This is a genomic window from Novosphingobium sp. SG720 (assembly GCF_012275365.1).
In the GTDB taxonomy this organism is placed as follows: Bacteria; Pseudomonadota; Alphaproteobacteria; order Sphingomonadales; family Sphingomonadaceae; genus Novosphingobium; species Novosphingobium rhizosphaerae.
The window spans coordinates 335,963-393,633 of record NZ_JAAZQN010000001.1; the positions used below are offsets into that span (position 1 = coordinate 335,963).

A 57,671-nucleotide genomic window follows, 5' to 3' on the forward strand; every position below is an offset into this window, starting at 1 on the left:
GAGGAACATGCCGCGCGCGGGATCGAAGCTGATCTGGCGAAAGCCGATCGCCACGGTGCGGCGGTCGATCACCTGGCCCGTCGCCGGGCCTTCGCGTTCCAGTTCCACCACCAGATCGTGCAGCACCGGATCATCGGGAGACCACAGCGCGGGCGCGCCCCGTGGCGTCAGCACCATGCTCGCTTCGGCCTGGTCCAGGCCGGCCACTTGCGCGCTCGCTGTGCCCTGGCACAGCAGGCGGCCCTGCGCATCGCGCACCATGGCGCGCACCCTGGCGCCGGCCGGGGCATCGGCAAGGTTTCCCAGCGTGACGGTTATGGGCACCTGCCAGATGCCGTCGGCCGCCTGCACCGGATGGCCATGCACGCCATCGGCGGCGATATGCAGCGGTGGGCGCACCACCAGCCAGGCATGGCGATAGATCCCGGCGCCTTCATACCACCAGCCTTCGCGCACGGTGGCATCGGCGCGCACCGCGATCCAGTTGAGATCGTCGCCATAGCGGGCAAACGGGGTGAGATCGATGGTGACGCCGGTATAGCCCGACCACGAATGCGCCACTTCGCTGCCGTTGACCCAGACCGTGGCATGGCTGGCGATGCCATCAAAGCGCAGTTCGAGTTTTTGGCCCTCCAGCGCCGGGTCCAGCCGCACGAGGCGGCGATACCAGCCGATCCCGCGCGCGCGATAACCTTGTGAAACATTGGCCGTACGATCAAACGGTTGTGCGCTGGCCCAATCGTGCGGCAGAGTGACACTCTGCCAGTCGGATGCATCGAAATCGAGCGCGGCCGCGCCGCTTGCGTTGCCGGCCTTGACGGAAAGATAGGTGGCGTTGTGATCGGCCGGTTCGGGAAAGGGAATATCGCCCAGGTGAAACAGCCAGCCTTGATCGAGCGACAGGCGCCCCGGCTCACCCGCCGGCAGGCGTGGCGCGGCGCCGGGCAGGGGCGCGGGCATGCGCAGGCCGCCGGGCAGGGTGGCGGTGGGCGGCAGCAGGCCCCAGGCGGTGTCCGCCGCAAAGGGGCGTGCCGGCTTCGCCTGGCCCGGCGCAGCCCAGCCCAGGCCCTGCACCATGGCCCAGCCCGCCACCCCTTTCAGCAGGGTGCGGCGGGATGGCAGGGCACGATCGGCTGGCGGCATGGCGGCGGAGTCCCGGGTTTGGCGGCAAGGGTGGAACAGGATTTACATTGGTAATGTATTTCCGGCAACGCCCGACATGGGGCGAATGCGCTGGATCAGGCGATGTGTGCTTTGCCGGGCGGATTTTTTGCCATGCGTTGCACAATACCTGTTGTCGTATTGGATATATTTTGGTTACCTCTCGGCCGAGATGAACATGCGGGCGAAGGCAAGGGACAAAGACATGGTGGCACGCTTGGACGGCAAGGCTCGCAGGCACGGTTGGCAGCGGCGCGCCGCTGTGGTTGTCGCGGCCGGCCTGGTGGCGGCCGCCTCATCCGCCGCCGCCGCGCCCGTCCTGCCGCTGGTGCCCTGGCCCGCCCAGGTGGCGCCGGGCAAGGGCGGCCTGCTGCTCGCCGATGGCGCCACCTTGGCCGTGCCGGTGGGCGATGCCGCGGCCAAGGCCGTCGCCACGCTGCTTGCGGCGCGGCTGGCGGCCCAGCGCGGCCTGTCGTTGCGGGTGGTGGAAGGCGATTCCGGCACCGTGCGTTTCGCGCGGGCCGCCGCCGGCAAGGGCGGCGATGAAGCCTATGCCCTGACCGTGACGCCGGGCGGCGCGGTGATCACTGCCGCGGGCGATCACGGCCTGCTCTATGGCGCGATGAGCTTGGAACAGCTTGCCGGCGCACCGGGCAAGGGCATGGTGCGCGTTCCTGCCGTCACGCTCAGCGATGCACCGCGCTTTGCCTGGCGTGGGCTGATGATCGACACGGCGCGCCATTTCCAGCCGCTCGATTCGATCCGCGCGGTGATCGACGGGATGGTGGCAGTGAAGCTCAACGTGCTGCACCTGCACCTGACCGATGACCAGGGCTGGCGGTTCGAGGTGAAGAAGTATCCGCGCCTGACGCAAGTGGGCGCCTGGCGCACCGAGCCCGAAACCGGTCAGGGGCCCGGCCCGCGCAGCGGCGGGTTCTACACCCAGGATGAATTGCGCGCGCTGGTCGCCTATGCCGCCGCGCGCGGGATTACGATCGTGCCGGAAATCGACCTGCCCGGCCACGCCCAGGCGTTGGTGGCGGCCTATCCCGATCTGGGCGTGCTGGGCGGCACTCCGCCGGTTTCGGGTGACTGGGGCGTGAACCCGTACCTGTTCAACCCAGGCCCGCAAGGCATGGCTTTCGTCAAAGACGTGCTCGATGAACTGATGGCCGTATTCCCGTCCACCTATATCCACCTGGGTGGGGACGAGGCGGTGAAGGACCAGTGGGAGCGTGCAGCCCAAGTGCAGGCGCAGATGCGCGATCTCGGCATCAAGACCGAAAACGGTCTGCAGAGCTGGATGATCGACCAGCTTGGCGGATACCTCGCGCAGCATGGCCGCCGCCTGATCGGCTGGGACGAAATCCTCGAAGGCGGGCTGCCGCCCTCGGCCTCGGTGATGAGCTGGCGGGGCGAAGCCGGCGCGGTCGATGCGGCCAACGCCGGGCACGATGTGGTCTTGAGCCCGGCGCCCAATCTCTATCTCGACAATCTGCAGTCCGATCGGGGCGACGCGCCGCCGGGGCGCATCGCGATCCAGACGCTGGAAGCGGTCTATCGCTATGACCCGATGCCCAAAGGCATCGGCGCGGACAAGGCAGGCCACGTGCTGGGCGCGCAGGCCAATGCCTGGGCCGAATACCTTGTCACCCCCTGGCAAGTGCAGCACAAGATCTTCCCGCGCATCGGCGCCTTGGCCGAAAGTGTGTGGAGCGATCCGGCGCGGCCCAAGGATTACAAGGATTTCCTGGCCCGGCTCGATCCGCAGATGCGGCGCTGGCGGGCTGGCGGCCTGGAAGTGGCCGACAGCGCGCTGGCGGTGGATTTCAAGATTGCGCAGCCGCGCGGGGTCGCGCTCGATGCCAGGCGGCTGACCGTGGTGCTGGCCACGCAGGCGCCTTATGGCACGATCCGCTATACGCTGGATGGCAAGGCGCCCACCGCGCGTTCGCGCATCTATGCCACGCCGCTGCAAGTGGCGCCGGGCACGGTGATAACCGCCGCCGATTTCGCGCCCGATGGCGTGGCCCTTTCCACCCCGCGCCGGTTCGACGTGACGCGTGACGCGCTGCTGACCACCGCCAACAGCGCGCTTTCGGCCTGCCCGCGCGGCGCGCTGGGCTTGCGCGTGCCGCTCAATGCCGATGCCACGGCCAATGGCCCGGCCTACAACGTCAACATCTTCGATGCCTGCATGGCCGATGATCACGCGCCGCTGGCCCATGCCAAGGCGATCACGGTGGAAGTCGCGCGCCTGCCGCGCAACTATGGCCTGGCGCATGACCAGCACGCGGTGATCCAACGCTATGCCACCAGCCCCTTTGGCGAACTGGTGGTTTCGGCCGGGTGCCGCGCGGCGGAAAAGGCGGCCGACGATCGCGCCAAGGAGCACGATCCCATGCCCGGCGCCAAAGTGCTCGCCACCTGGCCGCTGCCCGATCCGGCCAAGACCCCGCAGCGCTTTTCGTTCAGCGCCACGTTGCCGCAGCTGGGGCTGCCGGATGAGAGCGACGTGTGCTTCCAGTTCACCGCATCGACCGCCGGCCCGTTCTATACCGTGGAGCAGGTGAAGTGGGGGCAATGAGCCGGCTTCCGCTCTTCGCGGCTTTGGCGCTGGCCACCGTCTCCACACCGGCGCTGGCCGCGCCCGAGGCGCTGTCGCTCGATGCCGGCTGGCAGGCGCGCATTGCGCCAGACGATGCCGCCGCCAAGGCCCACCCGCGCGAGGCGCAGTGGTTTGCCATGCCGGTGCCGGGCACCGTGCAGCAGGCGCTGGTGGAACAGCACCGCGTGCCCGATCCGTTCATCGGCACCAACGAAGCCGCGATCCAGTGGGCCGGCCTTTCCGCCTGGGAGATGCGCCGCACGCTCAACGTGACTGCGGCGATGCTGGCGCACGGCCATCTCGACCTGGCGTTCGACGGGATCGACACGTTCGCCACGGTCAGCGTCAACGGTCAGGACGTGCTCAAGGCCGACAACGCCCATCGCAGCTGGCGCGTGCCGGTGCGCGGGTTGCTCCACGCCGGGGCGAACGAGATCGTGGTGCGCTTTGCCTCGCCCATCCGCGCCTTGCAGCCGATGGTGTTGAAGGAAGCCCATCCGCTGCCCGGCGAATACGATTCTGCCTTTGGTGACGAGCCCAAGGGCGTGCAGACTTCGCCCTATATCCGCAAGCCCAAGTATCAGTACGGCTGGGACTGGGGCCCGCGCATCGTCAATATCGGGCTGTGGCACGGCGTGCGGCTGGACGGCTGGGACGGCGCGCGGTTGGCGACGCTGGACGTGCAGCAGGATGCGCTGGGCGACCGGGAAGCGCGGCTGACCGCGCGGCTGGCGGTGGAGGCAGACAGCCCCGCGCCGCTCACGGTGGAACTGGTGGTCACTGCGCCCGATGGCACCGCGTTGCCGCCGGTCACGCGCCAGGTAACGGTCGATCCGGGCCACAATGTGGTGACGGTGCCGATCACGATTCCCGCGCCGCAACGCTGGTGGCCGGTGGGCCTGGGCGCGCAGCCGCTCTACAAGGTGGCGGCGCGGATTGTCGATGGCGCCGGGGCCGGGCAGGCGGCCAGCCGCACCCTGGGCCTGCGCACCGTCGAACTGATGCGGGGGAATGGCGCCTTCGGCTTCAAGGTCAACGGCGTGCCGGTCTTTGCCAAGGGCGCCAACCTGATCCCGTTCGACAGCTTCCCTTCGCGGGTGACTGCCGCCACGATGGACCGCATGCTGGCCGATGCCAGGGCGGCCAACATGAACATGATCCGCGTGTGGGGCGGCGGCACGTACCTGGACGATGCGTTCTACGCCAGCGCCGATCGCCTGGGCCTGATGATCTGGCAGGACTTCATGTTCGGTGGCGCCGTGCCTCCGCCAGACGCGGCCTATCGCGCCAGCGTGGCGGCCGAGGCGGACGAGCAGGTGGCGCGCCTTTCCAGCCATCCCTCCATCGTGGTGTGGACCGGCGGCAACGAAGTGCTCTCGGGCTGGGCCAACTGGTCGGACCGCAAGGATTTCAAGAAAGCGGTGGGCCCTGACGAGCAGGAGCGCATCGCCACGAGCATGACCGTGCTGTTCGACCGCGTGCTGCGCGATGCCGTTGCGGCGCATAGCTTGCAGACACCCTATTGGCCGGGTTCGCCATCGACCGACTATGAAGGCCCGGTCGATACCGATGCGGCGGGCGATCGCCATTTCTGGGATGTATGGTCCGGCTCCAAGCCGGTGGAAAACTACCTGGATACCTGCCCGCGCTTCATGTCGGAATATGGGTTCCAGGCCATGCCGGGCATGGCGACGATTGCCGAATTTGCCGGGCCGAAAGTCTCCGACCCACAAAACCCGGTGATGAAGGCGCACCAGAAATTCCTGGCCGGCGAAGGCAACAGCCGCTTGGCTTTCTATCTCGATGCGCGGTTGCGCCCGGCGCAGGGCAGCGGCCCGGCGCGGCTGGCAGACTTTGCCTATCTCACCCAGGTCAACCAGATGCAGGCGATCGACATGGCCGCGCGCCACCATCGCGCCTGCGCGCCGGTAACGATGGGTTCGCTTTATTGGCAATTGAACGATGTCTGGCCGGCGATTTCGTGGTCGAGCATCGACCATGCCGGGCGGTGGAAGCTGCTGCATTATGCCGCGCGGCGGTTTTTCGCGCCCCAGGCCTTGGTGGCCGAGCATAAGGGCGGCACCACGCGCGTTGCTCTGGTGTCCGACGCGCAGGCGCCGCTCGCCGCGCACTGGCGGCTGACCGGACGCGGCATGGATGGCGCCCTGCTGGGCCGCGCGGAAGGCGATGTGACCCTGGCGGCCAATGGCGTGACCGAGGCGGCGCAGGTGGACGACGCGAAAGTCTTCGGCGCGGCGGCGCCGACGACGTCCTATGCCGTGGCCGAACTGTCCATCGGCGGCACTTTGGTCAGCCGCCAGATCGTGGAACGCGCCTTGCCCAAGGCCATGGCCTACCCCGATCCGGGCCTGTCCATGGCCTGGCACGGGCGCCAGGTCACGCTGACCGCGCGTAACCTGGCGCGCGCGGTCATGCTCGATTTCGGCACGCTCGATGCGGCGGCCGACGACAACGGGTTCGACCTGCTGCCCGGCGAAAGCCGCACTCTGTCCATCACCAGCGCGGCACCCGATGCCGCCCTGCGCCGCGCCCTGGTGCTGCGCACCCTGGCCGGGAGCCACTGATGCGTTCGTTGCTTGTGTCCACCGCGCTTTGCCTTGCCCTTTCGACGGCGGCGCATGCCGATCCGGTGGAGGAAAAAGTCGCCGCCGCGCTCCAGGGCGTGAGCCTGGAGCGTAAGGCCGCCCAGTTGCAAAACACGGCGCCCGCCGATCCGGGCCTGGGCTTGCCGGCCTATGACTGGTGGAACGAAGGGCTGCACGGCCTGGCGCGCAATGGCGTGGCCACGGTGTTCCCCCAGGCCATCGGCCTTGCCGCCACCTGGGACCCGGCGCTGATGGAGCGGGTGGGCACGGTGATTTCCACCGAGGCGCGCGCGCGGTTCAACGCCCATCCCGTCGCCGCCGACCGCCGCATCTACCAGGGCCTGACGATCTGGTCGCCCAACATCAACATCTTCCGCGATCCGCGATGGGGCCGGGGGCAGGAAACCTATGGCGAAGACCCGCTGCTGACGGGCACCCTGGCGGTGGGCTTCATCAAGGGCTTGCAGGGGCCGGACCTCGCCCATCCCCGCGTGATTGCCACGGCCAAGCACCTGGCCGTCCATTCCGGGCCGGAAGCCGGGCGTGACAGCTTCGATGTAGATCCCAGCCCGCAAGACCTGGAATGGACCTATCTGCCCGCCTTCCGCATGGCGGTGACGCAGGGCCACGCCCTGTCCTTGATGTGCGCCTACAATTCCATTGCGGGAACGCCCGCCTGCGCCAACGATGCCCTGCTCAACCAGCGGGTGCGCAAGGACTGGGGTTTTACCGGGTTCGTGGTGTCGGATTGCGATGCCATCGGCAATATCTGGCAGTTCCACCATCATGCCTTCGACGCGGCAGAAGCCTCGGCAGCGGCGATCAGGGGCGGCACCGATTTCAACTGCGGCAGCGCCTATGGCGCGCTGCCCGATGCCGTGCGGCGCGGGTTGGTGAGCGAGGGCGAAGTGGACCGCGCGCTGGTGCGCTCCCTCTCTGCGCGCGCCAGGCTCGGCATCGCCTTTGGCCAGCCCAACCCATGGGCACGGATCAAGCCTGCGCAGGTCGACACGCCCGACCATCGCGCCCTGGCGCTGGAAGCCGCGCGCAAGACGATGGTCCTGGTACAGAACGAGGGCGGGGTGCTGCCCTTGAAGCCGGGCATGCGGTTGGCGGTGATCGGCGCCAATGCCGATGATCTGGCTGTGCTCGAAGGCAATTACCACGGCACCGCCGCCGCGCCCGTCACGCCGCTCGATGGCCTGCGCGCGCGCTTCGGCGCCGATCACGTGGTCTATGCGCAAGGCTCCGTCCTGGCCGAAGGCGCGCCGGTGGTCCTGCCCGAAACCGCGCTTTCCGCCGGGGGCAAGCCGGGGCTGGCCGGCGAATACCGCGATGCGGGCGGCAAGTTGGTCTTGGCGCGGCAGGATCGCCGGATCGATTTCAACTTCACCCGCGCCGCGCCTGCCGGCCTCGATCCTCAGCGCTTTTCCGCACGGTGGACGGGCACGCTGGTGCCACCCGGCCCGGGCGCCTGGCGCCTGGCGATCGACGCGCCGCAATGCTGGAAGGATTGCCACCGCCACGATGACGTGGCGCTGTCGCTGGGCGGCAAGCAGCTTCATGCCGGCCCGCTGGGCAATGCCCGCGTCGAATTCGCGCTCGACAGCGATGGCACGCCGCAGCCGATCCGGCTGGAGCTGGATCACTATGGCGACGACGAAGGCCTGCGCCTGCTGTGGCTGCCGCCTGCCGGCGCGGAAGAGGCCAAGGCCTTGGCCGTGGCCAGGGACGCCGACGTGATCGTGGCGGTGCTGGGCCTGTCGCCCGATCTCGAAGGGGAAGCCTTGCAAGTGCAGGTGCCCGGCTTCGTTGGCGGGGACCGCTCGGAAATCGAACTGCCGCGCCCCCAGGCAGACTTGCTGGCCCGCTTGCGCGCCACGGGCAAGCCGGTGGTGGCGGTGCTGGCCACGGGCAGCGCGGTGGCGATGGACCCGGCGCTGGCCGATGCCGTGGTGGTGGCGTGGTATCCGGGGCAGGCAGGCGGCACCGCGCTGGCCGATGTGCTCTCGGGCGCCAGCAATCCTTCGGGGCGCCTGCCGGTCACGTTCTATCGCCGCACCACCGATCTGCCGGCCTTCGTGGACTATGGCATGAAAGAGCGGACCTATCGCTTTTTCTCCGGCAAGCCCCTGTGGGGCTTTGGCCATGGCCTGTCCTACACCCGCTTTGCCTATTCCGCGCCGGCGGTGAACGCCGGCGATACCGCCGCGCCGGTCACGCTCTCGGTGCGCCTGCAAAACGTGGGCGCGCTGGCGGGGGAAGACGTGGTCCAGGCCTATGTCGTGCCGCCGGCTGTGGCGCACGAAGCGGTTTTTACCGAACCTTTGCTGCAACACCAATTGGCCGGTTTCGCCCGCGTTAACCTGGCCCCTGGCACAATGCAGACGGTGACGCTGACGCTCGATCCGCGCAACCTGGCGGTGGTGGACCGCCGCGGCACGCGCCGGGTTCTTCCCGGCACGTACAAGGCGTGGATCGGCGACGGCCAGCCCGAAGACGGGCCGGGCACCTGGGTGAGCTTTACCCTGTCCGGCCGAGCGCAGGAGATGCCCAAGTGACGGCCAAGGTGAGCCAAGACGTGACCAAAGCCCCTCTCACCCCCGCAGCGCTCGATCGGCGCTCGCTGGTCAAGGGTGCAGCGGCGCTGGCCACGGCTGGCCTGGTCGCGGGTGAACCGGCGCGCGCGGCCGTGGCGGCCCAGGCCATTCCGCCCGTGGCCGCTCCGCCCACCCCGGCGGCGCAGGCGCCGGCAAACCCCGCCCCGGGCCCTGCGGCCCGCCCGCCCAAGTTGCAACGCCGCTTTGCCAGCCCGGCGGTGGAGGCGGAGATCGCCCGCGTTTCCGCGATGATCGCCGATCCCAAGCTGCGTGCGATGTTTGCCGCCTGCTATCCCAACACGCTTGATACCACGGTGGAACTGGGTCTCGTCGATGGCCGCGTCGATGCCTTCGTCATCACCGGCGATATCCCCTGCATGTGGCTGCGCGACAGCAGCGCGCAATTGCTGCCTTATGTGCACCTGGTGCGCAAGGATGCGCACCTTGCCACGCTGTTTCGCGGCGCCATCGCGCGGCAGGCGCGCTCGATCCTGCTCGATCCCTATGCCAACGCGTTCATGCGCGATGCCACGGCCAAGACCAATCTGCCCTGGGCCCTGAACGACCAGACGCAGATGAAGCCCGGCGTCGCCGAGCGCAAGTGGGAGGTGGACTCGCTGTGCTGGACCATGCGCCTGGCCTTTCGCTATTGGCAGGCCAGCGGCGATACCAGCCCGTTCGACAGCATCTGGGTTTCCGCCCAAGCCGCGATCGTGCGCACGTTTCGCGAACAGCAGCGCAAGGACGGGCGCGGCCCCTACAGCTTTCGCCGCAGCAGCGACCGCCCCACCGAAACGCTGGGCCTGGATGGCTATGGCGCGCCCACGCGGCCCGTGGGGCTGATCCACAGCGGGTTTCGCCCGTCGGACGATGCCTGCATCTATCCGTTCCTTATCCCCTCCAATCACTTTGCCGTGACCACGCTGCGCGAAATGGCGCTCGTCGCCGAAGGCGCGGCCCAAGGTGTCGATGGCGCGGCAGACCTCGCCGCCGATGCCCGCGCCCTGGCCGCTGAAGTGGCCGCCGCCCTGGCGCAGTGGGGCACCATGCGGCTGCCCGATGGGCGGCAGGTCTGGGCCTATGAAGTCGATGGCTATGGCAACGCCGTGTTCATGGATGATGCCAACGTGCCCTCGCTGCTGGGCCTGGCCTATACCGGCTGCGTGGCCGCCAACGATCCGCTGTGGCAGGCCACCGCAGCGGCGTGCTGGTCGGATGCCAATCCCTATTTCTTCAAGGGTTCGGCGATCGAGGGGATCGGCGGGCCGCACGTGGGGCTGGGCCAGGTCTGGCCGATGAGCCTGATCGTGCGCGCGCTTTCGTCCAGCGATCCGGCGGTCATCGCGCTGCTGCTGCGCCAGTTGCGCGATAGCGACGCAGGCACCGGCTTCATGCACGAGGCGGTGGACAGCAACAATCCCGCGCAGTTTACCCGCAGCTGGTTTGCCTGGGCCAACGGCCTGTTTGGCGAAATGATCGTGGGCCTGGCCGATCGCCTGCCCGCCGTTCTCGCCAATCCCCTGTAAGTCTTTCGCGCTTTTCCCAAGGAATCCCCATGGACTTCTCCCGCCGTCGCTTCCTGTCGCGCTCGGCTGCCGCCGGCGCGGTTGCCCCAACACTTGCCACCGCTCCCGCGCTTGCTGCCGGCCCGGCTGCCGCGGCGCCCGCGCCGTGGGGGGCCACGCCTTCGCCGCGCCAGTGGAAATGGCATCAGCGCGGCATGTATGCCTTCGTCCATTTCTCCATGAACACCTTCACCGGCAAGGAATGGGGCTATGGCGATGAAAAGCCCGAATGGTTCAACCCCACTGATTTCAGCGCAGACCAGATCGTGCTGGCGGCCAAGTCTGCGGGCATGACCGGGGTGATCCTCACCGCCAAGCACCACGACGGGTTCTGCCTGTGGCAGACGCAGTTGACCGAGCATTCGATCCGCAACAGCCCCTACAAAGGCGGCAAGGGCGATATCGTGGCCGAAATGGGCGAGGCCTGCCGCCGCCACGGTCTGTCCTATGGACTCTACCTGTCGCCGTGGGACCGCAACCACGCCGAATATGGCCGCCCGGCCTATGTCGAATACTATCGCGCGCAATTGACCGAGCTGTGCACCCGCTATGGCCCGCTGTTCGAAGTGTGGTTCGATGGCGCCAATGGCGGCGATGGCTATTACGGCGGCGCGCGCGAAACCCGGCACATCGATGCCCCGCGCTATTACAACTGGCCCTCGATCATCGCGCTGGTCCACCAGATGCAGCCCGATGCCTGCACGTTCGATCCGCTGGGCGCCGATATCCGCTGGGTGGGCAACGAGGATGGCGTGGCCGGCGATCCCTGCTGGCCGACGATGCCGAACAAGCCTTATGAGCAGGACGTGGGCAATGCCGGGTTGCGCGGCGGAGAAATCTGGTGGCCGGCCGAAACCGACGTGTCGATCCGGCCCGGCTGGTTCTATCACCCCGATGAAGACACCAAGGTGAAAAGCCCGGAGCGGCTGGTGCGGCTCTACGATGAATCCGTCGGGCGCGGCACCAATCTCAATCTCAACCTGCCGCCCGACCAGCGCGGGCGCCTGGCCGATCACGACGTCGCCGTGCTGCAATCGTTCGGCGATGCCATGCGCGCCACCTTGGCGCGCGATCTGGCCAAGGGCGCGGTTGCCCATGCCAGCGCGGTGCGTGGGGGCCGCTTTGCCCCGGCCGCCGTGCTCGATGGCCGCAGCGAAACCTATTGGTCCACGCCCGATGGCGTGCACACCCCCACGCTCACGCTCGATCTGGCGCCGGGAACGCGGTTCGATCTGGTCCGCGTGGCCGAATACCTGCCGCTCGGCGTGCGCGTCACGCGCTTTGCCATCGAGGCCGAAGTGGCGGGGCAGTGGCAGCGCCTGGCCGAAAAGGACTGCATCGGCGCGCAGCGCGTGGTGCGCCTGCCCGCGCCGATCGCGCCGCGCCGGGTGCGGCTGGTGATCCTCGATGCGCCGGCCTGCCCGGCGATCCGCGAATTCGCGCTGTTCCACAGCGTGGCGCCGGTCCCGGTGGCAGCGCCTGTCCCGCGTGCCAGCGATGTGCTGAGCACCCTGGGCTGGCGCGTGGTCGATGCCAGCGCGCCGGGTGCCGAGGCGCTGCTCGATGGCGATGTCGCCACGCTGTGGACGCAGGGCGTGCCAACGCCGGGCCATCCTGCCGCGCTGACGCTCGATCTGGGCCGCGCGGTCACGCTGGGCGGCTTCAGCCTCACCCCGCCGCGCCATCTGGCGGCCGATGCCACGCCCCCGCGCGGCTATCGCGTGGCAACCAGCGCCGACGGGCAAAGCTGGCAGGACCAGGGCGAGGGCGAGTTTTCCAACATCGCCTATGCCCTTGCCACCCAGCGCATCGGCTTTGCCGCCCCGGTCCAGGCGCGCTACTTGCGCCTCACGTTTGCCGAGCCGGCGCTGCCCGGTCGCGCCGTGCTGGCGATTGCCGGCATCGGCGGGTTCAGCGCCGCCCTGCCGCGCTGACCGGCTCACCGGGCGTCTGCAGCCACAGCAGGCGCTCGGCGCCGTCGGGATCGTTCTCGACCACGCTGACCCGGTCGAACACCATGGTCGCGCGGGTGGCGCTGTCGAAGCGCGGCCAGGCCGGCATGCCGGGCGAAGCCGGCGCGCCGCCCCGGACGAACGCGAGGATGGCCTCGTGCCAGGCCGTGGCAATCGGCTGGTCTGCTCCAGAAAGGCCGAACATCTGCGCCATGGATGGCAGCGTCACGTGGTCAAACGTCAGCGGCAGGTCCAGCACATGGGGGCTATGCCCCTTGTAGGGCCCGCCCGGCGCGGGCCAGGCCAGGCGATAGCGCCACACCGGCGCGCCACGCGCCGCCTGCGCCTCGGCCAGGCGCAGCGTGGGGATGCCGTATTCCTCGGCCGTCAGCAGGCGCCAATGGCGCTGCGCATCGGTGAATTCGGGAAAGGCGCGGGCATAGGCGCGGTTGAGGGCGGCCATGCGCGCCATCGTCTCGTTCGACACGCTTTGCGACCATAGCGGCCGGGCGGCTTGCGCTTCGCTCAGGAACAGGCGGCTTTCGTTGGCATTCGATCCGGCCAGCAGCGGCACGCGCGGCGCCTGGCCGGCCAGCACGCGCGCCAGCGGCACCTGGGGCAGGAAAGCGCCATCCACCGTGGGGCGGAACGGCAGGTTGCGCGGCCAGCCGCGCCGCGCGGCCACTTGCGCTTCGATCAACGCGGGGAAGGGCGCCACCAGCAAGCGGTCTGCCCCGCCCAGCCGTGCCACCACGCCATTGGCAAAGGCGGCGGCTTCGGCCGGGGTGTGCACGGTCTGCGCGCCGCCGCTGAACACCATCGCGCGGGCATAGAGCCCGTCGGCCGCCGGCAGGCCCAGCAGCGCGCAGACATTGCGCGCGCCCGAGGATTCGCCCGCCAGCGTCACCGCGCGGGGATTGCCCCCGAACGCGGCGATATTGTCCTTCACCCAGCGCAGCCCCAGCACCAGGTCGCGCAAGCCGTTGTTGCCGCTGCCGGCATAGGCGCGGCCCAGCACATGGCCCAGTTCGACAAAGCCCAGCGCCCCCAGGCGATAGTTCAACGTCACGCAGATCACGCCATGGGCGGCAAAGCGGTTGCCCGCGATTACCTCCCACCCGCTCCACCCGGTTTCGTTGCTGCCGCCGTGGACGAAGACCATGACCGGATAACGGCCCGGCGCAGCAGGCGCCCAGATGTTGAGTTGCAGGCAGTCTTCGGCCTGGATCGCGGGCAAGGGGTCCATGCCGGGCGGCTGCGGCGCGGCGCGGGCCGGGCGCGTGGCATCCCATTCCCCGGTCCATGGCCGCGCAGGGCGGGGCGGGGCAAAGCGCGCCGCCGTGCCATAGGGAATGCCGGTGAACACGCGCACGCCATCGGCCAGGTGCCCGCGCACCACGCCCCCGCGCGTGGATACGCGCAAATTGTCGGTGCGCGTGGATACGCGCAAATTGTCGGTGCGCGTGGATACGCGCAAATTGTCGGTGCGCGTGGATACGCGCAAATTGTCGGCGCGCGTGGATGCGCGCAGGCTGTCGCGCGCGGCCAAAGCGGCCTGGGGCAGCGCCAGCGTGGCGGCCATGCCGCCCAGCGCGCCGCGCCGCGTGATCAGGGTCATCCGCTTGCGATCCTTTGCCCGTCCGTCTCGGGCTTCCTACACGAAAGGATCGGAAACGTTCCAGTGCTCTATCGCGGCGTTTCTAGCGCGACCAGGCCAGCTTGATGCGCAGGCCCCAGACCAGCGCGGATTGCACATCGGGGTCCCAGCCGGGATGGATCACGTATTGCATTTCAGGTTGCAGCGTCAGCCATGGCGTGACGGGCCGCGCCGCCGTCAACTCCATCGATGTTTCATGGGTTCTTGCCTGGCGATCGGCCAGCATGGTGGCGCGCGCGCGGGCGCCCAGGCGGGCATGGGCCATCGCCACGCCCAGTTGCCAGGGGCCGGCCTCGCGCACCAGGCCGGTGCCCAGATAGGCGCTGATCGGGTTGGTGCGCGCATCGGCCAGGCCAAATCGCACCCAGCCGTGCCAATGCGGCGCCAGCGGTCCTTCTACCAGCACATAGCCGCCCTGCGATGCCGCGCGCGCCGCCTCGTCGTCCACGCGCGCGGAAGGGCGGGTATAGCGCCACAGGCCCATCTGCACTTCGCCTTCGCCCAGCGGCACTTCCACTTCGCCGATGAGCAGCGCGCCGGTGGTGCCGGGCAGACGAAAGGCGGGCAGGCGGTCGTTGGCCATGCTGCCGGCCTGGCCATCGAACGCGCCCATCCGCAGCGTGACCTTGCCCGCCGTGCTGGCCGTGATCATCGCGCCACTGGCCGCCATGGGAAAGATGCCGGGTCCGTTGGGGCCGCTTTGCGCCAGTTCCGGCCCAATGCCATGGCTGGCGTGCACGAACAGCGCCGCCACGCTCTGCACGTCGAATTCGGTGTTCACGTCGATCAGGCCGGCCTTGGTCGCGATCGCCAGTGGCGCGGCGTTGTCGCTCACCTGCCAACGCACCCATGCTTCGTAAAGGTGCTGGCGGGCGGGCGCCTGGACGCTGCTGATGCCTTGCGAATCGCCCACCCAGCGATCGGAAAAGACCGGCCCGTGCACCGCGATGAAATCGACATGCGCGGTCAGCCGCGAAGCGCCCAATGCTGCGCCGTTCACATCCACCCAAGCATCGGCCCGCCCCGCCACGCCGCCGCCCCGGGCCAGCCCGCCATCGGCCACGTCCAGGGCATCGGCCACATAGCTTGCGCCCAGGCCGATCAGCCGTGGCGGTGGCTCGTCGGCGGCCAGCACGGGCTGCGGGGCGGCCGCCATCAGGCACGATGCCAGGCACGCGGCCCATGGCGCCATGGGCCGAAAACGCCGGCGGCACGGGGGCCGCGCAAGGGACGGGGAGCGATGCATGACAGGCACTGTGCACCGCGCCCGGCCAAGCCTGGATGGACGCTGGCCTGCGCAGAAACGCGCATCGCGCCAATGCGCATTGCGGCATTAAGCTGCCGTTGACCGGCAAGTGGCCGCCGCCACCGGCAATGATCTGCCGCAATTCGCCATGCGGACAGGCGATGAACCGGGCATGAGTGTTGCAGGACTGCATCAGATCTTGTCAAAGAATAGGTATGCACTTTTGGGCTGGCACGTCGTGCTTGAGCCGCTATGATGAGAGTGCATAAGACAGGATAAGCCCGGCGCGGCGGTGGGAGAGGACGCCGTAAAAAATCCCTGCGCCGGGCGAACCTGTCATGCCGCCAAACCGGCGGATTTCTCCCAAAATCCATCGCTTTACCGCAGGTGCCACGGCGCCTGCGACGCGTTGTGCCGGGCACACGACTCGTGATGCCGGCGCCGCGCTTGCGGCCCTGTGCAAACGCCAGGGGCGGACCCGCGGGCCCGCCCCGTCATCAGGCGTAAAGCGCGCCCGGTTCAGGCCGTGGCCAGCACCGGACGATTGGCGATCAGGTTGTCCACCACCGAAGGATCGGCGAGGGTCGAAGTGTCGCCCAGCGAGCCCAGGTCATTCTCGGCGATCTTGCGCAGGATGCGGCGCATGATCTTGCCCGAACGCGTCTTGGGCAGGCCCGGCGCGAACTGGATCACATCGGGCGTGGCAATCGGGCCGATCTCGTGGCGCACCCATGCGACCAGCTCGCGGCGCAGCGCCTCGTCCGGCTCCACTTCGGCGTTGCAGGTGACATAGGCATAGATGCCCTGGCCCTTGATCGCGTGCGGCATGCCCACCACGGCGGCTTCGGCCACCTTGGCATGGGCCACCAGCGCGCTTTCGATTTCGGCCGTGCCCATGCGGTGGCCCGACACGTTGATCACGTCGTCGATGCGGCCGGTAATCCAGTAATAGCCATCCTCATCGCGGCGGCAGCCGTCGCCGGTGAAGTACCAGCCCTTGAACGTGGTGAAATAGGTCTGGAAAAAGCGCTCGTGATCGCCCCAGACAGTGCGCATCTGCCCCGGCCAGCTATCACCGATCACCAGGCAGCCATCGGTTGCCCCTTCCAGCACCTGGCCGTCGTTATCCAGCAGCGCGGGCTTCACCCCGAACATCGGCTTGCTCGCCGAACCGGGCTTCAATGCGGTGGCGCCGGGCAGGGGGGTGATCATCGCGCCGCCGGTTTCGGTCTGCCACCAGGTGTCCACGATCGGGCAGCGGCCTTCGCCCACCACCTTGTGATACCATTCCCAGGCTTCGGGATTGATCGGCTCGCCCACGCTGCCCAGCAGGCGCAAGGATTGGCGGCTGGTCTTGTGCACCCAGTCATCGCCCTCGCGCATCAAGGCGCGCAGCGCGGTGGGGGCGCCATAAAAGATTTCCACGCCGAACTTGTCCACCACCTGCCAGAACCGGCTGGGATCGGGGAAGTTGGGCACGCCTTCGAACATCACCGTGGTGGCGCCATTGGCCAGCGGGCCATAGACGACATAGGAATGCCCGGTGACCCAGCCGATATCGGCCGCGCACCAATAGATCTGGCCAGGCCGGTAATCGAACACGTATTGGTGCGTCATCGATGCCCACACGGCATAGCCGCCGGTGGTGTGCAGCACGCCCTTGGGCTTGCCGGTGGAGCCGGAGGTGTAGAGGATGAACAGCGGATCTTCCGCGTTCATTTCCTCAGGGCTGCAATCCGCGCTCTGCTCTGCCACGCTGGCAGCCCAGGGCAGATCGCGCCCTTCCTGCATCGGCACGTCGGCGCCGGTGCGCGCCAGCACCACCACGGTATCCACCGCCGGGCAATGCGTCAGCGCCTCGTCCACGTTCTTCTTCAGCGGCACGCGCTTGCCGCCGCGCAGGCCTTCGTCGGCGGTCAAGACCACGCGGCTGTCGCAATCCTCGATCCGCCCGGCCAGGGCATCGGGAGAGAACCCGGCAAAGACGATCGAATGGATCGCGCCGATCCGCGCGCAGGCCAGCATGGCCACGGCCGCTTCGGGCACCATCGGCAGGTAGATCGTCACCCGGTCGCCGCGCTGCACGCCGCGCGCTTTCAGCAGGTTGGCCAGGCGGCAGACATGCCCGTGCAGTTCGCGATAGGTGATCGCGCGCGATGCGTCCTCGGGGCTGTCGGGCTCCCACAGGATGGCCACGTCGTCGCCGCGCGTGGCCAGATGGCGATCGAGGCAATTGGCCGAAAGGTTGAGCGTGCCATCCTCGAACCAGCGGATGCCGAAGTCTTCCTCGTGGAAGCTGGTGTTCTTCACTTTGGTGAAGGGCTTGATCCACTCGATCCGCTGCGCTTCCTGCGCCCAGAAGGCATCGGGTTCTTCCACCGACCGACGGTGCATTTCCAGATAGCGCGCCTCGTCGATCAGGGCGGTCTGGGCCCAGTCGGCGGGAACGGGATAGATGGCTTCGGCCATGTGCGGAACCCTCTCGATAATTGTCGCGGCGGTTGCGACCGGCGTGATGCTTGAGAGCTACGCTAGCCGCTTGGACGTCTCTATGCCAGTTGGATATAAGTCTACCATGGCGCCGGTGCGAGGGGGCACAGCGCCGGTCCATCGCGCCGTTTCGGCCATGTGTCGCAACAGCGAAACACCCGTCCGCGCCGATCTGCGTGGTAGGCCCCGCGCCACAAACACAGCCCACCAAATCGGCATGCAACTCCCAAATGGAAGGTGTGTGTTCGCCACCCATCGTGCACAAAATGCACCAGCGGCTTGTGGTTGCTATCATGTCGCTGATTAACAAGAAAAAATCCTAGAAAACGGGTGGTTTTGGCAGGGGGCGGCATGTTGACAGATTGCTATGGCACATTCCATTCCGTGGCTGAGATCGCAGCGTATTGCACCGCGCGCTTCCCCACCGCGAACACGAGGTTGCCATGAAATCCCCGTTTGCCCGGCGCCTGGCCGGCGCTGCTTTTGCCGCCTGTGCCATGCTTGCCCTGGCCGCGCCGGGCCTGGCCCTGGCCCAGGCGCAAGTGCCGGTCGGCACCGGCACCGCGCCCGATGAACTGGCCCCGCCGGTCAAGCACCAGGCGCCGTTCTTTGCCCGCCGCATCACCGGCTACCTGCCCACGCGCGATGGCACGCAATTGCGCTTTTCCGCCCTGTTGCCCAAGGGCAAGGGGCCGTTCCCGGTGATCGTCAACTACAGCGGCTACGATCCCGGCTCGATCGGCGGCGCGGCCTATATGGACGACAACACGGCGATGTCGGTCAATCTCGATCGCGCGCTGGTCCAGGCCGGCTATGCCGTGGTCGGCGTGAGCGCGCGCGGCACGGCGTGCTCGGAAGGGCAGTTCGAGTTTCTCTCGATGCGCTATGGCCAGGACGGGCGCGACGCGATCGAATGGATCGCCACCCAGCCCTGGGCCAATGGCGCGGTCGGCATGGCCAACTGGTCGTGGGCGGGCATGTCGCAGATTGCCACGGCGGCCGAGCAGCCGCCGCATTTGAAGGCCATCGCGCCGGGCATGGTGCTGGGCGATGCCCGGCTCGACAGCTGGTTCATCGGCGGCATTCCCGCGCCCGGCTTCGTCGATGGCTGGTGGGGCTATCTCCATTCGCGCTGGGATGCGGCGCGTGAAAGTGCCAAGGCGGAAGGCGATACCCGCTGCCTGGCGCAGATCGCGCAGAACCTGCAGACCGCCGAAAAGAACCGCGTGCCCTCGATCCTCATCCGCCACCCGGTGCGCGACGATTATATCGAGATTCGCAACATGGCGGCGCGCACGCACCAGATCCAGGTGCCGGTGTTCTCGATGGAAGCGTTCCAGGACGAAGCGGTGATAGCCCGCGAAGGCTATTACCAGGAAACGCTCGATCCCGCGCGGCTGTGGTTCCTGCAAACCAATGGCGCGCACGATGTCTATGTCTCCACCCGCTTTCGCCGGCAGCTGATCGCCTTCTTCGATCGCTTTGTGAAAGGCCGGGCCAATGGTTTCGAAGCCACGCCCCATGTCCAGGTATGGACCGAAGCCACGCTCGCCGGCCCGGCGCAGGGCATTTTCGAAAACCTCACGCCGGGCGTGACGCTCAAGAGCGATGTTTTTCCGCTGCAGGTCACCCCGCGCGCCTTCGCGCTCGATGCCGGGGGCAAGCTGGTGGCCGATGCGCCCGCCGGCACGGGGCAGGACGATTACGACTATCCCCTGCGCGGCCCGGCGGTGCAGCACGAATTCACCCGCGATAGCTGGGAAGGGCTCAAGCCCGGTTGGGAAAAGGCCACGCTGGCCTATACCACGCCGGCCCTAGCCGAGGATTTCATCGGCTATGGCTCTGGCGCGGCAGACTTGTGGATGGCGGCCAGCGGCGCCGATGCCGATGTGCAGGTGACGCTGACCGAAGTGCGCCCCGATGGGCAGGAAGTCTATGTCCAGCGCGGCTGGCTGCGCCTGTCGGATCGCGCGCAGGATTCGGCCAGGTCCACGCCGCTGCGGCCCTGGCCGCTGGACCGGCCCGACAGCATGGCCGCCATGGTGCCGGGCGAACCGGCGTTGGCGCGGATCGAGATCCAGAAGTTCGCCCATGTCTTCCGCAAGGGTTCGCGCATCCGCCTGTGGATCGACACGCCCAGCCAGTTCGGCGGCAATCTGTTTGCCCCGCAATCGGTGCCCACGCGGCTGACCGTGCTGCACGATGCCGCGCACCCCTCGCGCCTGATGCTGGGCCAGGCGCCGGCCAGCACGGTGGTGGGGGCCATTCCCGCCAGCGCGCCGGCCTGTGGCACCGTGCTGCACCAGCCCTGCCGCGCCGATCCGCTGGCCGGCAATGCGATCACGCTGGGCTTGCCCCAGCCGCAAGGAGAGAAGTGATGACCGTCTCACGTCGCAATGCCCTTGGCGCCATCGGCGTTGGCCTGCCGCTGGTGGCCGCTGCCACCCGTGCGCTGGCCGCCCCGGTCGTGCCGCCCGCGCCGCCGCCGATGCCCACTGGCGCTGCCATCCACGAACCCTCGGCCCCACCGCTGCCGCCCGGCGGCGCGCCAGAGGTGTTCGACAAGGTTGGCCTGGAATGGGTGATGAACATCGTGCCGTTCTGTTCCGAGCCGGAATACATGGGCAGCGCGCAGGACCAGGTGGCATCCGACGGCTATCGCAACGATGTCTGGCCGGTGATCGGCGGGGTGTTCCATGGCCGCGGGATCAAGGGCACGGTCATTCCCGGTGGCGGCGATTTCCCGGTGATCCGCCCCGATGGCGTGGTGGTGGTCGATGCGCTCTATCGCCTCAAGACCGACGACAACCAGCAGATCATCATCCACAACAAGGGCCTGGGCTATACCGAGGAAAAGTATCGCCTGCTGCCCACGTTCGAAGTGCCCGGCGCCAAGTATGCCTGGCTGCGCGAATCCGTGTTCGTCGCCACGCTGACTTTCCCCGTGCCGCCCTCGATCAAGACGCCCGATTTCGGCCCCAAGGCCAATGGCCGCCTGATCCAGGTTTTCCGGGTAACCTGAGGCGAAATGCACTCCCCACGCGGCGATGCAGGCGATAGGGTGGCAGGCGATGTTGCGCTCCACCGTCCTGCTCGCCGCGCTTTGCGCCACCGCCTCTCCCGCCCTGGCCGAAACGGTCTATGTCCGCGCCGGGCGGCTGGTTGACCCGGAAGCGGGCAAGGTGCTCACCGCGCGCCTGATCCGCGTGGAGGATGGCCGCGTGGCGGCGATCACGCCCGATGGGCCAAATGCGCCGGTTTTGCCGGCCGGCGCCAAGGTGATCGACTGGAGCGGCCATACCGTGCTGCCCGGCCTGATCGACATGCACGTGCACCTGGCCGACATGGACCAATCGGAAAACGTGGCCGAGCCGCTGCTCCATTCCGCCATGGAAATCGCCTATGTCGGCGCGCGCAATGCCCGCACCACGCTGATGGCGGGGTTCACCAGCGTGCACAACTGCGGCAATTTCCGCGCCTATGCCGATGTCGAACTGCGCAACGCGATAAACCGGGGCGACGTAATCGGTCCGCGCATCAGCGCGGTGGGTGCCTATGTGACGATTCCCGGCGGTGGCGGCGAAGTGACCGGCTTTTCCCCCGATGTGGACGTGCCGGCCGACATGCGCGCGGGCGTGGTGAACGATGCGGCCGATACCACGCGCAAGGTCAACGCGCTGTTCCAGCACGGCGCGGATTCGATCAAGCTGATCGCGACCGGCGCGGTGCTGGCGCAAGGCACCGAACCGGGCCAGCAGGAACTGAGCGAAGACGAAATGCGCGCCGCCGTCACCGTGGCCAAGGCGCGCGGATCGTGGGTGACGGCCCATGCCCATGGCGCGGAAGGCATCAAGTCGGCCATGCGCGCCGGGGTCAAGGCGATCGAGCATGCCAGCCTGATCGACGATGAAGGCATCGCCATGGCCAAGGCCAAGGGCGTGTGGCTCGACATGGATATCTACGACGGCGACTATATCGCCGACTATGGCCGTGCCCACCACTGGCCGGCCGACATGCTGCGCAAGAACGACGATACCACGCAGGCCCAGCGCGACGGCTTTGCCAAGGCGGTGAAAGCCGGCGTGAAACTGTCGTTCGGCACGGATGCCGGGGTTTACCCCCACGGCCTCAACGCCCGGCAGTTCAAGTACATGGTGCGCTATGGCATGACGCCGATGCAGGCGATCCAGGCCGCCACCACCGTTTCGGCAGAGCTCCTGGGCTGGAGCAAGGACGTCGGCGCGCTTTCACCCGGCCACTATGCCGACATGATCGCGGTGAGCGGCGATCCCCTGGCCGATATCACCGTGCTCGAGCATGTCGACCACGTGATCAAGGGCGGCGACGTGGTGAAGTGAGGGGTTGAGCCTCTGCAACAGAGCCTTGGACAGACACCGCGTAAGTCCCTATTCCAACGCCCGATTCCTCCCCCCACGGAAAAAGCGCGCCCAACATGACCGACAAGCCCAATGGCCCCGCCCTAGACCGCCGCAGCCTGCTGGCCGGACTTGCCATCACCGGCGCTGCTGCCGGGGTAGAGGCGCAGGCCGCCGCGCCGCGCAGCCGGGCCAAGGCCGATGCCGCCTTGCGTGCCAAGATCGACACGGTCGTGGTGATCTATGCGGAAAACCGCAGCTTCAACAATCTCTTCCCCGATTTTCCGGGCCTGGCGCAGCCGCTTTCCGCCGTGCCGCCAGAGCGTGCCCGGCAAAAGGACCGCGATGGCCGCGTGCTGGAAACCCTGCCCAAGATCTGGGAAGGCATGGTGCCCGACAAGCAGGTGGTCGAGCACGCCGAATTCCAGATCGGCGAGGATGCCATCACCGGCCTGCCGAACGCGCCCTTTGCGCTCAAGACGCCCGAAGGCGATCCGCTGCCCCACGGCGTGGTGACGCGTGACCTGATCCACAGCTTCTACAACAACCAGTGGCAGATCAACGGCGGGCGCAACGATGGCTTCGTCGCCTGGGGCGATAGCGGCGCGCTGGTCATGGGCCACTATGGCGATGTGCGCGCCAATCTGCGGCTGTGGCAGGTGGCGCGCGAGTTCACGCTGTGCGACAACTTCTTCATGGGCGCGTTCGGCGGCTCGTTCCTCAACCACCAATACCTGGTGGCCGCTACGCCGCCGTTCTATCCCGATGCGGACAAGAGCCCCGCGAAAGACCGGGTGGTCAAGCTGGACCCGGCCTATAGCGATCCTCCGCGCCCGCTGCTCAAGGCCGGCACCCCGGCCAGCGCGATGGATGGGCCGGTGCGCTTCGTGGCGGATTCGATCACGCCCGATCACCGCGCGGTCAATACCATGCTGCCGCCCTATCTGCCCACGTACCAGGCCGATCCCGAAAAGCCGGGCATGGCGCTGGTCACGGCGCAGACCCTGCCGCCCCAGACCCATGCCCATATCGGCGACCGGCTGAGCGAAGCGGGCGTGGACTGGGCCTGGTATGCCGGTGGCTGGGCCGAGGCGATGGCCGGGCGCGCCAACAGCGCGGCGTTCCCCTCGCGGCCCAATTTCCAGCCGCATCACCAGCCGCTCAACTACTTCGCCAATCTCGCCCCCGGCACGGCCGCGCGCGAACACCACTTGCGCGATGGCGGCCTGGGCGAAACCGCGCGCACCAACCTGTTCCTGGCCGATGCCGCGGCGGGCAAGCTGCCGCCGGTCACGTTCTACAAGCCGCAGGGCAATCTCAACATGCACGCCGGCTATTCCGATGTGGATGCCGGCGATCGCCATATCGCCGGGGTGATCGACGCGCTGCGCCGCGCGCCCCAATGGGACAAGATGCTGGTGGTGATCACCTTCGACGAGAACGGCGGCTGGTGGGACCATGTCGCCCCGCCCAAGGGCGATCGCTGGGGGCCGGGCACGCGTATTCCCGCGCTGATCGTCTCCCCCCATGCCAAGCGCGGCCATGTCGATCACACGATCTACGATACCGGCTCGATCGCGCGGTTCCTGGTGCGCCGCTTTGGCCTCAAGACGCTGCCCGGCCTGGTGGAACGCGACAAGGCGATGCTGGCCGCCGGCGGCCCTCCGCCGGGCGACCTGACGGCGGCACTCGATATCTGATCCTTCCCCCTCTGGGAGAAGCGATCATCGCACGGCGGGCGGGGCCAGCGCGGCAACCGGGCCGGGCGCGGCCGCCGTATCGGTCTGCGGTGTCGGCGATGCCTGCGGCTGCGGTGCAGACTGAGGCGCAGGTTGGGGCGCCAGCGGCTGCGGCGCGGGCAGCACCATCGCGGCGGTTTCCAACTGGTCCAGGGCGTGCTGCGCGGCCACCCAGTCGCGGGCGTGGGCCAGCCATTCGGTGGCGGCATCCTTGCCCGGCATGCGTTCCACGTCGCTGATCGCCGCATCCACCCGGCCACCGGCCAGCGCCAGGCGGGCATGATCGGCGCGTGCTTCGGGGGTGGCGTTGGGGCCTTCGTCGTGGCGGATCACGAACAAGCCGGCGATCTGGCCCGAAAGCCAGTCCCAGGTGTTGCCCTGCGGCGCCTTGCCCATCAATTGCGGCTCGATCGCGGCGAGTTCTTCCGACAGGCTGCCCAGCGTGATCGGATGGGCCGAAGCGGCAATCACCCGGTCCACCGCGCCGGGCTGGCTGTCGCCAAAGCGCACGCGCAGCTGGTTTTCCAGAATGCCCAGCGGCTGCCCGCGCTCGATCGCGCGGCGGGTGGCAAAGGCCACCAGCAGTGCCTCGGCCCGCGTGGCCTGGCCTGCGGCGGCGCTGGCTTGCTGGTTCAATTCGGCCAGGCGCTGCTCCAGCGCGGAAACCTTGGCCGATGTGCTGGCCAGGACGGCATCGCTGGCCGCGCTGCTGGCGGCGGCCACCACCGCTTCAGAGGCCACGGCGGCAGGCACGTCGCCGCTCGCGCTGGCCATCGGGCCCAGGTCAAGCCGCAGCCAGCCTTGGCGCGCGGCCAGCCAGGCCCCGCCGCCAGCCAGCGCCAGAATGACGATCAGGGCCAGCCCCACCGCCAGCCGGCCACCACCACGGCGGCCACCGCTTCGGTTACCGGGCGGAATTGCTTGTCCGTATGGCGTGTCCTGCATCAATCTTTTTCGCTTGTTCGTGGCCCCGAAGTCACAGGTTCTGGCACATTTGCCGGGCCAGCGCCAGCAATGGTTGATCGCGGCGCTTGGCAGATATTTCAACCGCTTGCCATCCAGGGCCAGCCTTGGGCCCGATTCGTGGCGCCAGGCACGCCAGCGCCACGTTGCCACGCGCGAGGCCCAAGCGTGCGCATTCTGCGGCAAAATGGCGCGCCGCTTCGCCCGAATGCAGCGCCACCACGCAGGGCCCCTGCAGCAGCGCTTGCGCCGCCGGATCGAGCGGCAGGGGCCGCGCGGCATAGACCGTGATCGTTTCCACCGCCACGCCCGGCGGGGGCGCCAGCGGCGCGGGATCGGCGCCCGACAGGCGCAGATAGCGCCCCGGCGCCAGGTTTCGCGCCACTTCGGCCAGGCCCCCTTCGCCCACTTGCGCCACGGCAAAGCCGGCATCTTGCGCTGCCTGTGCCGTTTCCGCGCCCACCGCCAGAACGGGCAGCCGGGCAAGCCGCGCCAAGCCCGGCCCGGCCAGGCGGAACAGGTTGGCGCTGCCCGCCAGAATGCCGGCAAAGGCCGCGGGATCGGGCACCGTCCACGGCACCGCGTCTATCGCAAACAGCGGGGTGCCCAGCACGGTCAGTCCCATGGCGCGCGCGGCGGCAACGCTTGCCGCGTTGCCCGGCTCGGGCCGCAAGACCAGCAGCGGGCGCATCAATGTGCCGGGGAATCATCACCGTGGAAAAACGCGGCAATGCCTTCGGGTGCCTGGGCCAGCAGGCGCTGCGCCAGGGCAAGCGGCGCCTGGGCATCATCGGCGGCAAAGCGCGCGGTGTCTTCCACACGCAGGGCGCCGTCGGGGCTGAACAGCGCGGCGCGCAGCACCAGATCATCGCCCGCGGTGGTGGTCAGCACGGCAATCGGGCTGTGGCACGTGCCGCCCAGGCCCGCCAGCAAGGCGCGCTCGGCACGGATCGCCGCGTGGGTGGGGGCGTGGTCGATCGCCGCGAGCAGTGCGCGCACATCCTGGCGCGCGGCAAGGCATTCGATACCGATCGCCCCTTGCGCCGGGGCCGGCAGCCATTCCTCTGCCGGCAGGACATGGCCCACACCGGTTTCGCCCAGGCGTTGCAGCCCGGCGGCGGCCAGCAGCGTGACATCGGCCTCGCCCGCCTGCAACTTGGCCAGGCGCGTGGCCACGTTGCCGCGAAACGAAACGATTTCCACGTCGGGCCGCGCGTGCAGCATCTGCGCGGCGCGGCGCGGCGCGCTGGTGCCCACCCGCGCGCCTTGCGCGATCGCGGCCACGCTGGCCGCACCCACCAGCACGTCGCGCACATCGGCGCGCGGCAGCACGGCGGCAATGATGATCGCCTCGGGACGGACGGTTTCCACGTCCTTCATCGAATGCACGGCAAAGTCGATCTCGCCATGCAGCAGGGCCGCGTCCAGCTCCTTGGTCCATAGCGCCTTGCCGCCGATCTCGGCCAGGGGGCGGTCCTGGATGCGATCGCCACTGGCCACTTGCGGGCACAGTTCCACCGCGTCTTCCGGCCAGCCGTGGGCGGCACACAGGCGCGCGCGGGTTTCCTCGGCCTGGGCCATGGCCAGGGGGGAGCGGCGGGTGCCAAGACGCAACGGCCGGTCGAGCGTCTGCGGTGGGTTGTGCGACGGGTTGTTCATGCGTGGCTTGCCGTAAACGGGATTATCTCTAAGGGGAAGCTCCGCATGGCCCTGATCCTTGGCATCGAATCCTCGTGTGACGAAACCGCCGTTGCCGTTATCGACGGCAGCGCGACGACGCTTGCCACCCGTATCGTGGCGCAGCGTATCGCATCGCAGGACGAAGCGCACCGGCCCTATGGCGGTGTCGTACCCGAAATCGCCGCCCGCGCCCATGCCGATGTGATCGCCCCGATGGTGGCCGCCACGCTGGCCGATGCCGGCCTCACGCTCGACGACATGGACGCCATTGCCGCCACCGCCGGCCCCGGCCTGATCGGCGGGGTGATGGTCGGCCTGGTTACCGGCAAGGCGCTCGCCATGGCCAGCGGCAAGCCGCTGATCGGGATCAACCACCTGGAAGGCCACGCGCTTTCCCCGCGCCTGGCCGATCCCGGCCTTGCCTATCCCTATTGCCTGCTGCTGGTATCGGGCGGGCATTGCCAGATCCTGGAAGTCATGGGGCTTGGCCAGTATCGCCGCCTGGCCGCCACGATCGACGATGCGCTGGGCGAAGCGTTCGACAAGACCGCCAAAGTGCTGGGGCTGGGCTATCCCGGCGGCCCGGCCGTGGAGCGCCTGGCGCGCGAGGGCAACCCGCGCGCGGTGCCGCTGCCGCGCCCGCTGGTGGGCAGTGGAGAGCCGCATTTCTCGTTCGCCGGCCTTAAAAGCGCGGTGCTGCGCGCGCGCGATTCGGGCCAGTATTGCGCGGCAGACCTGGCCGCATCGTTCCAGCAGGCGGCGATCGACTGCGTGATCGACCGCACACGCGGCGCGCTGGCGCAGTGTTCGCCAGGCATGACCGCGCTGGTCGTGGCCGGGGGCGTGGCTGCCAATGCCGCGCTGCGCGGCGCGCTGGAAACGTTGGCCGGGGAAGCCGGCCTGCCGCTGGTGGCGCCGCCGGTAAAGCTGTGCACCGACAATGCCGCGATGATCGGCTGGGCCGGCGCCGAACGCTTTGCCACCGGCCAGGCCGATCCACTCGACCTGCCGGCCCGGCCGCGCTGGCCGCTCGACGATGGTGCTGCGCCCGTGCGCGGTGCGGGAGTGAAGGCATGAGCGTGGCTGATGTGGGGGCGCCGGGGGTCGGCGTGATCGGCGCGGGCGCCTGGGGCACCGCGCTGGCACAGATGGTGGCAAGCGACGGGCGGCCCGTGGTCCTGTGGGCGCGCGAGGCGGCGCTGGCCGAAACGATCAACCGCGAGGCCCGCAATCCCACCTATCTGCCCGGCGCCGCGCTGGCGCCACAGATCGCCGCCACCAGCGACCTCGCCGCGCTGGCCCGCTTGCCCGTGCTGCTGCTGGTCACCCCGGCGCAGTTCCTGGGCAGCGTGATGGCCGGCCTGCCCGATTATGCCGGCGATCTGGTGCTGTGCGCCAAGGGGATCGAGGCAGGCACCGGGCGGTTGATGGCGCAAGTGGCGCAAGACGCCGCGCCGCGTGCGCGCGTGGCGGTGCTTTCTGGCCCGACCTTCGCCCACGAAGTTGCCGCCGGCCTGCCCACGGCCGTCACGCTCGCCTGTTCGGGCGGGGACGCGCAGTGGCAGCGCCTTGCCCCGGCCGTGGCGCGGCCCACGTTCCGGCCCTATTATTCGGCAGACGTGATCGGGGCGGAGATCGGCGGCGCGGTAAAGAACGTGCTGGCGATTGCCTGCGGCGTGGTCGATGGGCTCGGCCTGGGGCAGAATGCGCGCGCCGCGCTGATCAGCCGCGGCTTTGCCGAAATGCAGCGCTTTGGCCTGGCCATGGGCGCGCAGGGGGAGACGCTCTCGGGCCTTTCCGGGCTGGGAGACCTGGTGCTGACCTGCTCTTCGCCGTCGAGCCGGAATTTTTCGCTGGGCAAGGCGCTGGGGGAAGGCCAAACCGCGTCTCAGGCGTTGTCAGGCCGCAGCAGCGTGGCCGAAGGGGCGTATACCGCGCCCGTGCTGGCCGATCTTGCCCGGCAGAAGGGAATTGCCATGCCGCTGGTCGATGCGGTCGTTACCCTGGTTCAAGGGCAGGCCCCGGCCCGCGACGTTGTCGCCAGCCTACTGGCCCGCCCCTTGCGTGCGGAACGCCCGCTTGGCTGAACCCACTCTTTCCGCAGGCCTTCCCGCCGATCGGGTGGATGCGCAGGCCGAACAGGCCGATATTGCCGCGCTGGCCAAGGGCGGGCGCACCAACTTTTTCGGTTTCGTGCTGCGCCTTGCGGCCAGCGTGCCGTTCCTGTTCATCGCCGGCCGGCTTTACGGCGCGGCCACGCTGGGGCGCTATGCTTCGGCCACGCTGGTGGTGGAACTGGCCGCTCAGCTGGCCACCCTGGGGCAGAAGCGCGGGCTGGCGCAGCAACTGGCCAAGGAAGACCGGCCCGGCGCCTGCATCGTGGCCGATGCCCTGCTGCTGTCGGCCCTGGTATCGGCGCTTTGCGCGCTGCTCTTGTGGCTGGTGCCGGTGCTGATGTTCCCCAGCGGGGACTATACGCGCGTGGACCGCCTGCTGCCGCTGGCGATCCTGCCGCGCGCGCTGGGCGATGTCGCGCTGGCGGCGCTGGCCTATCGCTTTGATGTGGGTGCCACGGTGCGCGCACGCGCGGTGGTGGAACCGTGGACGCAGTCGCTGGGCGCTGGCGGGCTGTGGCTCGCGGGTATGTGGTGGGCGCCGCTGCGCGATAGCGGGCTGATCCTGGCCTATGCCCTGGCGATGCTGGCCGCGATGGTCACTGCGTTCGTGCCGCTGCTCAAAAGCTATGGCCTGCCGCGCCAGTGGGAGCCGCGCCTGCGCGACCTGCTGCGCCTGGCCAATCGCAACTTGCCGCTGGCCGGCGCCGATGCGGTGGAATGGGGCACGCGCAAGCTTGACCTGTTCATTCTGGGCACTTTTGCCCCGGCCGAGGCAGTGGGCATCTATTACGTGGCGCAGCAGGTGGCGACGCTGCCGCAAAAGCTGAAAACCAGCTTCGAACCGATCCTGGGCCCGGTGATCACCCGCAACCTGCGCGAAAACAATTTCGGCGCGATTGCTCGCCAGGTGTGCCAGGTGGGTTTCTGGATCACCGCCGCGCAGGCCGGCATCGCCCTGGCGCTGGGCCTGCCGGGCAAGGGCGTGATGGGCCTGTTCGGCCCCAATTTCGTGGCTGGCACCGGCGCCCTGGCGCTGTTGCTGGCGGCCGAAGTGGTGGCCGCGCCTGCAGTGGTGAGCGAAGCGGCGCTGATCTATGTGGCGCGGCTGCGCAACTGGTGGATCAGCCTGGGCACGATCGCGCTGCAGGCCGGGCTGACCGTGGCCTTCATCCTGGCCGCGCGCGAACTGGGCGGTGGCGGCATGGTCGAGGCGATGGGCGCGGCGCTGGCGCTGGTCGTGTCGCTGGGCCTCGCGTCCCTGCTCAAGTCGCGGCTGCTCGGCTCGATCCTCAAGCAGAAGATCAGCAACTGGCGCTGGGCGCTGGTCTGGGCCGCGCTGCCCGCGCTGGGCGTTGGCCTGCTGGCGCGGTTCCTGCCCGAATGGGCCGAACTGGCGCTGGGCGTGCCGGGTATCCTGGGTGTCTATGGCTTCGTCATCTGGCGCCGCGGCTTTGGCCCGGAAGACCGGGTGCTGTTCCGCAAGCAGAAGGGGTAGGGGGGCTTGGCCCCAATTGAACGGCTTCGTTCTATTTCTTGGATAGTAACCCGGCGATCGCCACGAAATCACCCACGCTCAGCGTTTCGGCGCGGCGGGCGGGATCGATGCCCAGCGTGTCGAGCGCGTCGAGTGCACCGGGAAGGCCCTTGAGCGACTGGCGCAGCATCTTGCGCCGCTGGCCAAAGGCAGCCTCGGTCACGCGTTCCAGCATGCGTGCGGAAACCCCTTCGGGCATGGCGGCAGGCGTCACGTGGACCACGGCCGACATCACCTTGGGCGGCGGTGTGAACGCGCTGCGGTGCACTTTCATGGCAATGCGGGCGGATGCGCGCCATTGCGAAAGGATCGCCAGCCGGCCGATGGCATCGCTGCCGGTGGCCGCGACAATGCGTTCGGCCACTTCCAGCTGGAACATGAGCGTCAGCGAAAGCCAGGCCGGCGGCCAGTCCTGGCCCGAAAGCCAGCCTATGAACAGCGCGGTGCCAACGTTGTAGGGCAAGTTGGCGACTACGTGCCAGGGGCCGTCGAACAAGGTTGCAGGATCGATCTTGGTGGCGTCCCCCTCGATCACGCGGAGCTGGCCGGGAAAGGCCTCTGCCAGTTCGGCCAGCGCCGGCAGGCAGCGCTTGTCCATCTCGATCGCGGTGACGTTCGCGCCGGCGCGCAGCAGGGCGCGGGTCAGCCCGCCGGGGCCGGGGCCCACCTCCAGCACGTTGGCCCCCTTGAGCTTGCCCGGAATGGCCGCGATGCGCGCCAGCAGCTGTTCATCGAACAGGAAGTTCTGGCCCAGTGCCTTGGACGCGAGCAACCCGTGCCGGTTGACCACATCGCGCAAGGGGGGAAGATCGGGCAGGCTGCTCATGCCAAAGCGGTGGCGCGCCGCACCGCGCATTCGCCGGCCAGGCGAATGGCCGCGATCATCGCGCCGGGGCGGGCCTGGCGCGTGCCGGCAATGCCGAAGGCAGTGCCGTGATCGGGCGAAGTGCGGATGATCGGCAGGCCCAGCGTGACATTCACGCCATCATCGAAATCGAGCACTTTCAACGGGATCAGCGCCTGATCGTGATACATGCAGATGGCCACGTCATAGGTGCTGCGCGCCTGGGCGTGGAACATCGTATCGGCCGGCAGCGGGCCGCGCGCGGCAATCCCGGCGGCCTGGAGCGCGGCGACGGCGGGCGCGATATAGCTCTGGTCCTCGTGCCCCATGCGCCCGTCTTCCCCGGCGTGGGGATTGAGGCCGGCCACGGCCAGGCGCGGATCGGCAATGCCGAAATCACGCACCAGCGCCCGCGCGGCGATCGCGCTGCGCCGGGTGATCAGTTCGGCGGTGATCAGGCCGGGCACGGCATGGAGCGGCACATGGACGGTGATCGGCACCACCTTGAGCGAGGGGCCGGCGAGCATCATCACCGCATCTTCATCGGCCACGCCGCTGGCCTGGCCAACGAATTCGGTTTGCCCCGGATGGTTGAAGCCCACGCTGGCGAGCCGGCTTTTGGACACCGGCGCGGTGACAAGGGCCGAAGTTTCACCCGCAATGGTCAATTGCGTCGCAGCGTCGAGCGAATGGAGCGCGAGCAGCGCGCCCTGGTCGGTCGGCTGGCCGGGGGTGTATTCCGCATCGCCCAGATCGAGCACGGGCAGGGCGCGATCGAACGTGGCAACCGCTTCTTCCAGGCTGCCCACCGGGCGCACCGGCACATCAAGTCCGCGATGCCGCGCCGCTTCATCGATCACGCGGCGGCTGCCCACGGCCACGAAAGGCTCCAGCTTGGCCATGCCGCGCAGGATCCACGAGGCCGCGATCAGTTCGGGGCCGATGCCGGCGGGATCACCCTGTGAAATGGCAATGGGGTTCATGGGCTTTGCGTTATCGGGCTTTGCGGGTGGGGGGTAGTGGGTGATGTTGCGGGTTCGGGTGGGTTTTGGATTTTTTGGGCCGGGTTGGGATTTGCTTCTCACCACCCCCAACCCCCGTCTCTAAAGCGGAGGGTGTGGGGGGTGGTGGAGGCCATGCTCCAACAAATCAGTTATACTCGATCACCGCATCGCGGCGCAGGTCGCGCAGGTAGGTTTGCGCGCGCTTGTTCACGCGGTCGTCTTCCATCTGCGACTGCATTTCTTCAAAGCTCGGGCCGTCGGCCACCTTGGGATCGTCGCGGCCGCACAGCATCAGCACGCGCACGCCGTCTTCGATCGAACCGAACGGCGGGGTGACTTCACCGATCGACAGCTTGAGCATCGAATCCTGCAGCGCGGCGGGCAGGTCGCGCGCCTTGACCTGGTCGTTGGTGACGACCGAGGCGCCGATGCTGGCGGCCGCCGCATCGGCCTGGCCGCAGCCATGGATGCCCTTGACCGTGCTGGCAAAGGTGGCGGCCTTGGCGGCGGCGTCCTTTTCCGTGGTGCCCTTGGGGAAAGTGAGCGAGATCTGCTTGAGGCTGAGCACCGCGTCGCGCGGGTCTGCGGTCAGCACCTGGCGCTTGTCGATCAGGTAGAGGATCGAATAGCCGCCGGGAATCTCGACCGGCCCGGCGAGCTGGCCGGGCTGCATCGAAGCGGCCACGGTCGAAAGATCCTGCGGCAACTGGCCCAGGCGAATCCAGCCCAGGTCACCGCCCACCGCCGCCGTGGAGGCTTCGGAATACTGGCGGGCATAGGCGACGAAGCTGCCGCCCTTCTTCAACTGTTCCACGATCTGGTTGGCGTTGGCCATGACCTGGGCACGGTTGGTGTCGTTGGCGGAGAGATAGATTTCGCCGATGCGGTATTCCTCGGTGCCCTTGGCAGCCTTGAGGCGATCCATCATTTCCTTCACTTCGCCGTCGGACACGTTGATGAACGGCTGGACGTTGCGACGCAGCAGGCGCTGCCACGACAGCTCGCCGCGGATCTGCCGCTTGAGCGAGGCGGGCGAAGAGCCGATCGACACGAGATACTTGTCGAGTGCGGCCGGGTTCTGGCCGAAGTTCTGCTGGGCAACGCGCTCGTAGGTCTGGTTGACCTCGTCGTCGTCCACGTCGACCCCGGCCGACTTGGCTTCCTGGATCTGCAGCGTCTCGTCGATCAGGTTGCGCAGCACTTGCAGGCGCAGGCGTTCCTGTTCCTCGGCCGAAACCTTGCCGCCGTTGGCATTGACGATCAGCGCGAGGCGCTGGTCGATATCGGTTCCGGTGAGGATTTCGCCATTCACGATCGCGGTGGCGCGGCGCACGTTGGGATCGCTCTTGCCGAAGATCTGCACGTTGGCCGGAATGTTGAGCTGGCCCGAAGCATCGGGCGCGCCGCCCTGGGTGCGGGTGTCACCGGCCTGGGCCCCACCGGCCTGAGCTTGCGCGACGCTGCCGGCCACCGGCAGGGCTGCCGTTGCGACCAGACCCAGTGCCAGCGTGGCCCGGCCAGCCAGATGGCGCATCCGATAAAGTGGCAGCCGGTTGATGGACTTCATGGCGATCCGAACTTCCTGTCAGGCATGCAGCATGCAAAACTTGGCAGCATGCGAAATATTGCGTCGATCCGGCGTGCAGTGACCCGGCTTAACCCACGCTGAGTGGCGGCAAGCGGGCGGGAATGCAACGCCGGAATTGGTCGTGCAGGGGAAAACTTTGCAACAAACGTGGCTCGTGGCGGGATTCTGCCGACCGGGTTTTGCGCTCTGCCCTCAACCCGCGCGCACCTGGGTCATCGCCTGCTCATAGCGGCTGTTGATCTCTTGCCCGCGATAGCGCGAGTATTCGCACCGCGCCAACGCTTCGGCCGGCGGGAAGATCACCGGGCTGTTGCGATAGTCATCGGGCATCAGCGCCAGCGCCGCCTGGTTGGGCGTGGGATAGCGGATGGTGCGGGCAATGTCGGCCCCGGCCTGCGCGCCCAGAACGAAATCGATGAAGGCATAGGCCAGATCGGGATTGGGCGCGTTGTGCGGGATGCACAGGCTGTCGCTGGCGATAATGCCGCCTTCGCGCGGGACCACGAAAGACAGGTCGGGATCATCGCGCATCACCTGGGCGATATCGCCGTTGTATTCGATCACCAGGTCCACGTCTCCGCCCAGCAGCAGGTCCTGCCCGTTATCGTCATGGAACGCGGCGATATTGGGCTTTTGCTTCAAGAGCATGGCCTTGACCTGGGCAATCACGGCAGGATCGTTGGTGTTGGCCGGGTGGCCCAGGTATTTGGCGCCGATCTCGAACAGCTCGCTCGCTTCGGCCAGCAGCGCAACGCGGCCCTTGTAGCGATCGGAATCGAGCACCCACTTCCAGCTGTCGGGCACGCCATCGACTTTGGATTTGCGATAGCCGATGCCGGTGACGATCCAGGTATAGGGCACCGAAAAGCGCCGGCCGGGATCGAACGGCGGATTGGTGAACTGGGGCGCGATGTTCTTGAGATTGGGAATTTTCGCGTGATCGAGCGGGGCCAGCATATTGGCCGCGGTCATGCGTTCGACGAAATCGTTGGACGGCACGATCACGTCATAGCCCTGGTTGCCGCTGCGCAGCTTGGCAAACAGCTCGTCATTGTTGGCAAACAGGCTGATGTTGACGCCCGCGCCCGCCGCCTTGGTGAAATCGGCGACGGTGTTCTTCCCGATATAGGTATCCCAGGTATAGAGATTGAGCGCGCGCGAGGGCTTCCCGCGCGAACAGGCGGCCAGCGCCCCGGTGAAGGACAGGCCAATGCCGGCAAGGCCAGCCTGGCGCAGGAACATGCGGCGGGAATGGGCCATCTTCGTTCAATTCCTGAAGGCAAGTGCAATCCGCGGGCGGGGATGGCCGCAGATCAGGCCTTGAGCAAGAGGTGATCGCGTTCCCACGAGGAGATCACCTCGTCATAAGCGGCCAGTTCGTTGAGCTTGATTTCGTAGAACGCCTTGATGAACTGCTCGCCCAGCAAGTCGATCACCGGCTGGCAATCGATCATCTGCTTGAGCGCGGCATCGAGGTTGCGCGGCAGGGTGCGTTCCTCGTCATAGGCGTTGCGGGCCATCAGCGGCAGCGGTTCGATCTTTTCCTGCAGGCCGATATACCCGCAGGCCAGCGTGGCGGCGATGGCGATATAGGGATTGGCATCGGCACCGGGCAGGCGGTTTTCGATGCGCGTGTTGTTGGGCGAACTGACCGGAATGCGCAAGCCGCAGCTGCGGTTGTCCAGCCCCCATTGCACATTGATCGGCGCGCTGTGGGCGGGGCGGATGCGGCGGAAGGAATTGACGTTGGGCGCGAACAGCGGGACCACTTGCGGAAGGTAGCGTTGCAGCCCGCCCACGAACCAGCGGAATTCCTGCGTCAGCCCTGCTTGCGTGCCGAAGAGGTTGGCGCCGGTTTCATCCACCGCCGAGATGTGCAGGTGCATCGCGCTGCCCGGCTGGCTTTCCATCGGCTTGGCCATGAAGGTGGCATAGACGCCGTGCTTCAAGGCCACCTGGCGCACGATGCGCTTGAAGATCACCACCTGGTCGCACAGCGCCACGGGATCGCCGTGGTTGAAGTTGATTTCGAGCTGCGCGGTACCGCCTTCGTGGATCATCGTATCGAGTTGCAGCGAGGCGATTTCCGAATTGTCGTAGATTTCCTCGATGATGTCCTCGTATTCGGTTACCGATTCCAGGCCATAGGGCTGGGGCGAGCTTTCCGCGCGGCCCGAACGCCCGCGCGGCGGCTGGATCGGCAGATCGGGATCGGAATTGACCTCGGTCAGGTAGAATTCCAGTTCCGGGGCCACCACCATCTGCCAGCCCATGTCGGCATACTTGGCCAGCATGCGTTTGAGCACGTGGCGCGGCGCCACTTCGAACGGGCGGCCATCGCGGTGCAGCGCATCGGCCACGACGAAGGCGGTGGGGGTGCGAAAGCCCGGCGCCACGCAGATCGAATGGATATCGGGCAGCAGGGTCACATCGGGATCGCGATAGAGGAAATCATCCTCGTCGGTATCGGCATAGTCCCCGGTGATGGTGACGGAAAAGACCGAAGAAGGCAGGCGCAGGCTCATGTTGCCGACCGAGGCGATGAACTTGTCGGCCGGCCAGACCTTGCCGCGCACCACGCCGTTGATATCGGGGACGAGGCATTCCACCTCGCTGATGCGTTTTTCGCGGATCCATTCGGCAAAGGCTGAAGACATGGGCGATTCTGGCATGGGATCACTCGTGTGAAGAGAATGGGGTCAAAGGCGGTCGCGTAAGGCAAAGAAGGTCATGGCAGCGGCCATCGTCGGCCAGCGCAGCCACGTGCCCCCAGGAAAGCGCGGCGTGGGCAGCCGCTGCACCAGGTCCAGCGCCGGAGAGGGATACCCGGCCATGGCCGCGCCGATTTCCGACCCCAGCCACGGCGCGAGCACCACGCCCAGCCCGGAAAATCCACTGAGCGACCACAGCCCCGGTGCCACCTGCGCGGCATAGGGCAGGCGATGCGGGGTGATGGAAAGCGTTCCGCCCCAGGCGTGGTCGATCGGCACATCGGCCAGTTGTGGAAACACGCGCAGCATGTGCGGCCGCACGAACGCGGCCATGTCGGCCGGCAGGCGATAGGAATAGCGCTCTCCCCCACCGAACAGCAAGCGGCGATCCGGGGTGAGGCGGAAGTAATAGACCACGAAGCGCGAATCCGACACCGCATGCCCGCCGCCGATCAGCGCGGCGGCACGCGCGGGCGGCAGCGGGGCCGTGGTGGCGATGAAATTGTTGATCGGCAGCACATGCGCGTCGACCTTGGGCACCAGCCCCTGGGCATAGCCGCCGGTGGCCACCAGCACGCGGGCCGCGCGCACCGTGCCGCCCGGCGTGGCGATGCGCCAGCCTTCCCCTTCGCGAGCGATGCCGGTGCAGCGGCTGTGCGGATGGATCACCGCACCCGCGGCCCGGGCCGCGCGGGCCATGGCCAGGGCCAGCTTGAGCGGGTTGAGATGGCCACCAGCCAGATCGAGGCTGCCGCCGAAATAGGCCTCGCTCGCCACCAGCGCGCGGATGTCGTCCTGGCCGAGCGGGGTGAGCGCGGCGTGGCCATAGGCCTCGCGCATGAAGCGCACCTGATCGTGGGTTTCGCGCACCAGGCCGGGCTTGTGATCGGCATGGATCAAGCCGGGACGGAAATCGCAAGCGTCGGGATCGTGGGCGATGAGGCGATCGAGGTCATCGCGCGCGGCGCGGGCCATGGACCACATCGCCCTGGCCCCATCCTCGCCCAGGTGGCGCGCCAGCCAGTGCTGGTCCTGGTTCCAGCCCAGGTGCACCTGGCCGCCGTTGCGGCCCGATGCGCCCCAGCCCAGAGGCCCGCTTTCCAGCAGGACGACCGATCGCCCGGCTTCCGCCAGCCGCAATGCGGCACCCAGACCTGTGTAGCCCCCGCCAATGATGCAGGCATCGGCCTGCACATCCCGATCCAGCACGCGGCCGTCAAAAGGCGCGGAGATCGTGGCGGCGTAATAGGAAGGCGGATAGGCCCGCACATCCTCGCCGGTTGGTCCTGCCCGCTCGATGGATCGAGGCGTTAACATTGCCGTCGGTTCTACCCCATGCCCGGAGGGGCGACAAGCGAGCGGGCTGGGGGTTTGGTTGTCAGGGTGGTGTATGGAATGCACCGTTTTGGGGCGAGATTGCTTGAGGTTTCCACCACTCCCAACCATCCTTACGACGAGGAGGGGCTGCTCACGTGGAGTCAGGGGCCGGGATCGCCCAGCGTCGCGCCGTCCCAATGCTCGTCGGCCTTGCCATCGACAAAGCGCCACATGTCGAACCAGGTGGTGGTATAGGTCTTGGCCGGGTCCTTGGGGTCCTTCTGGGTCCTCACGAAGCTGACCACCACGCGGTCACCCTCGGCGGTGACCGAGACGACCGGCGTGGCCATGTGGGCGGGGCAGACCTTGGGCTTTACCTTGAGCACCTGGGTAAAGAAATGCACGACGGTGTCGCGGCCCGACGGCACCATCGGGTTGTGCTGGTGATAGGCGGGCGTCAGGAACAGATCGGCCTTGTTCCATTCACCGCATTCCAGCAGGTCTTTCACGATATGTAGCGCGGCCTGCTTGTTGCGGTGGAGCACCGGATCGGGGCTGGTGAACAGGCTTTCGGGATCGGGCGCGGCCACCACGGCTTCCTGGGCGTGGGCGGCGGGGGCAAGCAGCAGCAAAGTGGGCAGCAGCAGGCGTTTCATCGATGTCTCTCCCGTGTCTGGCCGCGACGATAATGCAGGACCGGCCCCTTCGCCAGCCTGCCGCCGGCTTGGGGGCCTAACCCAGCAGCACCACCGGCGCGGTCGGCGTCCAGCTCAGCCACACCGGCTCGCCCACTGGCAGGCTGGGCGCCAGGGTGCGTTCGCCATTGGCGCGGGCCACCTTGAACGTGGCGCCGCTGGCGGTTTCCACGTCGTAGAGCGTTTCGCTGCCCAGATAGGCCGAGCGGACGATCGTGCCCTCGACCACGTTGGCATCGGGCAGGGCGTCGGGCCCGGCCGGGCGGCCTTCGCTGGTGGGCGTCATCACGATCTTCTCGGGGCGGATGCCGGCCCACACCGGGGTATCGGGCGCGCCGGTCACGCCGTGGCTGACATAGATCGGCACGGCCAGATCGGGCGCGGTGACGGCGGCATGGTCGGGTTCGTCCACGCTCAGGCGGCCTTCGAACATGTTGATCGTGCCGATGAAGTCCGCAACGAAGCGGTTGGCCGGATATTCATAGAGATCGCCCGGCGCGGCCACCTGCTGCAACCGGCCGCGGTTCATCAGCGCGCAGCGGCTGGCCATGGCCAAGGCCTCGTCCTGGTCGTGGGTGACCATCACGAAGGTGACGCCGACATCGTGCTGGATCTGCGCGAGTTCGGCGCGCATCGCATCGCGCAGCTTGGCATCGAGTGCCGAGAGCGGCTCGTCGAGCAGCAAGACCTTGGGCTTCTTCACCAGGGCGCGGGCCAGGGCCACGCGCTGGCGCTGGCCGCCCGAAAGCTGATCGGGCTTGCGATGGCCGAATTCATCGAGCTTCACCAGGCGCAGGGCGTCGGCCACGCGGGCTTCGCGCTCGTCCTTGGCGACGCGGTCGATCTTGAGGCCATAGGCGACGTTTTCGGCAACGGTCAGGTGCGGGAACACGGCATAGGACTGGAACACCATGTTGACCGGGCGCCGGTTGGGCGGGGTGGTGCTCATGTCCACGCCGTCGATCAGGATGCGCCCTTCGGTGGGCGTTTCAAGGCCCGCCAGCATGCGCAGCAAGGTGGTCTTGCCGCAGCCCGAGGGGCCAAGCAGCGAGAAGAATTCGCCGCGATGAATGTCGAGGCTGACATCGTCCACCGCGATGAACGAGCCGAACCGCTTGGTCACGTTCTCGAATTGGATGAGAGGCTGGGTCATGGGGAATTCCTGTGTGAAATCAGTGGCCCTGCGCCAGGTCGCGGCCCTGGAGCTTCATGCCGATGGCAGTCAGCGCAATGGTGATGAGCATCAGCACGGTGGAAGCGGCGTTGACCTCTGGCGTGACCGAGAAGCGCACCATCGAATAGATTTTGACCGGGAACGTCACCGTGTTGGGCCCCGAGGTAAAGAACGTGATCACGAAATCGTCGAGGCTGAGCGTGAAGGCGAGCAATCCGCCCGAGATCAGCGCCGGGCGCACGTGGGGCAGCAGCACGTCCCACAGCGCGCGCAACTCGCTGGCGCCAAGGTCGCGCGCGGCTTCCTCCATCTCGCGGTTGAAGCTGGCCAGGCGCGCGCGGACGACGACGGCGACGAAAGGGAAGCTGAAGGTGATATGCGCGATGATGATCGCGCCCAGGTCAAACGGCCAGACCAGGTCGCGCGGCCAGGGCACGATCTGGCCGAAGAACACCAGCATCGCCACGCCCATGCAGATTTCGGGCACCACGATCGGCAGCGTCACCGCGCCATCGAACAGGCCCTTGCCGGGAAAGCGGAAGCGCCACAGCGCAATGGCGGTGAGCGCGCCGAGCACCACGCTGAACAGCATCGAGATGAACGCGATGGTCAGCGAATTGGTGAAGGCATCGATCAGCGCGGCATCGTTCCACATCGTGCCGTACCAATCGAGGGTGAAGCCCTCCCAGCGGATGGTGCGGCGGCTGTCGTTGAAGCTGAACACCACCAGGCTGGCCAGCGGCACATAGAGGAACAGGATGACCGCGCCCACCCACAGGCGCAGCGGCCAGCGGCGGGCGTATTCGAGCGGGCCGGGCTTTGCGTCGAGCGGTTTTGCCATCAGGCGTCTCCGTGGCGTTGGGCGCGGGTGGCGCGGCGATCCTGGATCGCGCGCACGGCCATCGCCAGAAGCGTGAGATACATCAGCATGAACGAGAGCGCGGCGCCAAACGGCCAGTCATTCGCGCGCTTGAACTGCCGCTCGATCACGCTGGCGATCATCTGGCTGTCGGGCCCGCCCAAAAGGTCTGGAGTAAGGTAGGAGCCGAGCGCGGGAATGAATGTGAGCATGATGGCCGAGAGGATGCCCGGCTTGGCGATCGGCACGATCACCTTGAAGATCGTGGCAATATGCCCGGCGCCCAGGTCGAGGCTGGCCTCGATCAGCGAGCGGTCCATGCGATCGAGCGTGGAATAGAGCGGCAGGATGATGAAGGGCAGGTGGACATAGACCAGGCCCACGATCACCGCGAAATTGGTGTGCAGCATCTCGAACGGGCCAAGGCCGACGAGGCCGAAGGCATCGTTGATATAGCCCTCGGTGCGCATCACCGCCATGAGCGCATACGTGCGCACCAGCAGGTTGGTCCAGAACGGCAGCATGATGCCGAGCAGCAGCAGGATCTTGCCGCGGTCGGTGGCAAAGGTCATCGCCAGGGCATAGGGAAAGCCGATCACCAGGCACACCGCCGTGGTCACCCCGGCAAAGACCAGCGATTTGGCAAAGATCATCAGGTAGACCGGATCGAATACCCGTACATAGTTGTCGAGCGTGCCGGTCACCGCCACTTCGGTGAGCCCCAGGGTGCGGCCAAAGCTGTAGGCCCAGATCACGCTGAGCGGCACCACGAAGAACAGCGTGATCCAGGCAGCCGGCGCGCTCAGCACGGCCAGGAACGCGCCCTTGCTGCTTTTTGATGCGCTGTTCATCGCGGCAAGATCCTCATCGGTGGCAATTTCCCCAAAATCATCGGCGCAAGACCAAAGGTTGCCTCTGGCGCCGCCTGATCGGCGCCCGAAGCGGTGGTGTGGACATGCCTGCCTGCGTGACGTCTTGTTTATCGTTGCGGGGTTTTCCCCGTTATCTGCGATCACACTTATGCGCGAGCACGGGCGCGGTCAATCGCAAATCATTCCTGTGCCACGGGGCCAATCTGCCCCTGCGCCAGGGGCCTCGTCAACCACCGCGCAGCACTTGCCCCAGCCGGTTGAAGAACCAGGCCGAAGCCGGGTTGGTATCGGCATCCCATTCCGGGTGCCACTGCACGGCGAGCACCTGGGCCTTGCCCACTTGCGCCGAAAACGCCTCTACCAGCCCATCGGGCGCGATCGCTTCGACGGTAAGGCCCTGGCCCAGCGTGGCCACGCCCTGGTAGTGAACGGTGTTGACGGTGATCGTATCGCCCAGCGCGGACGCGAGAATGCCGCCGGGCGTGAGGCTGACGGGATGCGTGGCGGCAAACATCGCTTCCAGGCTCACCCCGTCGGGCGCGTGGTGGGCAACCGGGCCATCGGTGGGTAGGGTTTGCAGCGTGCCGCCAAAGGCCACGTTCAATTCCTGAAACCCCCGGCAGATGCCGAACACCGGCTTGCCCGCGCGCAGCATGGCATCGCCCAGCGCCAGCGTGGTGGTATCGCGCGCGGGATCGAACGGGCCGTCCCCGCTGCTGGCGCCATAGCGCCAAGGCTCCATGTTGGAGGGGCTGCCCGTGAGCAGCAGCCCATCGAGCCGGCTGGCCAGCGCGGCCCAATCGGTGAGGCCGGGCAGCGCCGGAACCAGCACCACGTCGGCATCGGCATGGGCGGCGGGCGCGCGCAGATAGCGGTCGATCACGCCGTGCACCGGCTCTGCCCCGCCCGGGCGCAGGCAGCACGACACGCCGAGCAGCGGGCGGGTCATGCCGGCAGCACGCCCAGCGAGGACAAGGCAGGGGTGGAGATGGTGACCGATTTCATGTCGGCATACTTGTAAAGTGCATGGAGGCTGCGGTCACGGCCAAAGCCGGATTGCTTGAACCCGCCAAAGGGCATCGTGATGTCGCACGCGTCCCACCCGTTGACCCAGACCAGGCCCGCCCGCAGGCGCCGGGCAAAGGCGTGGGCAATGTCGATCGAGCCGGTCCACAGACCCGAAGCAAGGCCGTATGGCGTGTCGTTGGCCAGCGCCAGTGCCTGTTCGGGCGTGTCGAACGGGACCACCGCCAGGACCGGGCCGAACACTTCTTCCTGCGCCAGGCTGCTGGCGTTGCTGACCGCGTCGAACACCGTGGGATCAAGGTAGAAGCCGCCGCTTTCGCTGCGCGCGCGGCCCCCGCCCAGGCGCAGCGTGGCACCTTCCTGCTGCGCGCGGGCAATGCGGGTGAGCACGCCTTCCAACTGCCTTTCGCTGATCACCGCGCCCAGTTGCGTGGCGGGATCGAGCGGATCGCCGGGGCGGATGGTCTTGGCCACGGCCAGCACTTTCTCCACGAATTCGGCGTGGATCGAGCGCTGCACCAGTAGGCGCGAGCCAGCGGTACAGACCTGGCCGGCATTGTAGAAGATGCCCCAGGCGGCGGCCTGGGCTGCGCGATCGAGATCGGGGCAATCGGCAAAGACGATGTGCGGGCTCTTGCCGCCCAGTTCCAGGCTCACGCGCTTCAGGTTGCTGTCGGCCGAATAGCGCATCAACTGGCGGCCCACCGGCCCCGAGCCGGTGAAGGTGATCATGTCCACGTCGTTGTGCAGTGCGAGGGCCGCGCCGGCATCCTGGCCGGTGCCGGTGACGACATTGAGCACGCCATCGGGAATGCCGGCTTCCAGCGCCAGTTCGGCAAAGCGCAGCGCGGTGAGCGAGGACAGTTCCGAAGGCTTGACCACCATCGAATTGCCCATGGCGATGGCCGGGGCGATTTTCCACATGGCCATCAGCAGCGGGAAGTTCCACGGCACGATCGCGCCGATTACGCCCAGCGGATCGTGCACGGCATAGGAGAACTTGTCGGGCCCGGTGGGGCCGACTTCGCCATGGATCTTGTCCACCGCTTCGGCATAGAAGCGCAAGGTGCCCAGCGCCAGGGGCACGTCGACGCCGCGGGTGTCGCCAATCGGCTTGCCCGAATCGATGGTTTCGAGGACCGCGAATTCTTCCGCCGCCGCTTCCAGCTTGTCAGCCAGGGTGAGCATCAGCTTCTTGCGCTGGGCCGGCTTCATGTCGCGCCACTGGCCGCTTTCGAAGCGGGCCCGCGCGGCGGCGACGGCGCGGTCCACATCCTGGGCATCGCCGGCGGGCAGCGTGCCGATCACCTGGCCGGTGCCGGGGTTGACGGTGTCGAGCGTGGCGCCCGATGCGGCCGGCACGCTGGCGCCGCCGATCACGTGGTGGGCCGGCAGGCGGGTGGGCAGGATGGGGGGCGCACTGGTCATGGCTATGATCGATCCGGCTTTTGCAATGTGTGATCACTAATAGTGATTGTAGCGCGCCGCGCAAGGTGGCTCGGCCCATCGAGCCGGGGCTTTCGTGGCAGGAAAATGACCGGATCGGCCGGAAAAGCCAGATCGGGCGGTGCGATCCGGGCTGGACAGGCAGGCCGGGTTTTCATATGTGATCACACCATGACGCAAGAAACCGTATCCTCCTTTGCCGACTGGCTCGCCGCTCATCCTGAAGTCACGCGGGTGGAGGCTTTCCTCACCGACGTGAACGGCGCGCCCAAGGGCAAATGGCTGGTGCGCGACAAGGCGTTGGCCCTGGCGGCCAAGGGCCTGCCGATGCCGCTGTCGGTCTTTGCGCTCGATGCCTGGGGTTGCGATGTGGCCGGCGCGGGCCTGGCGTTCGGCACGGGCGATCCGGACGGGCTGTGCTGGCCGGTGCCGGGGCGTTGGAGCAAGGCGCCCTGGCTGGGCGAGGACAGCGCACAAGTGTTCCTGGGCATGGTCGACAAGGACGGCGGCCCGGTGGTGGCCGATCCGCGCGGCATGCTGACCGCGCTGCTGGCCCGCTATGCCGCGCGCGGGCTGACCCCGGTGGTGGCGACGGAGCTGGAATTCTATCTCTATCGCCTGGAAGGCGGCGTGCCGGTGCCGCCCGATGGCAACCTGCGCCGTAACGACACGCTTTCGACCACCGCGCTTTCCGCCCATGCCGCGCTGTTCGACGAGATCATGGCCCTGGCCCACGCCATGGGCATTCCGGCCGATGCCGTGATCAGCGAGGCGGGGCCGGGCCAGTATGAGCTGAACCTGCTGCACCGCGCCGATGCACTGGCGGCGGCCGACGATACCGTGCTGATGAAGCGGATCGTGCGCGCGCTGGCGGCGCACCACGGCCTGGGCGCCACGTTCATGGCCAAGCCCTATGGCGAATGTTCGGGCAGCGGGATGCATATCCACGCCAGCCTCAACGATGCCGCCGGCAAGAACGTGCTGGCCCGGCCCGAAGGTGGCCCGGCCGATATGCTGCTGCACGCCGTGGCCGGGCTTTTGGCGGCGATGCCCGAAACGATGCTGGCGTTCGCCCCCAACTACAATTCGTTCCGCCGTTTCCGCCCCGATGCCCATGCGCCGGTTTCGGCCAGTTGGGGCATCGACGACCGATCGGCCGCGGTGCGGGTGATCGTGGGCGATGCCAAGGCGACGCGGATCGAGCATCGCATTTCCGGGGCGGACGTGAACCCGCACGTGGCCATGGCGGCGATGCTGGGCGCGATGCTGCAAGGCATCGAGGAAGGCGTGATGCCGCCGCCCGCGCAAGACCCGCTTCACCCCGGCGCAGGCGCGCCGCTGCCGGTGGAATGGGGCGTGGCACAAGCTGCCTTTGCCGCTTCGGCGCGGGCCGAGGGCATGTTCGGCGCGCGCTTCCGCGATATCTTCCTGGCGTGCAAGCAGCAGGACCGCGCCGCCTTCCTGGCGCAGATCGACCGGTTCGAATACGACACCTACCTGGGCCTGCTGTAATGGGGCAGGCTATGCCCTCCTACGCCGGCATGCCCACCTGGTATGCCGCGAGCGCCAATCCCGCGCCGCAGCGGCCCGTGCTGCAAGGGGCGCACAGGGCCACGGTCTGCGTGATCGGGGCCGGATTTACCGGGCTTTCGGTGGCGCTGGAACTGGCCGAGCGTGGCATCGACACGATCGTGCTGGAAAGCGAGCGGGTGGGCTGGGGCGCATCGGGCCGCAACGGCGGGCAATTGATCAACGGCTATTCGCGCGGGCTGGATGTGCTGGAGGCGCGGCACGGGCCCGCCGTGGCGCGCGAGCTTGGCAAAGTGGCGCTGGAAGGCGCGGCCATCATCCGCGAACGCGTGGGCAAATATGGCATCGCTTGCGACCTGGTGGATGGCGGGCTGGGCGTGGCGCTGACGGCCAAGCAGATGCGCGGGCTGGAGGAAGAGGCCAAGGTATGGGCCGCGCATGGCCACAAGACCATCGCGGTGCTCGATCGCGAAGGGCTGCGCGCCCATGTGCAGAGCGACCGGTATGTCGGCGGCATTCTCGATCCCTTGCGTGGCCATTTCCACCCGCTCAACTACCTGCTGGGCGAAGCCGCCGCGTTCGAGGCGCTGGGCGGGCGCCTGTTCGAGCACAGCCAGGTGTTGCGCGTGGACGAAGCCGGGCCGCGACCGCGCGTGACGACGGCGCAGGGCGAGGTGGTGGCCGACACGCTGGTGGTGTGCGGCAATGCCTATCTGGGCAAGACCATGCCGCGGCTTTCGGGGCAGATCATGCCGGTGTCGAGCCAGATCGTCACGACCGAGCCGCTGGGCGACCTGGCGGCGCAGCTTCTGCCCAGCGATGCCTGCGTGGAGGATGCCAACTACATCCTCGACTATTTCCGCCGCACGGCTGACGGGCGGCTGCTCTATGGTGGCGGGATCGTCTATGGCGGGCAGGACCCGGCGAGCGTGGAAGCCAAGATCCGCCCCGGTCTGGTCAAGACATTCCCGCAGTTGAAGGACGTGAAGCTGGACTTTGCGTGGAGCGGCACCTTTGCCATGACGCTGAGCCGCATGCCGCAGATCGGCCGGCTGTCACCCAACGTCTATTATTCGCACGGCGACAGTGGCCATGGCGTGACCACCACGCAGTTGCTGGGCCGCCTGCTGGCCGAGGCGATCGGCGGGCAGCATGCGCGCTTCGACGTGTTCGGCAATCTGCCGCACCTGCCGTTTCCCGGCGGGCAGCGCTTGCGCGCGCCGCTCTCCACGCTGGGATCGCTGTGGTATACGCTGCGCGATCGCCTGGGCGTGTGAGGCGCGCAGGGCTGCCTGAATCGATGGACCTTTGCCAGCGGATCGTGCACAATCATGGCGTTGGCAGCGGCCGGAAACGGCCAAGTCTTCGATCCCAGTTTACGATCCCGGTGCCAGGCGGTGCCGGGATTTTCGCGATCAAAACCTGAAGGACGATCGATAATGCGTCGTATCCCAATGTTTGTTTCTGCCCTGATCGGCCTGGCTGCAAGCGTGACGGCGCCTGCTGCCCATGCCCAGAACGCCGGCGCCGGGGCCGCCACGTTCAAGCAGCAGTGCCAGATGTGCCATGTGAACACCGCGGGCGCCAAGGGCTTTGCCGCGCCGAACCTGTGGGGCGTGGTGGGCCGCAAGGCCGGCTCCACCCCGTTTGCCTATTCCACCGCGCTCAAGAATTCGGGCAAGACCTGGGACCCCAAGACGCTGGACGCGTTCCTGACCGCGCCGGGCAAGCTGGTGCCGGGCACGCGCATGGTCGTGGCCATTCCCGATGCCAAGAAGCGCGCCGACGTGATCGCCTACCTCAAGACCCTGCACTGATCGCCTAGATCAGGTTCCAGGCTGGAGCACTGCATATGCCCGTTTCGCTGACGATCGATGGTAAGCAACGCACGCTGGCCGTGGCAGACGACATGCCACTGCTGTGGGCGCTGCGCGACATCGCCGGGGTAACCGGCGTGAAGTTCGGATGCGGAGCGGGCTTGTGCGGCGCGTGCAGCGTGCTGGTAGACGGCGAACGCCTGTTCGCCTGCCAGACGCCGGTTTCGGCCGTGGCCGGCAAGGCCGTGACCACGGTGGAAGGCCTGACCGGCCAACCGCTGGGCCAGGCCCTGGCGGCGGCCTGGGAAGAGCTGGACGTGGTCCAGTGCGGCTATTGCCAACCCGGGCAGATCGTGGCGGCCGCTGCACTGCTCAAGGCCAATCCCAAGCCCGACGATGCCGCGATCGACGCCGGGATGAGCGGGAATATCTGCCGCTGTGGCACCTATAACCGTATCCGCGCCGCGATCCATCGCGCCGCCGATACGCTTCCGGCGTGAGGGGGAAGACGATGACCGTATCTGCCGCCACCTCGCGCCGCGGTTTCCTGGCCGGCTCTGCCGTGCTGGCGGGCGCGCTGGTCGTGCCGTTGCACCGTGCGCTGTCGGCCGCGCCGACGCAGCTTTCGGCCAATGGCTATCTGGCGGTGCTGCCCGATGGTGCCGTCTCGCTCGCCCTGCCCAAGACCGAAATGGGCCAGGGCATCATGACCGCGCTGACCATGCTGGTGGCCGAAGAGCTGGGCCTGGCGCCCAGCGCGGTGAAAGTTTCGATTCCCGAGGCGGACAAGGCCCGGTTTGCGCCGATCGACACCGGCACGGGCGGTTCCACCTCGATCCGCGAGTTGTGGAAACCGCTGCGCCAGGCCGCGGCCAATGCGCGCGCGGCGCTGGTCGATGCCGCGGCAAGGGCGTGGAAAGTGATGCCTGACGGGCTGACCCTGGCCGATGGCGCGGTGGTAAACCCCGCATCGGGCAAGCGCCTGCCGTTTTCCGCGCTGGTGGCCGATGCCGCCGCCCATGTGCCCACCGATGCGACGCCCAAACCGGCAGCCGCCTGGCGGGTGATCGGCAAGGACACCAAGCGTCTCGATTCGGCCGACAAAGTGCGGGGCAAGGCCCTGTTCGGCATCGACGTGACGCTGCCCGGCATGAAAGTTGCCACGCTGGCACAATCGCCGGTGTTCGGGGGCAAGCTGGCCAGCCACAATGCCGCTGCCGCCAAGGCCGTGCCGGGCGTGGCCGACGTGATCGCGCTGGACGATTGCCTGTTCGTGACGGCAGACAGCCTGTGGACGGCGAAGAAGGGCCTGGAAGCGGCCGCACCCACCTGGAACGAAGGCGCCAACGCCGGCGTAAGCCAGGCGCAGGTCGTGGCTGCGCTCGACGCGGCCGTGGCCAAGCCCGGCGTGACGGCCAAGACCCAGGGCGATCTGGCCACCGCGCGCGCCGGCGCCGCCAAGACGGTGGAAGCGGTCTATCACCAGCCGTTCCTGGCCCACGCCACGATGGAGCCGGGCAATTGCACCGCCCACGTGAGCCCGCAGGGCGCGCAAGTATGGACCGGCACGCAAGTGCCGAGCGACGCGCGCGCCGCTGCGGCCCGCGTGCTGGGCCTGCCCGAAGACAAAGTGCGGCTGCACAACTTCCTGATGGGCGGCGGCTTTGGCCGGCGGCTGGAAACCGACATGGTGGAACGCACCGTGAGCCTGGCGGCCAAAGTGGCCTATCCGGTGAAGCTGGTGTGGACGCGTGAGGAAGACATCCAGCACGATGTGGTGCGCCCGGCCTATGCCGATCGCATCAGTGCCAGCCTGGACAAGGGCGGCAAGGTCCTGGCCTGGGAACACCGCATCGCCGGCTCTTCGGTGATGGCGCGCCTGCTGGGCGAGAAGTTCAACGGCGTGGATGACGATGCCGTGGATGGCGCGCTGGCCCCGCTCTATGCCGCGCAGGCGCAACTGGTCACCTTCCGTCAATCGGAAAGCCCGATGCCCACCGGTTGGTGGCGCGGCGTGGGCGGCCTGCGCAACACCTTCGTGATCGAAAGCTTTGCCGACGAACTGGCGCTGGCGGCGGGGCAGGACCCACTGGCCTGGCGCCTGGCGCAGATCACCGATCCGCGCGCGCGGGCCGTGCTGCAAAAGGCGGCGACAGAGGCCGGCTGGGGCAAGGCCCTGCCCAAGGGCGAAGGGCTGGGACTGGCCGTGCTGCACATCTGGGATACGTGCCTGGCGGCGGTGGCCCATGTCAAAGTGGGCGCGGACAAGCAGATTGCCGTACCGCAGGTGACCGTGGCCGTCGATTGCGGACCGGCGGTAAATCCGCTGGGCGTGAAAGCGCAGATCGAGGGGGGCGTGACCTTTGCCCTGTCGGCCGCGCTCTATGGCGGGGTGACGCTGGACAAGGGGCGCATTGCCCAGTCCAACTATCACGATGTGCGCCCCTTGCGCATGAACGAGGCGCCACGCGTGATCACCCACGTGATGCCGACGGACAATGCGCCGGGCGGCATGGGCGAACCGCCCGCGGCCGTGATCGCGCCGGCGGTGGCCAACGCAATCTTTGCCGCCACGGGCAAGCGCGTGCGCCAGGTGCCGTTGCAGGCGGGGTTCGAGGCGGCCTGAGCGCCCTTACCAACCGCCGCCCAGGGCCAGGAACAGGTTGATCTGGTCGTTGGCGATTTCCGCGCGCGAATTGAGCACGGCGGCTTGCGCCCCGATCACGCCCTGGCGACCGCCGATGTCGGTGGTGATCGCCGCGCGGCCGGCCTCGCGCAGGCGGCGGGCCTGGTCGGCCTGGGTGCGGGCGGATGCCAGCGCCTCGTCCAGCGCGGCGTGGCGATCGTGGTTTTCGGCGTACGTGGCCAGCGCCGTTTCGGTTTCGCGCAAGGCACCCAGCACCACCCCATCGAAATGGGCGAGCGCGGCATCGGCATTGGCATCGGCGGCCTTGACCCGCGCGCGCGCCCCGGCGCCGGGGATCGTCCAGTGCAGCAGGCCGCCGATCGACCAGCGATTGGCCGCGGGCAGGCCGAGGTCTTTGACAAAGCCGGTGGACCCGCCCGAGAGGCCAATGCCGATGGAAGGGTAGAGATCGGCCGTGGCCACGCCGATGCGCGCGGTGGCACCGGCCAGTTGGCGTTCGGCGGCGCGCACATCGGGGCGGCGGCGCAGCAGGGCGGCGCCATCGCCCACCGGCAGGGGCACGCGCAATTCGGGCACGGCGCGGCAGCTTTCCGCGTCGCGCGGGTAATCCGCCGGCACTTTGCCGGTGAGCGCGGCGAGGCGATAGAGCGCGGCGCGCGCGGCGGCGCGATAGGTGGGCAGCAGGGCCTGGGCCTGGGCCAGGCGGCCTTGCGCGGCGGTGACATCGGGCGTGGCGCTGCGCCCGGCAGCGACCAGGCGGCGGTTGATATCGACCAGGTGGCCTTGCAGGGTGATCGCGCGCTGGGCCAGATCTTCGGCCTCGTGCGCGGCGCAGACGCCAACATAGGCACGCGCCACGTCGGCCGCGACGGTGACTTTCACCGCATCCTGCGTGGCGGCAAGGGCCTCTTCGTCGGCGCGGGCGGCCTCGATCTGGCGGCGGATGCGGCCGAACAGATCGACCTGGTAGCTCATTTCCGCGCCGACATCGCCAATGTTGGCTACCGGCAATTGCTCTTCCTGAAGATAGGATTCGCCCGAAAGGCGGGCGTGCTGGGCACCGGCCGAAACGCTGAAATCGGGTTCCTTACCGCCTTCGGCGACAGCCGTGACAGCGCGGGCGCGCGTCAGGTTGGCGGCGGCGACGCGCAAGTCGGTGTTGGCGGCCAGCGCCTGTTCCTCCAGCCCGTCGAGCACGGGATCATCGTAGAGATGCCACCAACGCGCCGGCAGGGGATCGGCGGTGGTCAGCGCCGCCGGGGCAGACTGGAACGCACCCTGCGCCGCGGGGCGCTGGATCGCGGCATCTTGCGGCAGGTGGTAATCCGGCCCCACCGCCTTGCACCCGGCCAGCGCGAGCAGACCGGCACCGATCAGCAGCGTGCGCTTCACCGGGCGTGCTCCTTCCGGTCATTGGGCCGGTCATCGGGCGCCAGCGTGACCGAGGCGGTGCGCCCGGCAATCAGCGCGACATCGGCGGGGCGTTCATCCAGTGCGATGCGCACCGGCACGCGCTGGGGCAGGCGAACCCAGGAAAAGCTTGGGTTGATCGAGGGCAGCATGCTGGCGCTGCCGGTGCGATCGTGATCCTCGATCGCCATGGCGATGGAGGTGACATGGCCCTTGAGCAGGCGATCCTCGCCCATCAGGCGCACCGTGGCCACCTGGCCCACATGCACATGGGCCAGCTTGGTTTCCTCGAAATAGCCCTCGATGCGCAAGCTGCTGCTATCGACCAGGGCCATGACCGCCTTGCCCGGCGCGACATAGTTGCCAGGCCGCAGTGTCTGGTCGGAAATCGTGCCATCGACCGAAGCGCGCACGGTGGTGCGCGACAGGTTGAGCCGGGCCAGTTCGCGCTGGCTCAAGGCGTTTTCGCGCATGACTTGCGCGGTGGCGAGCTGGGCCTGGGCATCGGCAACCTTGGTTTCGCTTTGCTGGGTCACTTCCAGCGGCACCAGGTCACCCAGGCCACGGTTGCGCGCCGCCTCGCGCCGGGCTTCGGCCAGGGCAACGCGGGCGCGGGTGATGCCGGCATCGGCCTGGGCAATCGCGTCTTCGGCCTCGCGCACGGCGAGGGCATAGCGGGCGGTGTCGATCTGGAACAGCACGTCACCCTTGTGCACCGGCTGGTCGTTGGCCACGGCCACGCGGGTGACCAGGCCCTGCACATCGGGCGCCACCTGCACCACATCGGCGCGCACGCGGCCATCGCGGGTCCAGGGATCGGCCTGGTAATGCAGCCAGAGATTGCGGGCGCCGATGGCGGCGACGACGAGGATCGCGCCAGTGACACCGATCTGCACGGTCTTGCGAAAAGCGGGGGAAGCAAGCAGCGACATCAGAGCCATCCATTGATCAACTGGGGAAAGCGCACAAGCAGCGCCCAGAACGCCACGAACATGGCAGTATCGAACAGGACCGGGTGCCAGACCCAGCGATAGAAACGCAGGGCCACCAGCACGCGGTGCACGATCAGCGCCAGGATCAGCGCCGCCGTCGCCGTGACCGGCGCGGAAGCCACGAAGACTTCGCCGAACATGTATTCGGAAAAGGCGGGGTGCGGGGCGTTCATGCCGATGGCTCCACCACGGGGATAAAGGTTCCTGGGGCCGGCAGGGCCGGGCCTGGGCTGTTGGGGAAAAGATTGCGGCGCAACGCGATCAGCGCGGCGATGGCGTGGGGCGCATCGGGCGCGTCGGGGTGGCCGAACGGCAAGGGCGGCGGCGTGACGGCCGCGTTATCCTTGAGGATCAGGCGCAGGGCGCGATCGATGCGGTGCTGCAGGCGGGCGTCGGGCGGCGGTGTTCCATCGGGCCGCCACGCGCGGAAGTAACGCGCCGCTTCGCGCAGCAGGCTGGATAGCGCGCGTTGCTGGTGGAGCGGTGCGGCCGCGCGGGCGTGCTGGATCGCCACCAGGTTGATCGCCAGGCGCACTTCGCGCAAGGCGGCCTGCGCCGCCAGCGCACCGGTGGTATCGGCGCCCAACCGCTGGGTGAGCAGCGCCGTCTGGTCGATCACGCGGGCGAGCGCCAGGCCTGGATCGGGCGGGCTGCCCGTGGTGGACAGGCGCACCAGATCGCGCTGCAGCGCGCGCAGCAGCCGGGCGATCGCCACGTCGGTGCCCAGGTTGCGCAAGCCGGCGGTGAACCCGGCGGCCAGCACCACGGCCAGGACCTGGCCGATGTTGCTGTTCACGAACCGCTCGAAATCGGGGTGGAAACTTTCCTGGATGGCCAGCGCGCTGCAAAAGCCCATGGCCATGGCGGTGGCCTGGCCGCCCAGGCGCGGATGGAGAATGAATGCGGCAATCAGCAGCAGCGGCGGCGCCATGACCAGCGCCATTGCGGCAAAATCGCTGACATAGGGCAGCACGCCGAACAGATAGATGCCCGCCAGCGGCACCCCCGCACAGATCGCCACGCCAAAGCGCAGGATCACCGGGATCGGATTGTCCATCGCGGCAAACAGGCAGCAGAACACCGCTGTCATCGCCGCCGCGCCGGCGCCATCGGCCCAGCCGGAATAGATCCACAGCGCGCAGCAGGCGATCACCGCCACGGTGGCGGCAAGGCCGGCCATCAGCGCATGGCCCAGATCCTGGTGCAGGCGCAGCGCGGCGCGCGGGCTGCGCAACGAGGCCGGCAGCGGCAGGTGCGGATCGCGCAAGTGATCGAGTGCCTGGCGGCAATCGGCCAGCAGCGTGACCACTTGCGCGAGACGCACGCGATAGCTGGTGGCGAGCAGATCGTGCCACACGACGGGGCGCACGCTTTCGGGCACGGCAATCGCAGGCCGATCGTGCGCGGGGCAGCCAGCCGCGATCCAGGCGCGGGTGGCGGTCTGCGCGGCGGCCAGATCGGGATCGAGGCAGGGTTCGCCATCATGATCTTCGGTGGCGATGGCGCTGCGCCGATCCGCCAGGCCCGAAAGCAGCGGCAGCAACAGGATCATGCGTTCGAGCAGCGCGCGCAGGGTGCCGGTCGCCTCGCGCCAGTGCGAGGTATCATAGGGCACGTGAATGGCCATCAGCGCGCAATCGACCACGTCGACCGCCAATTGCTGCTGCTCGCGCACGGATTGGCGCGGGGGGCCGCTTTCGCGCACGCAATCGGCCAGCCAGGCTTGCGCATCGCCCAGCCAGCGTTCCAGGCGCGCACCCAGCGGCACGGCCACCGATTGCGGCAGGAACAGGCTGTGGGTAAGCGTGGCGGCCACGATGCCCAGGGTGATTTCGGTGACGCGGGCAACGCCTGTGTCGAACACGGCTTCTGGATGGTTGACCGAAGGAAAGGCAATGATCGCCGCGGTATAGCCCGCCAGCATCAGGGTGTAGGACCGCGCCGAGCGATCGAGCAGCGAGACGGTGAGGCACGCGCCCACCCACAGCGCCAGGACGCTGGAAAGCACCATCGGCGTATCGACCAGCACCGGCACCACCGCCACGGCAAAGACCGCGCCCAGGAACGTGCCGATCACGCGGTAGATCGCCTTGGAGCGGGTGGCCCCGGCGAGCGGGTTGGAGACGATGAACGCGGTGGTCATTGCCCAGAACGGCATGGGCAGCCCGACCCACAGCCCGATCCACAGGGCAAGGAACCCGGCCGATACGGTTTTCACCGAGAACAGCATCGGCGCGAGCCAGCGTGTGGGAACGAGGGACATGGGATCGGGCTGCTTTCGTTCAGGCCGCTTGCAACTGGCGCAGCAGGATGCGCGCCACCGCTTCGGAACTGGCCGGGTTCTGCCCGGTGACGAGGTTGCCGTCTTCGAGGGTGAACACGCCCCAGTCCGGCCCCTTGCGATAATCGCCGCCCTGGGCCTTGAACTCGTCCTCGATCAGGAACGGCACCACATCGGTGAGGCCGACAGCGGCTTCCTCGCTGTTGGAAAAGCCGGTGACCGGGCGGCCGGCCACGATCGGGCGGCCATCGGCGCGCTTGACATGGCGCAGCACGCCCGGGGCGTGGCACACCAGGCCAAGCGGCTTGCCGGCGCGATCGAATGCTTCGATCAGGTCGATCGATGCCGCGCTTTCAGCCAGATCCCACAGCGGGCCATGGCCGCCGGGATAGAACACGGCATCGAAATCGGCGGGATCGACATCGGCCAGCGGCCGGGTGTGGGCAAGCGCGGCCTGTGCGGCTGGATCGGCGTGGAAGCGGGCGGTGGCTTGGGTCTGCGCATCGGGTTCGTCGCTGCGCGGATCGAGCGGCGGCTGGCCGCCGGCGGGCGAGGCAAGGACGAGTTGCGCGCCCGCGTCGCGGAAGACGTAATAGGGCGCGGCGAATTCCTCCAGCCAGAAGCCGGTCTTGTGCCCGGTGCTGCCAAGATCGCTATGCGAGGTGAGGACCATAAGAATCTTCATGGACGTGCTCCGGATCGGCCGATCGGCGAATGCGATCATGCCAAGGAAAGGTGAACAGGGACATTGCCCGCGATCGCCCGGCTATAAGGGCAGGCGCCGTGGGCGGCCTCCATCAACGCCTGGGCGCGATTTGGATCCATGCCCGGCAAGGAGACCAAAAGCGTGATCGCCAGGCCGAAACCGCCTTCGGGGCGGGGGCCAAGCCCGACCGTGGCCGTGACGCGGGCGTCGCTCGGTGGCAGCGCATGTCCCTGGTTCTTAAGCGTTTTCATCGTGCTGAGAAAACACGCGGCATAGCCTGTGGCAAAGAGCTGTTCGGGATTGTTGCCGTGGCCCCGCCCGCCCAGTTCGGCCGGCAGATCGAGCCAGACATGCAGCGATCCGTCGCTGGTCGAAGCCTGGCCTTCGCGCCCGCCGGTGGCGGTGGCACTGGCCTGGTAAAGGCAATCGGTGAGCATGGGCGGGTTCCTGAAAGGCTTGGCGGAGGGCATCGAGCGTGGCCAGAGGGCATCTAGGCGCACGGTCCAGGCCGCGCCAACAAGCGGTGTGGCCAACAGCCATAAATTTGCTTATGGATGGCGCCATGTCGCTCAACCGCCTGCGCGCCTTTGTCGAAGTCTATCGCCAGCGATCGTTCACCACGGCGGCGCGCAACCTGGGGCTGACCCAGCCGGCCATTTCCCAGCAGATCGCCAGCCTGGAGGAGACTATCGGCCGGCCCTTGTTCGAGCGGCACGGACGCGGCGTGGTGCCCACCGGCACGGCGGACGAACTGGCATCCGACATCGGCGACCGGCTGGACCAGGCCGAAGCCGCATTGGCGCAGGCGCGCGCGCGTTCGGCGCACCTGGCCGGATCGATCCAGATCGTGGGGCATCCCGATTTCCTCTCGGAAGTGGTGGCGCCGCAATTGGGCGCCCTGCTGGAAAGCGGTATTCGCGTGCGCCTGCACGGTGGCACGCGGGGCGAGATCGAGCGGATGCTGATCCATGGCGAGGCAGACCTTGGTGTTTCGGGCTTTCCCGCCGCGGACCGGCGCCTGCGCGGCGAACACTTGCGCGACGAGGCGACCCGCGCCGTGGCAGCGCCTGCCGTGGTGGAGCGCCTGCGCACCGCGATTGCAGCGGGCAGCGACCTGGCGACTTTCCTGGCAGGGCTGCCGCTGCTCTCGTACGGGCTCGATTATCCGTTGATCGACAACTGGTTGCGGCACAATGGCCTTAATCCCGAACTCACCACGCCGGCGATGGTGGGCCTTGACGTGCGCAGCTTGCGCGGGCTGTTGAGCGGCGGGCATGGTTGGACGGTCTTGCCCGAATACCTGTGCCGCGATCATCTCGATGCCGGGGACCTGATGGAAATTCCCGGCACGGCGGCCGAGCAGGACCATCTGAGCTATCACCTGCTGTGGTCCCCCGCCGCGCTGCGCCAGCCGCGCGTGGCCCATGTGCGCCACGCGCTGATCTGGCGGCTGTACCAGCGATAAGTGGCTTGCCTTGGCCGATGAATAGGTCATGATACTGCGATCACAGGATTGCAGCCGGGGGGCATCATGTTGACGATCCACAGCGACGCGCATCGCCTGCACCATGGGGCGGGCGAATTCTATCGTGGGCGGATCGTGCCGTGCTTTGAAATGCCGGCGCGGGTGGAGCAGATCCTGGCCAGCGTGACCGCCCGCGCCCTGGGCCCGGTGGTGGCGCCCAAGCCGCATGGCCGTGGCCCGCTGGAAAGGGTTCATGCCTCCGATTACCTCGATTTCCTGGCCGGTGCGTGGGACGAATGGAGCGCGCTGGGCGAAACCGGCGATGCGTTGCCCTATGCCTGGCCGGCGCGCGACCTGCGCCAGGACCGCCCCCCGGCGCATATCGATGGCAAGCTGGGGTTCTACAGCATCGATGCCGCCGTGCCGATCACCGCGGGCACCTGGGCGGCCGTGCAGGCCAGCGCCGATTGCGCGCTGACCGGGGCGAGCGCGGTGCTGGGCGGGCAGCGCGCCGCCTTTGCCCTGTGCCGGCCACCGGGCCATCACGCGGGGCCGCGGGCGATGGGCGGCTTTTGCTATCTCAACAACGCCGCCATTGCCGCGCAGGCGTTGCGCGATGCAGGGGTGGGGAAAGTGGCGGTGCTCGACGTGGACTATCACCACGGCAATGGCACGCAGGCGATCTTCTATGACCGGGCCGACGTGTTCTTTGCCTCCATCCATGGCGATCCGGCGGTGGAATATCCGTTCTTTGCCGGCTTTGCCGATGAGACCGGCAGCGGCGACGGGCAGGGCTGCAACCTGAACCTGCCGCTGCCGTGGGGCACGCGGGCCGATGCCTGGCTGGTGGCGCTCGATACCGCCTGCGCCGCGATTGCCGCCTTTGGCGCGCAGGCGCTGGTCGTCTCGCTGGGCGTGGACACGTTCGAGGAAGATCCGATCAGCCATTTCAAGCTGGCCAGCCCCGATTTCACCCGCATCGGCGCGCGCGTG

44 protein-coding genes (2 of these 44 running past the window's edge) are annotated in these 57,671 nt (G+C 68.0%); 19 read left to right on the forward strand and 25 right to left on the reverse strand.

Annotated features, from left to right (window positions below; genetic code table 11):
* Positions 1-1,143, reverse strand: the start of a protein-coding gene (gene galA, locus FHW94_RS01610; protein ID WP_246865841.1) for a beta-galactosidase GalA. It extends 1,836 nt beyond the left edge of the window; the window shows 1,143 of its 2,979 coding nt (coding positions 1-1,143); the start codon lies at positions 1,141-1,143; the stop codon falls past the left edge of the window.
* Positions 1,144-1,366: 223 nt separating this feature from the next.
* Here galA and FHW94_RS01615 point away from each other — a divergent pair, with 223 nt between their 5' ends.
* The 5 genes from FHW94_RS01615 (at position 1,367) to FHW94_RS01635 (ending at position 12,474) form a co-directional block, all read left to right on the forward strand.
* A complete protein-coding gene (locus FHW94_RS01615; RefSeq protein WP_168554048.1) occupies positions 1,367-3,748 on the forward strand; it encodes a family 20 glycosylhydrolase in 2,382 nt (793 codons plus the stop codon).
* Positions 3,745-6,354 carry a glycoside hydrolase family 2 protein gene (locus FHW94_RS01620; RefSeq protein ID WP_168554049.1) on the forward strand — a complete coding sequence of 870 codons (2,610 nt, stop codon included), beginning with the start codon at positions 3,745-3,747 and terminating at the stop codon, positions 6,352-6,354. Before FHW94_RS01615 ends, FHW94_RS01620 begins: the two co-directional genes overlap by 4 nt.
* Entirely contained in the window at positions 6,354-8,936 is a 2,583-nt protein-coding gene (locus tag FHW94_RS01625) for a glycoside hydrolase family 3 C-terminal domain-containing protein (protein WP_168554050.1), read from the forward strand. Before FHW94_RS01620 ends, FHW94_RS01625 begins: the two co-directional genes overlap by 1 nt.
* A gap of 155 nt (positions 8,937-9,091) precedes the next feature.
* Positions 9,092-10,501, forward strand: a complete 1,410-nt coding sequence (locus FHW94_RS01630; protein ID WP_349237478.1) for a glycoside hydrolase family 125 protein — start codon at positions 9,092-9,094, stop codon at positions 10,499-10,501.
* A gap of 29 nt (positions 10,502-10,530) precedes the next feature.
* The gene (locus FHW94_RS01635; RefSeq protein ID WP_168554051.1) at positions 10,531-12,474 is read left to right on the forward strand and encodes an alpha-L-fucosidase; all 1,944 of its coding nucleotides are present in this window, start codon (positions 10,531-10,533) and stop codon (positions 12,472-12,474) included.
* On the opposite strand, the gene FHW94_RS01640 is transcribed toward FHW94_RS01635, so the two are convergent.
* The 3 genes from FHW94_RS01640 to acs all read right to left on the reverse strand — a co-directional run bounded on the left by FHW94_RS01640 (position 12,452) and on the right by acs (position 17,864).
* Entirely contained in the window at positions 12,452-14,110 is a 1,659-nt protein-coding gene (locus FHW94_RS01640; protein ID WP_168554052.1) for a carboxylesterase family protein, read from the reverse strand. The genes FHW94_RS01635 and FHW94_RS01640 overlap by 23 nt on opposite strands.
* Positions 14,111-14,192: 82 nt before the next feature.
* Positions 14,193-15,305, reverse strand: coding sequence for a carbohydrate porin (locus FHW94_RS01645; RefSeq protein WP_168554053.1), 1,113 nt, complete (start codon positions 15,303-15,305; stop codon positions 14,193-14,195).
* 609 nt (positions 15,306-15,914) lie between these two features.
* Complete coding sequence (gene acs / locus FHW94_RS01650; protein WP_168554054.1) at positions 15,915-17,864, reverse strand: acetate--CoA ligase; 1,950 nt, start codon at positions 17,862-17,864, stop codon at positions 15,915-15,917.
* Positions 17,865-18,328: 464 nt separating this feature from the next.
* On the opposite strand from acs, the gene FHW94_RS01655 reads away from it, so the two are divergent.
* From FHW94_RS01655 to acpA, 4 genes are all read left to right on the forward strand, one after another.
* A complete protein-coding gene (locus tag FHW94_RS01655; RefSeq protein ID WP_168554055.1) occupies positions 18,329-20,263 on the forward strand; it encodes a CocE/NonD family hydrolase in 1,935 nt (644 codons plus the stop codon).
* A complete protein-coding gene (locus FHW94_RS01660; protein WP_168554056.1) occupies positions 20,263-20,907 on the forward strand; it encodes a DUF3237 domain-containing protein in 645 nt (214 codons plus the stop codon). The genes FHW94_RS01655 and FHW94_RS01660 overlap by 1 nt, the downstream gene beginning before the upstream one ends.
* Before the next feature lie 49 nt (positions 20,908-20,956).
* Positions 20,957-22,243: an amidohydrolase family protein gene (locus FHW94_RS01665; protein ID WP_168554057.1), complete on the forward strand. Its 1,287-nt coding sequence runs from the start codon at positions 20,957-20,959 to the stop codon at positions 22,241-22,243.
* A gap of 95 nt (positions 22,244-22,338) precedes the next feature.
* Positions 22,339-23,961, forward strand: a complete 1,623-nt coding sequence (acpA, locus tag FHW94_RS01670; RefSeq protein ID WP_168554058.1) for an acid phosphatase — start codon at positions 22,339-22,341, stop codon at positions 23,959-23,961.
* 24 nt (positions 23,962-23,985) lie between these two features.
* Here the strand turns inward: acpA and FHW94_RS01675 are convergent, their stop codons facing one another.
* The 3 genes from FHW94_RS01675 to hemC are packed head-to-tail and all read right to left on the reverse strand — an operon-like array spanning position 23,986 to position 26,622.
* The gene (locus tag FHW94_RS01675; RefSeq protein ID WP_246865842.1) at positions 23,986-24,945 is read right to left on the reverse strand and encodes a hypothetical protein; all 960 of its coding nucleotides are present in this window, start codon (positions 24,943-24,945) and stop codon (positions 23,986-23,988) included.
* 31 nt (positions 24,946-24,976) lie between these two features.
* Complete coding sequence (locus FHW94_RS01680) at positions 24,977-25,654, reverse strand: uroporphyrinogen-III synthase (RefSeq protein WP_168554059.1); 678 nt, start codon at positions 25,652-25,654, stop codon at positions 24,977-24,979.
* Positions 25,654-26,622: a hydroxymethylbilane synthase gene (gene hemC / locus FHW94_RS01685; protein ID WP_168554060.1), complete on the reverse strand. Its 969-nt coding sequence runs from the start codon at positions 26,620-26,622 to the stop codon at positions 25,654-25,656. The genes FHW94_RS01680 and hemC overlap by 1 nt, the downstream gene beginning before the upstream one ends.
* A gap of 45 nt (positions 26,623-26,667) precedes the next feature.
* Here hemC and tsaD point away from each other — a divergent pair, with 45 nt between their 5' ends.
* Genes tsaD through FHW94_RS01700 form a run of 3 tightly spaced genes read left to right on the forward strand, consistent with a single transcriptional unit; the run spans position 26,668 to position 30,255 of the window.
* Positions 26,668-27,720, forward strand: a complete 1,053-nt coding sequence (tsaD, locus tag FHW94_RS01690) for a tRNA (adenosine(37)-N6)-threonylcarbamoyltransferase complex transferase subunit TsaD (RefSeq protein ID WP_168554061.1) — start codon at positions 26,668-26,670, stop codon at positions 27,718-27,720.
* On the forward strand, positions 27,717-28,730 hold the full coding sequence (locus FHW94_RS01695; protein WP_168554062.1) for an NAD(P)H-dependent glycerol-3-phosphate dehydrogenase: 1,014 nt from the start codon (positions 27,717-27,719) through the stop codon (positions 28,728-28,730). Before tsaD ends, FHW94_RS01695 begins: the two co-directional genes overlap by 4 nt.
* Positions 28,731-28,764: 34 nt before the next feature.
* Entirely contained in the window at positions 28,765-30,255 is a 1,491-nt protein-coding gene (locus tag FHW94_RS01700; RefSeq protein ID WP_248290375.1) for an oligosaccharide flippase family protein, read from the forward strand.
* Between the two features lie 31 nt (positions 30,256-30,286).
* Here the strand turns inward: FHW94_RS01700 and rsmA are convergent, their stop codons facing one another.
* The 12 genes from rsmA to FHW94_RS01760 all read right to left on the reverse strand — a co-directional run bounded on the left by rsmA (position 30,287) and on the right by FHW94_RS01760 (position 43,812).
* Positions 30,287-31,111, reverse strand: coding sequence for a 16S rRNA (adenine(1518)-N(6)/adenine(1519)-N(6))-dimethyltransferase RsmA (gene rsmA, locus FHW94_RS01705; RefSeq protein WP_168555393.1), 825 nt, complete (start codon positions 31,109-31,111; stop codon positions 30,287-30,289).
* Between the two features lie 5 nt (positions 31,112-31,116).
* Positions 31,117-32,121, reverse strand: coding sequence for a 4-hydroxythreonine-4-phosphate dehydrogenase PdxA (gene pdxA, locus FHW94_RS01710; RefSeq protein WP_168554064.1), 1,005 nt, complete (start codon positions 32,119-32,121; stop codon positions 31,117-31,119).
* 166 nt (positions 32,122-32,287) lie between these two features.
* The gene (locus FHW94_RS01715) at positions 32,288-33,709 is read right to left on the reverse strand and encodes a peptidylprolyl isomerase (RefSeq protein ID WP_168554065.1); all 1,422 of its coding nucleotides are present in this window, start codon (positions 33,707-33,709) and stop codon (positions 32,288-32,290) included.
* A 213-nt stretch (positions 33,710-33,922) separates the two neighbouring features.
* Entirely contained in the window at positions 33,923-34,990 is a 1,068-nt protein-coding gene (locus FHW94_RS01720) for a spermidine/putrescine ABC transporter substrate-binding protein (protein ID WP_168554066.1), read from the reverse strand.
* Between the two features lie 53 nt (positions 34,991-35,043).
* A complete protein-coding gene (locus tag FHW94_RS01725; RefSeq protein ID WP_246865844.1) occupies positions 35,044-36,402 on the reverse strand; it encodes a glutamine synthetase family protein in 1,359 nt (452 codons plus the stop codon).
* 27 nt (positions 36,403-36,429) lie between these two features.
* Complete coding sequence (locus tag FHW94_RS01730) at positions 36,430-37,758, reverse strand: FAD-binding oxidoreductase (protein WP_168554067.1); 1,329 nt, start codon at positions 37,756-37,758, stop codon at positions 36,430-36,432.
* 161 nt (positions 37,759-37,919) lie between these two features.
* Positions 37,920-38,414: a nuclear transport factor 2 family protein gene (locus tag FHW94_RS01735; protein WP_168554068.1), complete on the reverse strand. Its 495-nt coding sequence runs from the start codon at positions 38,412-38,414 to the stop codon at positions 37,920-37,922.
* 76 nt (positions 38,415-38,490) lie between these two features.
* Positions 38,491-39,606, reverse strand: coding sequence for an ABC transporter ATP-binding protein (locus tag FHW94_RS01740; RefSeq protein ID WP_168554069.1), 1,116 nt, complete (start codon positions 39,604-39,606; stop codon positions 38,491-38,493).
* A 19-nt stretch (positions 39,607-39,625) separates the two neighbouring features.
* Complete coding sequence (locus FHW94_RS01745) at positions 39,626-40,468, reverse strand: ABC transporter permease (protein WP_168554070.1); 843 nt, start codon at positions 40,466-40,468, stop codon at positions 39,626-39,628.
* Positions 40,468-41,337 carry an ABC transporter permease gene (locus tag FHW94_RS01750; RefSeq protein ID WP_168554071.1) on the reverse strand — a complete coding sequence of 290 codons (870 nt, stop codon included), beginning with the start codon at positions 41,335-41,337 and terminating at the stop codon, positions 40,468-40,470. Before FHW94_RS01750 ends, FHW94_RS01745 begins: the two co-directional genes overlap by 1 nt.
* Positions 41,338-41,584: 247 nt before the next feature.
* Complete coding sequence (locus tag FHW94_RS01755; protein WP_168554072.1) at positions 41,585-42,307, reverse strand: gamma-glutamyl-gamma-aminobutyrate hydrolase family protein; 723 nt, start codon at positions 42,305-42,307, stop codon at positions 41,585-41,587.
* Positions 42,304-43,812 carry an aldehyde dehydrogenase gene (locus FHW94_RS01760; protein WP_168554073.1) on the reverse strand — a complete coding sequence of 503 codons (1,509 nt, stop codon included), beginning with the start codon at positions 43,810-43,812 and terminating at the stop codon, positions 42,304-42,306. Before FHW94_RS01760 ends, FHW94_RS01755 begins: the two co-directional genes overlap by 4 nt.
* Before the next feature lie 189 nt (positions 43,813-44,001).
* Between FHW94_RS01760 and FHW94_RS01765 the strand changes: the two genes are divergently transcribed.
* The 5 genes from FHW94_RS01765 to FHW94_RS01785 all read left to right on the forward strand — a co-directional run bounded on the left by FHW94_RS01765 (position 44,002) and on the right by FHW94_RS01785 (position 49,803).
* Positions 44,002-45,342 carry a glutamine synthetase family protein gene (locus FHW94_RS01765; protein ID WP_168554074.1) on the forward strand — a complete coding sequence of 447 codons (1,341 nt, stop codon included), beginning with the start codon at positions 44,002-44,004 and terminating at the stop codon, positions 45,340-45,342.
* A gap of 11 nt (positions 45,343-45,353) precedes the next feature.
* Positions 45,354-46,637 carry an FAD-binding oxidoreductase gene (locus FHW94_RS01770; protein WP_168554075.1) on the forward strand — a complete coding sequence of 428 codons (1,284 nt, stop codon included), beginning with the start codon at positions 45,354-45,356 and terminating at the stop codon, positions 46,635-46,637.
* Between the two features lie 177 nt (positions 46,638-46,814).
* Positions 46,815-47,177 (forward strand): c-type cytochrome, encoded by a 363-nt coding sequence (locus tag FHW94_RS01775; RefSeq protein WP_246865845.1) that lies wholly within the window; start codon positions 46,815-46,817, stop codon positions 47,175-47,177.
* Positions 47,178-47,212: 35 nt separating this feature from the next.
* Entirely contained in the window at positions 47,213-47,677 is a 465-nt protein-coding gene (locus FHW94_RS01780) for a (2Fe-2S)-binding protein (protein ID WP_168554077.1), read from the forward strand.
* An 11-nt stretch (positions 47,678-47,688) separates the two neighbouring features.
* Entirely contained in the window at positions 47,689-49,803 is a 2,115-nt protein-coding gene (locus FHW94_RS01785) for a molybdopterin cofactor-binding domain-containing protein (protein WP_168554078.1), read from the forward strand.
* A gap of 6 nt (positions 49,804-49,809) precedes the next feature.
* Here FHW94_RS01785 and FHW94_RS01790 read toward each other — a convergent pair whose 3' ends face one another.
* The 6 genes from FHW94_RS01790 to FHW94_RS01815 are packed head-to-tail and all read right to left on the reverse strand — an operon-like array spanning position 49,810 to position 55,650.
* Positions 49,810-51,216 (reverse strand): efflux transporter outer membrane subunit, encoded by a 1,407-nt coding sequence (locus FHW94_RS01790; RefSeq protein ID WP_168554079.1) that lies wholly within the window; start codon positions 51,214-51,216, stop codon positions 49,810-49,812.
* Positions 51,213-52,166: an HlyD family secretion protein gene (locus FHW94_RS01795; protein WP_168554080.1), complete on the reverse strand. Its 954-nt coding sequence runs from the start codon at positions 52,164-52,166 to the stop codon at positions 51,213-51,215. Before FHW94_RS01795 ends, FHW94_RS01790 begins: the two co-directional genes overlap by 4 nt.
* On the reverse strand, positions 52,166-52,399 hold the full coding sequence (locus FHW94_RS01800; RefSeq protein WP_246865846.1) for a DUF1656 domain-containing protein: 234 nt from the start codon (positions 52,397-52,399) through the stop codon (positions 52,166-52,168). Before FHW94_RS01800 ends, FHW94_RS01795 begins: the two co-directional genes overlap by 1 nt.
* Positions 52,396-54,489 carry an FUSC family protein gene (locus FHW94_RS01805; protein WP_168554081.1) on the reverse strand — a complete coding sequence of 698 codons (2,094 nt, stop codon included), beginning with the start codon at positions 54,487-54,489 and terminating at the stop codon, positions 52,396-52,398. The genes FHW94_RS01800 and FHW94_RS01805 overlap by 4 nt, the downstream gene beginning before the upstream one ends.
* A gap of 19 nt (positions 54,490-54,508) precedes the next feature.
* Positions 54,509-55,192, reverse strand: coding sequence for a type 1 glutamine amidotransferase domain-containing protein (locus FHW94_RS01810; protein WP_168554082.1), 684 nt, complete (start codon positions 55,190-55,192; stop codon positions 54,509-54,511).
* Between the two features lie 35 nt (positions 55,193-55,227).
* On the reverse strand, positions 55,228-55,650 hold the full coding sequence (locus FHW94_RS01815) for an organic hydroperoxide resistance protein (protein ID WP_168554083.1): 423 nt from the start codon (positions 55,648-55,650) through the stop codon (positions 55,228-55,230).
* A gap of 125 nt (positions 55,651-55,775) precedes the next feature.
* Here FHW94_RS01815 and FHW94_RS01820 point away from each other — a divergent pair, with 125 nt between their 5' ends.
* Both FHW94_RS01820 and FHW94_RS01825 read left to right on the forward strand, forming a co-directional pair.
* On the forward strand, positions 55,776-56,678 hold the full coding sequence (locus FHW94_RS01820) for a LysR family transcriptional regulator (protein ID WP_168554084.1): 903 nt from the start codon (positions 55,776-55,778) through the stop codon (positions 56,676-56,678).
* Positions 56,679-56,744: 66 nt separating this feature from the next.
* On the forward strand, positions 56,745-57,671 hold the 5' portion of the coding sequence (locus tag FHW94_RS01825) for a histone deacetylase family protein (protein ID WP_168554085.1). Its footprint extends 105 nt past the window's final position; only the first 927 of its 1,032 coding nucleotides appear in the window; it begins with the start codon at positions 56,745-56,747; its stop codon lies off the right edge, out of view.

Excerpts from the sequence above, each read along its gene's own strand:
- FHW94_RS01615 (WP_168554048.1), top strand. The coding sequence starts at position 1,367 with ATGGTGGCACGCTTGGACGGCAAGGCTCGCAGGCACGGTTGGCAGCGG.
- FHW94_RS01620 (WP_168554049.1), top strand. The coding sequence starts at position 3,745 with ATGAGCCGGCTTCCGCTCTTCGCGGCTTTGGCGCTGGCCACCGTCTCC.
- FHW94_RS01625 (WP_168554050.1), top strand. The coding sequence starts at position 6,354 with ATGCGTTCGTTGCTTGTGTCCACCGCGCTTTGCCTTGCCCTTTCGACG.
- FHW94_RS01635 (WP_168554051.1), top strand. The coding sequence starts at position 10,531 with ATGGACTTCTCCCGCCGTCGCTTCCTGTCGCGCTCGGCTGCCGCCGGC.
- FHW94_RS01640 (WP_168554052.1), bottom strand. The coding sequence starts at position 14,110 with ATGACCCTGATCACGCGGCGCGGCGCGCTGGGCGGCATGGCCGCCACG.
- FHW94_RS01645 (WP_168554053.1), bottom strand. The coding sequence starts at position 15,305 with ATGGCGGCCGCCCCGCAGCCCGTGCTGGCCGCCGACGAGCCACCGCCA.
- acs (WP_168554054.1), bottom strand. The coding sequence starts at position 17,864 with ATGGCCGAAGCCATCTATCCCGTTCCCGCCGACTGGGCCCAGACCGCC.
- FHW94_RS01655 (WP_168554055.1), top strand. The coding sequence starts at position 18,329 with ATGAAATCCCCGTTTGCCCGGCGCCTGGCCGGCGCTGCTTTTGCCGCC.
- FHW94_RS01660 (WP_168554056.1), top strand. The coding sequence starts at position 20,263 with ATGACCGTCTCACGTCGCAATGCCCTTGGCGCCATCGGCGTTGGCCTG.
- FHW94_RS01665 (WP_168554057.1), top strand. The coding sequence starts at position 20,957 with ATGTTGCGCTCCACCGTCCTGCTCGCCGCGCTTTGCGCCACCGCCTCT.
- acpA (WP_168554058.1), top strand. The coding sequence starts at position 22,339 with ATGACCGACAAGCCCAATGGCCCCGCCCTAGACCGCCGCAGCCTGCTG.
- FHW94_RS01675 (WP_246865842.1), bottom strand. The coding sequence starts at position 24,945 with ATGCAGGACACGCCATACGGACAAGCAATTCCGCCCGGTAACCGAAGC.
- FHW94_RS01680 (WP_168554059.1), bottom strand. The coding sequence starts at position 25,654 with ATGCGCCCGCTGCTGGTCTTGCGGCCCGAGCCGGGCAACGCGGCAAGC.
- hemC (WP_168554060.1), bottom strand. The coding sequence starts at position 26,622 with ATGAACAACCCGTCGCACAACCCACCGCAGACGCTCGACCGGCCGTTG.
- tsaD (WP_168554061.1), top strand. The coding sequence starts at position 26,668 with ATGGCCCTGATCCTTGGCATCGAATCCTCGTGTGACGAAACCGCCGTT.
- FHW94_RS01695 (WP_168554062.1), top strand. The coding sequence starts at position 27,717 with ATGAGCGTGGCTGATGTGGGGGCGCCGGGGGTCGGCGTGATCGGCGCG.
- pdxA (WP_168554064.1), bottom strand. The coding sequence starts at position 32,121 with ATGAACCCCATTGCCATTTCACAGGGTGATCCCGCCGGCATCGGCCCC.
- FHW94_RS01715 (WP_168554065.1), bottom strand. The coding sequence starts at position 33,709 with ATGAAGTCCATCAACCGGCTGCCACTTTATCGGATGCGCCATCTGGCT.
- FHW94_RS01720 (WP_168554066.1), bottom strand. The coding sequence starts at position 34,990 with ATGGCCCATTCCCGCCGCATGTTCCTGCGCCAGGCTGGCCTTGCCGGC.
- FHW94_RS01725 (WP_246865844.1), bottom strand. The coding sequence starts at position 36,402 with ATGCCAGAATCGCCCATGTCTTCAGCCTTTGCCGAATGGATCCGCGAA.
- FHW94_RS01730 (WP_168554067.1), bottom strand. The coding sequence starts at position 37,758 with ATGTTAACGCCTCGATCCATCGAGCGGGCAGGACCAACCGGCGAGGAT.
- FHW94_RS01735 (WP_168554068.1), bottom strand. The coding sequence starts at position 38,414 with ATGAAACGCCTGCTGCTGCCCACTTTGCTGCTGCTTGCCCCCGCCGCC.
- FHW94_RS01740 (WP_168554069.1), bottom strand. The coding sequence starts at position 39,606 with ATGACCCAGCCTCTCATCCAATTCGAGAACGTGACCAAGCGGTTCGGC.
- FHW94_RS01745 (WP_168554070.1), bottom strand. The coding sequence starts at position 40,468 with ATGGCAAAACCGCTCGACGCAAAGCCCGGCCCGCTCGAATACGCCCGC.
- FHW94_RS01750 (WP_168554071.1), bottom strand. The coding sequence starts at position 41,337 with ATGAACAGCGCATCAAAAAGCAGCAAGGGCGCGTTCCTGGCCGTGCTG.
- FHW94_RS01755 (WP_168554072.1), bottom strand. The coding sequence starts at position 42,307 with ATGACCCGCCCGCTGCTCGGCGTGTCGTGCTGCCTGCGCCCGGGCGGG.
- FHW94_RS01760 (WP_168554073.1), bottom strand. The coding sequence starts at position 43,812 with ATGACCAGTGCGCCCCCCATCCTGCCCACCCGCCTGCCGGCCCACCAC.
- FHW94_RS01765 (WP_168554074.1), top strand. The coding sequence starts at position 44,002 with ATGACGCAAGAAACCGTATCCTCCTTTGCCGACTGGCTCGCCGCTCAT.
- FHW94_RS01770 (WP_168554075.1), top strand. The coding sequence starts at position 45,354 with ATGCCCTCCTACGCCGGCATGCCCACCTGGTATGCCGCGAGCGCCAAT.
- FHW94_RS01775 (WP_246865845.1), top strand. The coding sequence starts at position 46,815 with ATGTTTGTTTCTGCCCTGATCGGCCTGGCTGCAAGCGTGACGGCGCCT.
- FHW94_RS01780 (WP_168554077.1), top strand. The coding sequence starts at position 47,213 with ATGCCCGTTTCGCTGACGATCGATGGTAAGCAACGCACGCTGGCCGTG.
- FHW94_RS01785 (WP_168554078.1), top strand. The coding sequence starts at position 47,689 with ATGACCGTATCTGCCGCCACCTCGCGCCGCGGTTTCCTGGCCGGCTCT.
- FHW94_RS01795 (WP_168554080.1), bottom strand. The coding sequence starts at position 52,166 with ATGTCGCTGCTTGCTTCCCCCGCTTTTCGCAAGACCGTGCAGATCGGT.
- FHW94_RS01800 (WP_246865846.1), bottom strand. The coding sequence starts at position 52,399 with ATGAACGCCCCGCACCCCGCCTTTTCCGAATACATGTTCGGCGAAGTC.
- FHW94_RS01805 (WP_168554081.1), bottom strand. The coding sequence starts at position 54,489 with ATGTCCCTCGTTCCCACACGCTGGCTCGCGCCGATGCTGTTCTCGGTG.
- FHW94_RS01810 (WP_168554082.1), bottom strand. The coding sequence starts at position 55,192 with ATGAAGATTCTTATGGTCCTCACCTCGCATAGCGATCTTGGCAGCACC.
- FHW94_RS01815 (WP_168554083.1), bottom strand. The coding sequence starts at position 55,650 with ATGCTCACCGATTGCCTTTACCAGGCCAGTGCCACCGCCACCGGCGGG.
- FHW94_RS01820 (WP_168554084.1), top strand. The coding sequence starts at position 55,776 with ATGTCGCTCAACCGCCTGCGCGCCTTTGTCGAAGTCTATCGCCAGCGA.